This is a genomic window from Devosia sp. (assembly GCF_034675085.1).
In the GTDB taxonomy this organism is placed as follows: domain Bacteria; phylum Pseudomonadota; class Alphaproteobacteria; order Rhizobiales; family Devosiaceae; genus Devosia.
Genome location: NZ_JAUCDN010000001.1, coordinates 1 through 40,810 on the forward strand (window position 1 = coordinate 1; position 40,810 = coordinate 40,810).

Below are 40,810 nucleotides of genomic sequence, written 5' to 3' on the forward strand. Positions count from 1 at the left end.
GGCTCGATCGGCTCGGAGCTGACGCGCCTCATCGCCAAGTGGCGCCCCGCCAAGCTGGTGCTGCTGGAAGCCAACGAATTCGCGCTCTACCAGATCAACCGGCAGTTGCGCAGCCTCGTCTCGGATCTGACCATCGTGCCGGTTCTGGGCTCGGTGACCGATGAATTGCTGGTGCGGCGCGCGCTGGTGGAACACGGGGTCAAGGTGGTCTTCCATGCCGCTGCGCACAAGCATGTGCCGCTGGTGGAGGACAATCCGCTGGAAGGCATTCGCAACAATGTCTTCGGCACGGCCACCATCACCCGCCTGGCCTTTGAATGCGGCGTGGAAAACTTCGTTCTCATCTCCACCGACAAGGCCGTGCGCCCCAGCAACGTCATGGGCGCCACCAAGCGCTGGGCCGAGCTGATCGTGCGCTATTACGGGCGCCTCGCCGAAGCCGAAGGCCGGGGCGCCAAATTCTGTGCGGTCCGCTTTGGCAACGTGCTCGGCTCCAATGGGTCGGTGGTGCCTCTTTTCAAGGAGCAGCTTGCCCGTGGCGGCCCCATCACCCTTACCCATGAGGAGATGACGCGCTACTTCATGTCGATCCACGAGGCGGCCGAACTGATCGTGCAGGCGGGTGGATTGTCGGAGGGCGGCGACATCTTCCTTCTGGAAATGGGCGAACCGGTTCGCATTCGCGACCTGGCCGAAAACATCATTCATCTGGCCGGCCTCAGCGTCCGGTCCGAAGCCAATCCGCAGGGCGACATCGCCATCGAGGTCATCGGGATGCGTCCGGCCGAAAAGCTGCATGAGGAGCTTTTTTACGACCCCGACCAGGTCAAGCGCACCCGCCACAGCAAGATCCTGCGCGCCAAGCGCACCGAATGGAGCAATCTCGACATCGAGGCGGGCCTCGCCCGGCTGGGCGAGGCGCTCGCCACCCAGGACGCCGATCAGGCCCGCGCCATCCTCTTCGAGCTGGCGCGCTAACCTACCCCGCAGCCTGCCCCTCGCCGGGCTTGAGGTAGGCCGCGGCGGCCAGGATGCGCAGGCGCGAGCGGGTGGTGACGTAGCTGATGCGCTTGAGCGCCTGGGCCCAGGCCAGGCCCTGGTCGATCCGCTCGACGCTGGAGAGGCGGTGGGCCAGTTCCTGCAGCAACAAATGCTTGAAGGCGTCATAGGCGCTTTCCGCGCTCTTTTGCGCCGCCAGCGCGATCTCGGGCCGGTCCTCTCCTTCGGCGGGCAGGACCAGGCAGGCCAGGACCGCATCGACCAGCGCCTGCCGCAAGGGGCCGCCCAGCGCCGGATCGGGCGTTTCGGGGGGCAGGGCCAGCAATTCCTCGCCATGCTGAAGCGCCCGCACCAATTCGGGAATGGCGTGGGCCGCCGCATCGGAAAAAGGCTGCGCCGTCATGGCGGTATCGACGAATCCCCGGATTTGCTCGAGCAGCAGCCTTATGCCGCGCCGGCGCGTCGCAGCCGGCCGCACCGGGCCGGCCTCGAGCCGGTCGCGGGCAAATTCCATGCTGAGGCGCAAGGCCCGGCGCGTCTCGTGATAAAGTCCAGATGCGGCCAGGTCGGGCACGCCGACAATGGTGGCATCGAGAAATTGCGGGCGCGCCAGCTCTTCCTCGGCCGAAACGAAAAGCCGGGAGATGACTTTGAACAGGAGCGGCGCCAGCGGCCAGATCAGCACCACGCCCATCAAATTGAGCAGGGTGTGGAACGCCGCCAGCACCAGAACGCCATCGGCCGGAAGGCCGGCCCATTTCAGCCCTTCGGCGCAGACCCACAGATAAAGCGGCAGCATGCAGAAGGCGGCAAGGGCGGCGATGAGGCTGAACAGCACTTCCGAGAGCGCCGTGCGCCGCGCTGCCGCCGTCGCGCCCATGGCGGCGATGACCGCCGGCGAGGTCATGCCGATATTGGCGCCCACGATGATCGCGGCGGCCGGGGCCAGCGCGATGGCGCCGCCGGAAAGGGCAGTGAGGGTAATGGCCAGGGTGGCGCTGGCCGATTGCGTCATCAGCGTGAGCACGATGCCCGCGACCATGAAGACGACGAGCCCGACCACGCTGTTTTCGTCCACCCCGATCGCCTCGGCGGAAAAGCCAAAGCCGGCAAAGGCCGATTGCAGAATGCCGATGCCCATGAAAAAGGCGCCGAACCCGGCCGCCGCCCGCCCCAGCCCCGCCAGGCGCGGCCTGTCGCCGGAAAACAGCTGCACCAGCATGCCCAGCCCGATCAGCGGCAGCCCGAACCCGGTCATGCTGAAGCGCACCCCGGCGATGGCCACCAGCCAGCCCGTGGTGGTGGTGCCCACATGGGCGCCGAACACCACCCACACCGCCTGTTGCAGGCTGAGAAAGCCGGCATTGACGAAGCCGAGCATGGAGACGCTGGTGGCCGAGGACGATTGCACGATGGCGGTGATGACCGCCCCGGCGACGAGCCCGCGCCCGGCCGTGCGGGTCCAGCGCCCGAGGATGGATTTCAGCGTCGGCCCGGCGGCCAGCCGCAAGCCGTCGGTCATCATGCTCATGCCGAGCAGGAAAAGGCCGATGCCGCCCAGAAAAGCCGCTATGTCCACGCGCCCCCCTCGTCCCCCGCCATTTCAGCGCGCCGCTATCAGAACATCGCAGGCCGCCGCCGACAAGACGGCGCGCGCCACGCTGCCCAGCAGCATCTGCGCGGCCGCGTCGCGCCCATGTGTGCCCAGAGCCACCAGATCGACCCGCCGGCTGCGCGCCCGCCGCAGCAGCACCGCGCGGGCGCTGCCGTGCACCAGCCGCAGCCGCAGGGGCTCGACGCCGGCAAAGGCGATTTCGAGCCGCTCGCGCGCGCCCGCCAGCCGCGCCTGGCGATAGCGCGCGATACCGGGCTCGGGGGTGCCGGCGCGCCGCAGCGCCTGCTCGAAGGAAAGCGGGATGTCCACCACATGCAGATGCTCGAACACCGCCTCCGGCGCCAGCGCCCGAGCGGCTTGCGCGGCCGAAAGCGATTGCGGGGACAGATCGGCGGCAACGACCACCTGGCGATAGGGCCCTTGCGCCGGGCGCCGCACGACCAGCACCGGAACGGTGGCTTCGCGCACCAGCCGATCGGCGGTGGAACCGAAAATCTTCTCGCGCAAGGTGCGTGGCCGGCCGGGGCCGATGACGAGGAGCCCGGCCTTTTCCATGGCGATCAAACCCGACAGCACCTCGAAGGGCCGGCCCCAGGCAATGCGGATGTCAGCTGCAAGGCCGCCGGCCAGCTCGGCCAGCCGCGCCGCCGCCGCCTCTTGCAAAAGGCTGGCGGCACCTTCCAGGTCGAGCCCTTCGGCCTCCGCCGCGGGCGGCGCCTCCAGCACATGCACCAGCACCAGCCGGGCGCCGTGCTGCCCGGCCAACTGGCCCGCCCGCGCCAGCACCGGCCCATCGGTACCATCCAGCGCCAGCCCGGCAATGATCGTCTCCATAGCCCCTCCGCGCAACCGCGCCAAAGAAAAACCCCGGCCTCCAGGGGAGGCGGGGCCGATATATAGCCTGTTTTGCGGGAGAATGATTGCGGGGGCAGGATTTGACGGTTTCGGCAGCCCTGTCCACGACGCGCTGTTCCAGCCAGGGCGCCTTGGCCGCCAGATGCCGAAGCTCACCGGCAACGAACTCGGCCGGCGCTCCGCTTTTCGAGTGAAACGCTAAAGGTCGAACACCAGCCGCAAGCCGGTGTGGCCGGTGGTGGAATCAGGCGTGTTGCCCATGCGCGCAGCGATGCGATAGCGATGGCAATAGCTGGCGTGACACAGGTAGGAGCCGCCTTTGAGCAATTTGCGGCCGTCGCCGGCACCATTGGCGCGGCGCCCCGATTCGCGCAGCGAAAACACGCGATAGGGCTCGGCGCTCCATTCCCAGCAATTGCCGGACATGGCGAACAGGCCGTAGCCATTGGGCGCAAAGCAGCGGGCCGGCGCCAGGCCGAAATAGCCGTCCAGGGCGAGGTTGCGATAAGGGAATGCGCCCTGCCAGATGTTGCACGGCATGAAACTGGTATCGTCGGGCGCCCGGTCGCCCCACGGATAGATCGGGTCGGGCAGCCCGCCGCGGGCCGCGTGTTCCCATTCCGCTTCGCTGGGCAATCGCCCTCCCGCCCAGGCGGCGAAGGCCCGGGCATCGTTCCAGGAGACGTGAACGACCGGATATTCCTGCCTTCCATCCAGGCTGGAGGTGGGGCCGAAGGGCGTTTTCCAGCTGGCGCCCTCGACATTGCGCCACCATTCCGCACCCACCACCCCGGCCGTGGCCGCTACGCCGCTCACTTCGGCGTAGAACACATAGGACCAGCCGAAACGCTCCGCTTCCGTGACATAGCCGGTTGCGGCGACGAATTGGCCGAATTGGTCATTGGTGACCGTGGTCACGCTCATTCGAAATGGCGCGATGCGCTGCCGGCGCGGGGGCCCCTCCCCATCATTGCCGTGCAACGGCGTCGCCGTGCCAACCCAGACATCGCCCCCCGGGATCGGCACGGTCTCGATGGCGAGACCGGCGCCACGCCCTGGCGTGGCCGGCGCGGCCGGCGGCGTTGCCGGACCGCGCGCCGGGGCGGAACAACACGAGATCGGGCCGGACCGGGCGCTCACAGTGCCAGGCCGGTTTCCCGGTCGAACAGATGATGTTTGCCGGCCGTGGGAACAAGGCGAACCGTGTCTCCCGGCGCGAGAAGCAGGCGCTGCTTGACGCTGGCCTGAACCTCGCCGCCACCGCATTCGCAGGAGAGCAGCGTTTCGGCGCCGGTCGGCTCCACCAGCGTCACCCTGGCGGTGAGCGCATCGGCGGCATCGGACGTCACCAGATCCTCGGGGCGAATCCCGAAATCGATGGCCTGCCCCGCGGGCAGTTGATGCGGCACGCGCAAATGCTGCCCATCGGCCAGGGCAATGATGTTGTCGGCCATGGCGGTGGCCGGCAGGACATTCATGGCGGGCGAGCCGATGAAGGTCGCGACGAAGCGATTGGCCGGCCTGTCGTAAAGCTCAAGCGGAGTGCCGATCTGGGAGATATGGCCGGCATCCATGACGATGATCTTGTCGGCCATGGTCATGGCTTCGATCTGGTCATGGGTAACGTAAACGATGGTGGTCCGCAGCTTCTGGTGCAGCGCCTTGATCTCGGCACGCATTTTGACGCGCAGCTTGGCATCGAGATTGGAAAGCGGCTCGTCGAACAGGAACACCGCCGGGTCGCGTACGATGGCGCGCCCCATGGCGACGCGCTGGCGCTGGCCTCCCGAAAGCTGGCTGGGGGTGCGGGCAAGCAGATCATTGAGGCCCAGAATATCGGCGGCGGCATTGACCTTGGCGTCGATCTCCGCCTTCGGCACCTTTTTGAGCCGCAGCGAGAAGCCCATATTCTGCGCCACCGTCATATGCGGGTAGAGTGCATAGTTTTGGAATACCATGGCGATATTGCGATCCTTGGGAGCCAGATCGTTGACCACCTGCCCGGCGATCTTGATCTGGCCGCCGCTGATATCCTCCAGCCCGGCAATCATGCGCAGCAGGGTGGATTTGCCGCACCCGGACGGTCCCACCAGCACGGCAAATTCGCCCTTGGCGATATGGGCGTCGATACCATGGATGACATGGTGCGCCCCGTAGGATTTCACGATGGCTTCAATATCAATATGCGACATGGCACGCCCATTTTCTGTGGCTTGGACCGGCTTGCGCCATGGCCTCGACGCCGGATGCAGATGACGACAGCACGGCTTCACGCACTGTCGCGGTTAAACAAGACCCAGGGCACGGTGAATTGCCGGGGCGCGATCACGCCACGGCTTTCGACCACCGACATGAAGTGCTCGGCCGCCTCGGTCAGCGACACCCATTCCGGACCGATGGTGGTCAGGCGCGGATTGGCGTAGTAGCCGGCCTCGGCGTTGCCGCAGCCGACCACGGCGATATCCTCCGGAACGCGCAGCCCCAGGCGTTTGAATTCTTCAACCATGGTGACGGCGGAAACGTCGGATTCCACCAGAACCGCCGTGGGCGGCTTGGGCATGGCGGCGATCTCCCGAGCCACGCCGGCCGCCGCATCGCGCGACTGCGCGCCATCGACGATGCTCAGCGTAATCGCCCCCGCCAGTTCCGCTTCCAGCCGCAATAGATGCTGGACCCGCGTATTGATGATCTTGCGCCGGTTTTTGACATAGATGAAATCGGTGTGACCCAGCGTCATCAGATGCGTCATGGCCTGTTGCAGCGCGGCAATGCGATAATGATTGACCACGGAATAGGATTTCGGCGTTGCCGAAGGGTGGATCACCAGGCAGGCGCGGTTCTGCCGGGCGAAGGGCTCGAACAGGTCTTCCACCTCGTCGGTCGAGAACAGTTCCGCGTCGGCGATGATCCCATCGGCCAGCCCCGATTCGACCTCGCTGATAATCTTGCGGTAGCCCGCCATGTCATGGCCGGTCATCACCAGGGTCAACACGCCCCGGCTATTGGTGACGGCCTGAATGTCGCTGGTCATCTTGTCGGCAAACGGAATGCCGAGCTTGGGCAGCAGCAGGCAGACCCGCTCAGTGCGTTGCCGGCGCAGGTGGCGGGCCGTCTTGTTGGGCACATAGCCCAATTGCTCGACGGCCTGGCGGATGCGCTCGCGCGCGCTCTGCCCCACGCGCAGGCTGTGTTCCTTGCGATCACTGAAATAATAGGAGACGGCCGCCGGCGACACGCCCGCAATCAGCGCGACATCCGCCATGGTCGCGGCCTTGGCCTGCTCATTTTCCGGTTCCATCGCCATCAAGGTCTCACGGTTTTATGGCGCATGTGCTCCCCGGATTTCCGGTCGGGGCTCGCCGGCGCCGATCAGGCGCGCGATCAACGACTCGCGCAATTCATCAAGCACCGGACGATAGTGGGGATCGGTGACCAGATTGGTCAATTCATGCGGATCGGTCTCCAGGTCATAGAGGTGGGTTTCAACATAGCATGGACTGTTCATCGCCGCAGTGGCATCGGCCTCCGGGGCCCCGACCTCATATTTCCAGCGCCTCGTGCGCAGGGCGCGGCCCATATGGTCTTCGCTGATCTGTATGAACACCGAGTCGAAATAATCCTCGGGAGAGGCCAGCAGGGAAACGCCCTGCATGGCCTCGGGCACCGGGATGCCGGCGGCATCGAGCAGGGTCGGGGGCAGGTCGATCAGGCTGGCCAGCCCGTCGAACGCCCCCCTCCCCTCGAAGACCGGCCCGTAAAAGAAGGTGGGCACCCGGATCGAGGCCTCATGACAGGAGCGCTTGTATTCGCGGTTGCGGGTACGGAAATGGCAACCGTGATCGGAGGTGAACAGGATGATGGTATTGTCCAGCGCATCCAGGCTGATCAGGGCGTCGACCAGCCGCCCCAGCGCCTCGTCGAGCCGTTTTATCATGCCCATATAGCCGGCATAATGCGGCTGGCTATTGCCCACCAGCGTGGCGAGATCCTCCGGGAATTCCAGCCTCGGCTCCAGGGCCTCGGCATAACCGACCGGGGCGGGATAGGTGTCGGACTGGTTCTGGTGATGCGGCTCGAGGAAGGACAGGTAAAGAAAAGAGGGCTCGTCGCGCGGCGTGGCGATGTAGCGGATCGCCGCATCGGTCAGCGCATCGACACGGTAGCCCGGCAGCTTCACCGCTTCATCGGCCTCGTCATAGACCACGGTATCATAGGCAAAGGAGGTGAATTCCAGAATATTGGAAGCCAGCCAGCTCTGATAGCCGCCACGCTCCTCCAGGCGCACCGGGTCGGCGCTGCCCAGGTGCCATTTGCCGATATAGCCGGTGTGGTAGCCGGCGGCGCGGAAATGATGCGCCAGGGTTTTCTCGTCCCGCGGCAATGGAATGGAATTGCTGAAGCAACCCGTGGTGGTGGGGTATTTTCCGGTCTGCATCGCCGAACGCGCCGGGCCGCAGACCGGCTGGCAGGTGAAGGAATGGGGCACGAACATGCCGGCCTGGGCCAGGCGATCGAAATTGGGCGTCACCTGCATCGGATTGCCGTGCAGCCCGACGCTGTCCCAGCGCTGCTGATCGGTAAAAAACACGATGACGTTGGGCTTGGCAGCCATTGCAGGAGGTCCTTTTTCCGTCATTTCATGCCGCTCATCATCACCGAGCGAACGAAATAGCGCTGCATGAACACAAAGATCAGGAAGCTGGGCAGGAACAGGATGAGGCCGCCTGCGGAGGTCAGGTTCCACTGGGTGAAGAATTCGGAGTTGAACAGCGCCAGGCCGGTGGTGATCGGGCGCATCTCCATCGTGGACACCACGATCAACGGCCAGAGAAACTCGTTGAACTGGAACACGAAGGTCAGCAGGCCCAGCGTGGCCAATGCCGGCTTGAGCTGCGGCAGCACGATTTCCCAATAGATCCGCAGATCGGAGGCGCCATCGATATAGGCGGCTTCGATCAGCTCGTTGGGGATGGGCAGAATGAACTGGCGCATCAGGAAGATGCCATAGGCGCTCATGGCGAAGGGCATGATCAGCCCCTGATAGGTGTTGAGCCACCCCATTTCCGCGGTGAGGATATAAAGCGGGATCATGCGGATGAAGAACGGCAGCATCAGCGTCGACAGCAACGCGCCGAACAGCATGCGCTTGCCGAAGAAATGCATCTTGGCAAAGACGTAGGCCACCAGCGGATCGAACAGCAGATGCAGGATGGTGATGCCGCCCGCGACGATGAAGCTGTTGAGCACGAAGCGGGCGAAGGGCGCCTTGTGCCAGATATCGACATAATTGGTGAATTGCAGCTCGGACGGGAACAGCACCGGCACGCCGCTATACATTTCGGCGTCGCTCTGGAGCGACAGCGAGACCATGTAGAAAAACGGAAACAGGGCCACCAGCACGCAGATGGCCAGCACGCCATAAACCACGATCGGGTAGTCGACAGCCTTTTTGCGGGTTGCGACGGCCATCAGTAAACGACCTCTTTATTCAGCAGCTTGAACTGCAAATAGGTGATCAGCATGATGGCGATCAGCATCAGGAACGACAGCGCCGAGGCGTAGCCGATATTGAGCTCCCTGAAGGCCGTTTCATAAACATGCAGCGAATAGAGCCGGGTCGCGTCCGCCGGGCCGCCGCCGGTGAGCAGGATCGGCGCCGTGATGTCCTGCAGATGCGAAATGGTGCTGATGACGGCGATGAACAGCGTCGTGGGCACCAGCAGCGGCACGGTGATCTTGGTGAACATCTGCCAGCGCGTCGCGCCATCGAGAGCCGCCGCCTCGTAAAGATGCTGCGGAATGCCCTGGATGCCGGCGATATAGATCAGCATGGCATAGCCGATATCCTTCCACACCACGATGCCGATCATGGTGGGCAAGGCGGCGGATGGGGTGCTGAGCCAGTTCTGCGTCGGCAGGTTGAGGGTCATCAGCACGTTGTTCAATATCCCGGTATAGGGATCGAGAATGCTCTTCCACATCAGCGCCACGATGACGAAGGAGATGATGTAGGGGAAAAAAATGATGGCGCGGATGGCGTCGCGCGCCTTGATCGGGCCCGACAGGATGGCCGCCAGCCCAAGGGCCGGAATCAGGGTCAGCACCGTGGCGGAGACCGCAAAGATCACCGTGCGGATGAAGGCGGCACGCACGCGCGGATCGGTCAGCGCCTCGATATAGTTGCCAAGACCGGCAAACTGCGCCTCACCGATCAGGGGCCGCCCCCGGAAAAGACTGGCCCACAACTCGACGGCGATCGGATAGAAAAAATACAGCAGGAAATAGGCAATGGCCGGGAGCAGCAGGAGATAGGCTAGAAGGCCCTGCCGAAATCTCCAGTTCTTGAGCAATTTCATTCGAGGAGATCCCGTTGAGTGGGGAAGATGCGCAACCGCACGGCCGCGCATCTTCCTGGCGCATCAGTTCGCCAGATAGGCGTTGGCTTCGGCCGCGGACTGGGTCAACACGTCCCTGGCCGGCTTGTTGTTATAGAGGATGTCCTCCATCGCCGACTTGAACATCTCCTCGACCCGTGCGGTCTTGCCGGTGGGATCGAGCAGGGCCGTCACCTCGCGCGAATAGGGCAGGCACTGGCCGAATTTGTTCAAAACGGGATCGGCCTGGGTCGCCTCCTGCTCACCCCAGGATTTGCGCGGCATGGTCATGCCGTTCTCCACCGAGGCGACCAGCTCGGTTTCGAGCGAGGTAAAGCGCTTGATCAGCTCCCAGGCCTGATCGGGGTGTTTTGCCGAGGCCGGGATCATCAGACCGACCCCACCCGCGACGGTCATCTGCCGCTCATTGGTCAGGCCAGGCGCCACATCCCAGTTCAGATTGGGATTGCCGGTCTTGATCGGCCCCACGTCCCAGGGACCGGTCAGGATCATTGCCGCCCGCCCGGCGGTAAACAGCTTCTGCGGCCCTTCATAATCGACGCCGGCCACGGGCAGGGGCGCCACCTGGTCCTTGTGGATCATGTCGGCGAGGAACTGGACGGCCTCGATGGCCGCATCGCTGTCATAGGTCACCTTGTTGGTGGCCGGATCGTAATAATCCCCGCCATTCTGGAAGATCCAGGGCCAGTGATACATGGGCACCTGGTTCGGCACGAAGCCGAACTTGCCATTCTTGGTCGTGGCCCGGGCCACATTCATGAACTCGTCCCAGGTCGTGGGCGGCGCATCGAACCCGGCGTCTTTGAGCATATCCACATTATACACCAGCGCCACGCAGGTGAGGTGCATCTGGATGCCGTAATACTTGCCATCATACATATTGCGTTCGACGGAAAAGTCGTACCAATCGTCCGGATAGCCGATGGTCTTGCCATCGGCGGCAATATAGTCGTCCAGCGGCATCAGCAGGCCCTGGCCGCCGAATTCGCTGATCCACGGCCCCTGCCCCGACACCAGGTCGGGCGCGTTCTTGACGGAAAAATCCGCGACAAGCTTGGTCCGCATCTCGGGCCACTGATACCGCTCCCACTGCACGGTCCAGCCTGGATTGTCAGCCTCGAAGCCCTTGATGACCTCGGCGTAAGCCTCATAGGCGTGACCGGCATTCCAGTAGATCGTCAGTGTTTCAGCCTGAGCCGCCGTCGTTAGCAGCAGCGCCGAGACGCCAAGCGCCATATGACGCGACAACCGAGCTACAATTCCCATTCGCCCCTCCCTTGGGTCACAGGTAAAACTGAATTCAGATTAATCGATTAACTTACTACGACAACAAAATACCACGCAGGCACGACATTTTGGCAGATACGAAAACGGATGAAGTTAATCCATTAACTTGAAAAAGACGCATTGTCAACGGCTTGGCGCGATTGTTGCGATTTTTTCGGCGGTTCAAACCTTGTTCACGCCGAAAGCGCGGGGAAACGGGCGCGTCCGCAACAGCGCCCATTGCCGATATGCAATGGCTCTCAATGGCCCCAGCCAGCGACGCCCTTGATCTCCAGAAAGTCATCCAGGCCATATTCGGCATATTCGCGGCCATTGCCGGATTGCTTGTAGCCGCCGAAGGGCAGGCCGGTATCCCAGGCTGGATAGTTCATGAACACATTGCCGCTGCGCATCTTTTTGGCGAAGCGCCGGCCCTGCTCGATATCGCTGGTCTGCAAGTAGCTGGCCAGGCCATAGGGCGTGTCATTGGCCATGTGCACGGCCTCATCGGTGGTGCCATAGGGCAGGATGGCCAGAACCGGCCCGAAAATCTCCTCTCGGGCGATGCGCATATCGGGCGTGACGCCGGCAAAAATGGTCGGCTTGACGAAATAGCCGCCCGCAAGCCCCTCGGGCCGCCCCGGCCCGCCCGTCACCAGGATGGCGCCTTCCTCGATCCCGCTCTGGATCAGGGCCTGGATTTTATCGAACTGCAACGCGCTGACCACCGGCCCGAGCACCACGCCCGGCTGGTCGGCCGCGCCAACCACGAAGGCGGTTGCGGCGCGCCGGGCGATGGCGATGACCTCGTCATGCCGATCCCGGGGCACCAGCATCCGGGTCGGGGCATTGCACGATTGCCCCGAATTGCCAAAGCAACCCTTCACGCCCTTGGTGACGGCGGTCTCCAGATCGCAGTCCGGCAACAGGATATTGGCCGATTTGCCGCCCAGTTCCTGGGCGACGCGCTTGACGGTGTCGGCTGCCGCCTTGGCGACGGCGATACCGGCGCGGGTCGAGCCGGTGAAGGACATCATGTCGATATCGGGATGGCTGGACATGGCCGCCCCCACGGTCGGGCCATCGCCATTGATCAGGTTGAACACACCCTTGGGCGTTCCGGCCTCGTCCATGATTTCGGCGAAGATCAGGGCGCTGAGCGGGGCCAGCTCGCTCGGCTTGAGGATCATGGTGCAGCCCGCCGCAATGGCCGGCCCCACCTTGCAGGTGATCTGGTTGAGCGGCCAGTTCCAGGGCGTGATCAATCCGGCCACCCCGATCGGCTCCTTGAGCACCATGGATGTGCCCTTCCGATGCTCGAAGCGATAGTCGCGCAGCACCTCGATCAGCTTTTCCAGATGGCCGTCGCCGGAGCCGACCTGGCTGTCGCGGGCGAAAGGCAGCGGCGCGCCCATTTCCTGGGAAATGGCCCGCGCCAGATCGTCGGCGCGCTGGCGGTAGACGCGTAGGATGCGTTCCAGCAATTCCAGCCGTGCGCCGCGCTCGGAAAAACCGAACTCGGCAAAGGCCCGCCGTGCGGCGGCGACAGCGCGATCGACATCGGCCGCCGAACCCATGGCGATGGTGGTGAAAGCCTGTCCGGTGGAGGGATTGATTACCTCTCGCGTCGCCGGCGCCACCGGATCGACCCACTGACCCTCGATATAAAACTGATGTGTGTTCAAGGTTGTCGCCTTTTTATCTGAAGCTCACGCAGGGGCGCGGAAACGGCCGACGCCGCAAGGCGGCAGGACGGGCCCGCCGAGGATGGCCGTTCGCCCGGCGGCAAGGTCCGATACGTCGACCGGCTCGGGGCCATGGTTGAAAACATAACGGTCTGGGCCATTGTCGCGCAGCCGGATGTCGCGATGCAGCCTGGTCGCGCCGATGCCGGCCTCTGCCAGCAGATGAGCCACGACGCGATCGGCATAGGCGGCGTTGGGTTGGCCCGAGAGATAGTGGATGCCATCGCGGACACAGAAGGCGATCTGCCCATCGGCGGTGTGGTCGAGCACGGCCACGCCGTCGGCGGCAGTCACCTGCTCGCACCAGATCTGCAACGCACACCCCTCATGCCCGGCAATGCCGATGCCGGCATTGGGCGGCAAGGTCTCGACGCGCGTCACCCGGATCGGCAGGCGGGCCTGCGCCGCCGCACCGGGCGGCAGTGTATCGGGAATTGAGAAATCGGGCGTGCGCGATCCGGTGCGCGGACCCAATAGCACCACCTGCCCCCGCTGCCCAAGCCCCGCCATCAGGGAGGCATCCAGGCTCATCAGCCCCGGCGCCAGCACGAGCGCATAGCCGGCGACGCCTGCGGCGGTCGGCGGCACGACGTCGACGCTCACCCCATGGCGGCGCAGGGCGCGATAAAACGCCAGCACCAGCTTGCGATAATTGAACTCGCGGCCTTGCGGCTGAATCTGCCAGGCCCAGTCGCTCTGATAGTCGAAGACGATGGCCACCCTGGCGCGCGACGCTCCGACCTGAGTGGAGTTGCCGATTTCCTGCGCGACCTGCGCGGCCACGCCCAGCGCTTCATTGGCCGCGCCATCGGGCAGCAACAGCGCTTCATGCATCTGTTCCTGCGCGAAGGGAGCCTGCCGCCAGCGGAAATAGCTGACCACTTCGGCGCCTGCGGCAAAGGCTTCCCAGGTCCAGAGCCGCACCGCGCCCGGCGCGGGGGCCGGATTGTGCGGCGCCCAGTTCACCGGCCCCGGCTGCTGCTCCATCACCCACCAGCGTCCGCGCCCGCAGCCGCGATAGAGGTCGTGGAAGAAGGCCTGAAAATCGGGATCGCCGACGCGCAGATAGCGCAGCTTGTGCTCCTCGTCGCAGTCATCCAGATCGAGAAAGCCGAGCGGATAGCTGTCCCAGCTCGCCACATCCAGATCCTGCGACAGGCGCCAGTGATCGAACAAGGTCGGCTTGCCCATGAAATTATGCAGAACGTCGCGGCCCGGCGACAGGGCGCGCAGCACCTCGGCCTGCACCGCATTGAAGGCCACCACCTGGTCCGAGCTATAGCGTTGGAAATCCAGCCGATGGATGGGCATCGCCTCGGCCACGGTCAGATTGGGCAGTTCGACCGCATCGAACGAGGCATATTCCATCGACCAGAATACCGTGCCCCAGGCGGCGTTGAGCGCGTCGATGCTGCCATATTTGTCGGCCAGCCAGCGCCTGAACCCGGCCAGTGCCGCCGGCGAATAGCTGAGGCCGGTATTGTGGTTGGCATATTCATTGTCGATCTGCCAGGCGACCACGGCCCGATGCTGGCCGAAGCGCTCGGCCAGCGCGGCGACGATGCGACGGCATTCCGCGCGATAGCCGAGATGGCTGAAACAATAGTGCCGGCGCGAGCCAAAGCCGCGCACCCGCCCCTCGGCATCGACCGGCAGCAGGTCGGGCATCCGGTCGACCAGCCATTTCGGCGGCGTGGTCGTCGGCGTACCGATGATGACCTGCAGGCCCTCGGACGCCAGCACATCGATGGCCCGTTCCAGCCAATCGAAGGCATAGCGCCCGGCTTCCGGCTCCAGCCGCGACCAGGCGAATTCTCCCACGCGCACCAGCCTGATACCGGCTTCGCGCATCATGCGGGCGTCGACGGCCCAGCGCGCTTCGGGCCAATGCTCGGGATAGTAGCAAACACCAAGTTTCAAGATGGACGCTCCGGACGACGCAGGGCAGGCCATGGGCGGAAGGCAGGCTGCCGATGCATTGACGCTAGTCACAAAAGCGGGGATCATCTTCCCGATAATCTAATTTCATTTCCTGGAATGTAAGATCAGCGCCCCCGCCCGAACCCTCTACCGAGAGGACTGCTTCTACGCCGATGGCGCCACCGGCCTGCCGCTGACGCCGGTGATCGACAATCATGGCTTCTGCGCGGCGCCGACGCTGGTGGTGCGCCCCATGCCGGGACCGCACATGCATAGCCAGATCGAGCTCAACCTGTTGTTGCAGGGCTCGATGGAATTGTGGTTCGACAATCGGCGCTTCACCATTGGCGCGGGAGAACTGGTCTTGTTCTGGGGCATGCTGCCGCACCAGGTCACCGCCTGTTCGCACGATGCGCAATTCGTCGTCATCCATGCACCGATGGCGCTGATGCTCAATTTGTCGCGCGGTTGCAGTCTGCGCGAAGCCTTGTTTGCGGGCGCCTTGGTCAAGGCCGACAAGCTCCTCAGCTACGAACAGGCGCAATTGTTGCAATGGCGCGCCGATATCCTGCACCCCGGTGGCGCGCGGGAGAATATCCTCGAAGAGGAAGTATCTGCCCGGATCCGCCGTATCGTCAGCGATGGCTGGTCGCGCCTCAGCGGCGCCGAAGCGCGCAGCGCAACCCGGAAGCCGGCCGGGCATGAACGGCTGCGGGCGGTCGAAAGCATGACGCGCTTCATTTTCGAGAATGGCCACACCGAAATCACTGCCGAACAGGTGGCCAGATCGGTCGGCTATCATCCAAACTATGCCATGGCCGTGTTCAAGCGCAGCGTCGGCATCAGCATCAAAAAGGCCATTCTCCGGCATCGGCTCGATACCGCTCAAGCCCTGCTGCTATCGACCGACCGCGCCATTTCCGATGTGGCGTTCCACTCCGGTTTCGGCTCGCTCTCCAGCTTCTACGCCGCCTTCACCAAGCGCTTCAACGCCAGCCCGGTCGCGTTCCGCTCCCAGGTCCGCAAGACCGTGCCGACCTGAGAGCAAACCAGGCGCGCCCCATCTCGCCGCGGAGATCGACCATGGGCCGCCCGAGGCTTATCCGGCCCCGATATCGGCCAGCTCCCTGGCGAGGTCGCGGATTTCGACGCCTCCGGCCATCAGATGCCGAATATCGGCATCGGCCATATCCGCCTTGGTCCCGCCGCCGATCACTTCGCCCAGGGCCAGAAAGGTGAAGCGGTCAGCCACGAGCTTGGAATGCACTTCATTGTGGGTGATGAAGATGATGGCGATGTCGCCCCGCGTCCTGACCCGCATCATGGTCTTGAGCACTTCCATCTGCTGCTTCTGGCCCAGTGCCGAGGTGGGTTCGTCCAGGATGAGCACCCTGGCGCCGAAATAGATCGCACGGGCGATGGCCAGCGTCTGGCGCTGTCCCCCCGACATGGTGCCCACCACCTGCTGAGGATCGGAGATATTGATGCCGATCTTGACCATTTCATCATGGGTTATCCGGTCCATTTCGTTCATCCTGAGCAGGCCGAACGGCCCTGGGCCGATCCGCAGTTCCCGCCCCATGAAGAAGTTGCGCGTGACGCTCATGAGCGGATTGAGGGCGAGGTCCTGATAGACGGTGCCGATGCCGGCGCGGCTGGCGTCGCGCGGAGAACGGAAGGCCACCGGCGCTTGATTGACATAGATCCGGCCTTCGGTCGGCTGGTGAACGCCGGCCAGGATCTTGATCAGGGTGGACTTGCCCGCGCCATTGTCTCCAAGCAAGGCATGAACCTCGCCGGGATAGATGTCGAGGTCGATGCCATTGAGCGCGGTGAACGGGCCGAAACGCTTGACGACGCCTTCGAGGCGAATGACCGGAATTGCCATCTCACAAGCCTCCGGTGATGCGCTTGCGGATGCCCTCGTTGAGGAACACCGCGCTGAGCAGCACCACGCCGACAAAGACGCGGTAATAGCTGCCGTCGATCGCGGGAATGAAGAAGACCGCATTGGCGACCAGGCCGAAGGTTATGGCGCCGAACAACACGCCGACCACGGAACCGAAGCCGCCGGTCATCAGCGTGCCGCCGACCACGGCTATGGCTATGGCTTCCAGCTCCTTGAGATTGCCCTTGGCGGCATCGGAGGTATTGGTCTCGAACACCTGGCAGGCGGCGAAGATCGTGGCGCAAAAGGCCGTGAACATGAACAGGCCGATACGCACCTTGTCCACCGGCACGCCGTTGGCGCGGGCGCTCTCCGGGTTGTCGCCGGTGGCATAGATCCAGTTGCCGGCCTGCGTGCGCGACAGCACGATATAGGCGACCAGCGCAATAACCAGCCACCACACCAGCCGCGCGTCGAAGCCGGTGACCCACTGGACGCCGGCGCGATTGAGATTGCCCCCGAGAGCGAACCAGATGTCGTAGAACCAGCCCAGGCTCTCGCCCCCGAACATCCGGGCAAACCAGTCGCTCTGCTTGTAGTCGGGCAGGCCAGAGATCTGGGTGGATTGATTGATGAGGCGGAAGCTGACTTCGGTGGCGCCGCGCAGGAAAAAGAGAAAGGCCAAGGTCACGATGAAGCTGGAAAGGCCCGACCGCACGACGATGAAGCCGATCAGCCAGCCGATGGACAAGGTCATGACCAGGGTGAGCGCAAAAGCGCTCAGGGGCGTTGCCGGCCCCAGGCCGAAGGGCAGGCCCCATTTGAGCATCATGGCCATGGCCATGCCGGCAAAGCCGATCATCGATCCGATCGACAGATCGAATTCGCCGGCGATCATGAGCAGGCAGGCGCCGGTGGCGATAATGCCGAATTGCGAGATGATCGAAAGATTGTTCTTAAGACCCAGCGGGTTGAGGGCCGTGCCGCCCGAGACGACGGCAATCGCGACAATGACCACGGCCATGACCACGAAGGCGCCGACCTCGGGTCGCCTCATCAATGTGCGGATCGTGCCGCCTTTGTTCAGCCTGTCCACCTCGGACCGGCCGGTGCGAGACACTGTCCCGGACATGACTTCTCCTCCTAATAGGCGGACAGCCGCACATCGCGGCCGTCCCGTTATTGTGTTGTCTGCCTAGCGATCGACGCCCGCCAGTGCCTCCACCGCCGCGGCATTCGACTGATCGACGAATCCCGGGCCAGAGGGCACATCCGAGCCGGGCAACAGTCCGCCCCCGGTGGTGTAGAGGTGAAGGAAGATCACGGGGAGATAGCCCTGCAAGCGTTGCTGCTGATCGATCGCATACGCGACCTTGCCGTCCTTGATGAGATTGATCACACCCGGCGTCAGGTCGAAGCAGGAGAGATGGATGTCGGCGCCGACGGAGTCGATGGCCGCCGCCGCGGCCTCGCAGACATGCGGCCCCACGGCCAGCAGCGAATCGATATCGGTGTTCGACTGCAAGGCGGCCGCCGTCCTGGCCTCAATTTGCGCGACGTCATTGGAGACGTCGATCATGTTGAGCGGCCTGCCCTCGAAATAGCCTTCGCACCGCTCGACGAGCGAGGCGTTGAACGCCTCGTGGTTGAGGCACAGTCCGTTGACCGCGCCCTCCTCGCGCGCCCGCCGTCCGGCAGCCTCGCCCGCCAGGCGTTCGGGCTGGCCGATATGCATGATCGCACCGACCGACCTGGAAAAATCTGCGCCGGAATTGATGGTAATGACCGGAACGCCGGAAGCGACAGCCGCCTGGATGGCGGGGCCGAGAGCGCCGACATCGGGCAGCGACACCACGATCCCATCGGGCTGGGTGGCGGTGGCCGCTTCGATCAGGCTGGCCATATCGGCCATGTCGCCGGAGGGGGCGAAATTATACTCGAAATCCGCCCCGATCGCCGCAGCGGCGTCCCGGCCGCCTTTTTCCACCACGGGCCAGAATGTATCGGTTCCCTGGGTGTGTGTGATCATCACATAGCGTTCGGCAAAGGCCGTGCTGGTCATCAAAAGCAGCGCGGTGGCTGCAAGCGTCAGGTTCCTCATGAGGTTCTCCTCCCTTTGTTGAGGTGCTCCGAAGAGCGGCACATAGCGGCCCTATTCGGGATACGAGCCCGCAACGTTCTGGTCGTAGTCGATCAGCGCGCCGGTCATGACGCCGGCCTGGGCGCTCAGCAGGTAGCTGGCCAGGCCGGCAAGCTCGTGTGGCTTGCACAGCTGCCCCATGGGCTGGCCGGCCTCGGCCCGGTCGAGCCAGCCATCGGTCGCGCCATGATATTTGCGCTGGGTGATGTCCTCTCCCGGCGTATCCATCCAGCCAGGCAGGATGGCGTTGCAGCGGATGCGGTCGAAGCGATAGGCATTGGCGACGTTCTTGGTCAGCGTCGCCAGCGCGCCCTTGGAGGCGGAATAAGGCGCCAGGTAGGACTGGCCGCAATGAGCGCATTGCGAGAGAATGTTGACGATCGATCCGCCGCCGCCCTTCTCCAGGCGATGCTTGACGAAGCCCTGCATCAAAAAGAACGGCGCCCGCGCATTGGTGTCGAACATCTGGTCCCAGAGGTCCACCGAGGTGTCGAGCAGGGTGCCGCGAGCGCCGAGCGCCGCGGCATTGATCAGCGCATTAACCTCGCCAAAGGCCGAGACGGCGGCATCCACGATCCCCAGACACGCATCGACATCCTGCAAGTCGAGGGAGACGAACCGCGTATCGGCGCCGGCCGCTCGAAGCTCGGCTATTGCCGCCTCGCCCTTGGCCGCATCACGACCCGCAAGCATGAGCTTCCGGCAGCCCTCGGCCACGAGCTGGCGGGCAATCGCCAGGCCGACCCCCTGGGCGCCGCCGGTGACGATGGCAGCGGTGTGGGCATGACGGGTATCCAGATCAGACATGTTCGAAATCCTGTTCGGGGCCGGTCAGGTGGATGGTGCGGCCGTGCTTGAGGGACGCTGTCGCTGCTTCGGCGAGATAGGCTGCCATCAACCCGTCCAGGGCATTGACCGGCATGTCCCGCCCTTCGCGGGCGCAGTCGAGGAACAGCCGGATTTCGGCGGTATAGGACGGGCCATAGCGCTCCATGAAGAATTCGAGGATCGGCGCGGGCGCCCCCGGCACATCCTGGCTGTAGGCGGTAAATCCCGACTGGCGCGGATTGTCGGAGACGAGCATGCCGTGCGCGCCGAAGGCCTCGATGCGCTGGTCGAATCCGAAGGCGCAGCGCCGGGAATTGAGGATGGTGACGATGGTCCCGTCCTCGGCCAGCATGGTTACGCTGGCGGTATCGACATCCCCCAGCCGGCCGATTTCCGGGTCGATAATCGAGGAGCCATGCGCCGTGACCGACACCATATTCTTGCCGACGATGGAGCGCGCCATGTCGAAATCATGGATCATCATGTCGCGGAACAGCCCGCCCGAGCGCGGCACGTATTCGAGCGGCGGCGGGAACGGATCGCGGCTGGTGATGGTCAGCTGCTCCAGCCGGCCGATGCGTCCGGCATGCACGCCCTCCCGAACGGAAGCATGCCCACGGTCGAAACGGCGATTGAAGCCCAGAAAGACTTTTCGAGCCGCCGCCTCTCCGACCGTGGCGATGAATTCGCGACTGGCGGCGTAGCTCGAAGCCAGCGGCTTTTCGCAAAGCACCGGCTTGCCCGTCTTCACCGCCTCATAGAGCAGCTCGACATGGGTGTCGGACGAGGTGGCGATCATGATCGCGTCCACCGCAGGATCGGCCATGGCGTCGGCCGCCGAGGCGGCGGCGCGGGCGCCGGTCGACTTGGCCAGGGCCTCGGCGGCTTCGGACACCGGATCGTAGATCGCAGCGATGCTGGCGCCGGCTGCGATGATCGAGGCGGCATGGACTTTCGCCATGCGGCCCGCACCCATGATGGCAATTTTGCTCATGCGAGGTCTCCTAGGCCGATACGACGGTCCTCGGCGGCCGACCGCTCCATCGCCGCGATGATCTTTTGATTTTCGAAGCCGAAGCGGAAATCGGGGAAGCACCCGCCCGAACTCATGATCCCCTGGATCAGGTCGTGGACCTCGATCACCTTGACGTCGAAATACCCCAGCCCGCCGCCGGCAAAGTCGAAGCCGAAAAACCCGTTGAATTGCTCGACCTGGCTGCCGGCCAGAAGCGTCTTGAAGCCACGGTCGTGCTTCTCGTCGCCATAGCGGGCGATCTTGAGCTCGTTGAACCGCTCGCCATCCATGACGATGGTGCCTTCGGTGCCGGAGACCTCCCAATAGACGCCGAAGATCTTGCCCGCGGCGATGCGGGAAGATTCGATTGTGCCGCCGGCGCCATTGGCGAAGCGCACCAGCGACTGGAACTGGTCCTCGTTCTCGACCGCGAGCCGCGCGCCCGATGCATCGACGCTGGCGCCATAGCCCGAACCGCCGCCCGGAGCCGGGCGGGTCTTGAAGAAGGTCTGCTCCTGACCCGAGACGCTTTCGATGCCCCCCATCAGGAATTGCGCCACGCTGATGACGTGCGAGCCCAGATCGCCGAGAGAGCCCGAGCCCGCCTGCTGCCGCGAGCAGCGCCAGCTCCAGGCCATTTCCGGGTCGTTGAAAAAGCCCTGGTCGAACCAGCCGCGAAAACGGGTGGGCGTGCCGATATCGCCACGCTCGATCAGGCGCTTGGCAAGCAGGGCGGCCGGCGTCTTGATATTGTTGAACGCCACCATGGTCTTGACGCCGCGCTTCTCGGCCGCTTCGGCCAGCGCCCTGGCGTCTTCGAGCTTCACGGTGAGGGGCTTTTCGCAATAAACATGCTTACCGGCCGCGATGGCCGCCATGGCCATCTCCACATGCATGGCGTTGGGCGTGGTGATGTCGACAATGTCGATCTCCGGATCGGCAATCATGGCGCGCCAATCCGACGTCGCCTTGGCGAAGCCGAACCGCGCGGCGGCGGCATCCGCCAGCTCCTGACTGGCGTCGGCCAGCGTATGCAGCGCCGGCACCGCCGGAAGGTCGCGGTAAAGAAGGGCCGCGCGCCGGAATGCGTCGGCATGGGCCTGCCCCATGAAGCCGGAACCGATCAGGCCGATGTTCAAAATCTTGCGCGTCATGACGTCCTCATGCCCTTTCGAGGGCAGGTTTCAGGATGGTTTCGGAAACGAAGCGATGGGCGCGCGCCACCGTCGGCGCCGGCGGCGCCATGGCGGGGTCCTGTTCAGCCTCCACGACCAGCCAGCCGGAATAGCGGCTCTCCGCCAGGAATCGCGCCAATGGGCCGTAATCGACCGCGCCGTCACCGGGCACGGTGAACATTCCCGACCGAACCGCGGCGTTGAAGCTGAGGTCGCGCGCCCGCACCTCTGCCAGAACCGGCGCACGCACATCCTTGAGATGGATGTGGTTGATGCGGGGGCCGAACTTTTCGATCAGCGTCGCATAGTCGTAGCCTGCGGCATAGGCATGCCCGGTATCGAGCAGCAGGCCCACCTGGGGACCGGTGGCCGCCATGACGGCGCGCACCTCGTCCATCGTTTCTGCCACCATCATCAGATGGTGGTGATAGGCAAGGCCAAGTCCGAACTCGTCGCGCAGCGCCTCGGCAAAGCGCGTCAGCCGCTCGCCATAGCCGGCCCATTCGCCGCTCGCCAGCGTCCATCGGCCGGACATGCCGATATCGAGCGCGCTGTCAGGCATCCGCGCGCATTCACCATAGACCATGACCGAAACGCCACAGGCCTTGAGCAGGCTCGCATGTTCGCGCGCCGCGACGATCTCGTCCTCGACGCTGCGGTCGGCCAGAAAACCATTGTGCCAGCCCGAGGCCAGGGACAGTCCATGGCGGGCAAGCATTTGCGACAGGGATGTCGCATCGCGCGGAAAAATCCGGCTGAGTTCAACCCCCTCATATCCTGCCGAAGCCGCCTCGGAGAGACATTGCTCGGCGCCGGTGCCGCGACCGAAATCGTCGAGCACCTCGTTGACCCAGGACAACGGGCTGACACCAAGGCGAATTGCCGATGCGCCCGAACGGGCTGCGGTTGCGTCTTTCACGATTTCCTCCCTATTGCGATCAGCCTATCGGGAGGGTCTTGGCCAATGAAGTTGACTCTTGATGGTTTCCCTTCAAATGTCGTGGTGGGAATCCAGCAACGGAGCCGCCATGTCCAGCAAGACCACGCTCGAACAGATCGCCCTGGCGGCCGGTGTCAGTCTCTCGACGGTGGATCGCGTCGTGAACCGCCGGGGCGGGGTCTCGCCCAAGGCGGAAGCCAAGGTTCTGGAATGGGCGAGCCGGCTGAACCTTGATCGGCGGATTTTCCGCAGCCATCTGCGCTCCTTGCGGATCGCCGTGCTGATGCAGTCGCCGCACAACCCGTTCTTTCGGGCGCTTCGCGATGCTTTTACCGAGGAGAACGTCTCAAAGGCGGACCTCAGGATGACGGCCTTCATCCACTATATCGACGTGAGCGATCCCGCCGGCACGGCCCGGAAGATCGAGGAAATCGCCGATACCTATGACGGCTTGATCATTACCTGTCCAAACGATCCGCGCCTGTCCGATGCGCTGCGCCTGCATTCTGCAAAACTTCCGATCGTGACCCTGGTCACGGACCTGCCCAATTGCGGGCGCCTGGCCTATGTGGGCGCCGACAATCGGCAGATGGGCCGCGTGGTCGGAGAACTCATGGGCCGGTTTCTGGGGAATGAGGGCGGGGAGGTGCTCATCGTGCTGGGCATGCAGCGCATGGTTGGGCACGAGGAACGCGAGATGGGTTTCCGCACCGTGCTGCGCGAGCGGTTTCCCCAATGCCGCATATTGGCTACGCTGGAAAGCGGCGAAGATCCGGCCACGGCGGGCGAGGTCGTCGCAGCGGCCCTGATTGACGCGCCACAGGTTCGCGGCATCTACAATGCGTCGGCCGGAAACATGGCGATCGCGCGAAGTATCCTGGCAATGGGTCTGGACCAGCACATCGTCATGATCACCCATGAATTGACCGCATCGCGTCGCCAATTGCTGCGTGACGGCATACTCGACGCGGTGATCGACCAGAACCCTCGCCTGGAGGCCAGCCGCGCCCTTGATATTCTGGCCCAACATTTCCAACGCGGAGAAATTGTCGCGGGACACCCTCACCACACGCCCTTCGACATCTTCATCCGCGAGAACTGCCCCACCATCGAGGCGCCATAGGCGCCCATCCGATTTGACCCCGGGAGACATGCCGAAACCCACGGCAAAAAAGGAAAAGCCCAGCGAACTCATCGAGTTCACTGGGCTTTCTTTGGTTGCGGGAGCAGGATTTGAACCTGCGACCTTCAGGTTATGAGCCTGACGAGCTACCGGGCTGCTCCATCCCGCGTCATCGCAAGGGCCAAGCCATTGCGTGAGGGCTATATAGGGGGTGCGGACGCGGACCTCAACCCCTAAACCGCTTTATCTGACGGTTTTTTGACAGGGGAATTTTATGTCAGAATACCTGTCTTTTCCGGCGGGATCGGCTAGGTTGCCGCCTCCATCCTTCCAACTCCCCGGAACAGCCATGAAAAGCAATCCCCTTGGCCGCACCGCGCTGCGCGTCACCGAAATCTGCCTGGGCACCATGACCTGGGGCAGCCAGAACACCGAGGCCGAGGGGCACGCCCAGATCGACATGGCGCTGGAGGCCGGCATCAATTTCATGGATACGGCCGAGCTCTATGCCGTGCCCGGCAGTGCGCAGACCTCGGGCCGCACCGAAGAGATCATCGGCTCCTGGCTGGCCCGCACCGGCAGGCGCGACCAGTGGATCATCGCCTCCAAGATTGCCGGGGGCGGAAACGCCTTCATCCGCGAGGGCAAGCGGGCCGATGGCGCCGCGATCCGCCAGGCGCTGGAAGGCAGCCTCAGGCGGCTGCGCACCGATCATATCGATCTCTACCAGATCCACTGGCCCAGCCGCGGCCACTATAATTTCGAGCATTCCTGGACCTATGCGCCCCACAAGCAGGACACCGCCAGCGTCCTCGACAATATCGCCGACATGCTCGAAACCCTCGACGCCTTGGTCAAGGAAGGCAAGATCGGCCATGTCGGGGTCTCCAACGAGACCACCTGGGGCATCGCCCAATGGCTGCGCATCGCCCAGGAGCGGGGCCTGCCGCGCCTCGTCTCGGTGCAGAACGAATATAATCTCCTGCGCCGCCATTTCGACCTCGACCTGGCCGAGTTGAGCCATCACGAGGATGTGGGCCTATTGGTCTATTCCGCTCTCGCCGCCGGCCTGCTGACCGGCAAATATGCCGGCGGCGTCACCCCGCCGGGCAGCCGCAAGGCCTATCAGAAGGGCTTCTGGCGGCTCAATCCGCAATCGGAAGCGGCCACCGCCGATTATGTCGCCCTGGCCCGCAGCCACGGGCTCGATCCGGCGCAGATGGCCATTGCCTTTGCCCTCTCGCGCCCCTTCACCACCTCGGTCATTGTCGGGGCCACCAGCACCGACCAACTCGCCAACGCCATCGGCGCCCACAGGCTGACGCTGAGCCCCGAGGTGCTGGCCGGGATCGAGGCCATCCACCGCCGCAACGGCCGGCCCATCTAGAGCGTTTCCAGCAAAAGTGGAAACGGTTTTGCGGTTCGGAAACGCGATGAAACAAAGGCTTAGTTCATTTCAGCGTTTCTACTAAACGGTGAAATGATCTAGGGACGGAGGCGGCGCCCGGCGCGGCTTTCTTTACCTTCAGGCGCTAGCATGAGGGCTCGGCAGCATCTGCGGAGCCCATCTTGTCCACCACGCTTTTATCCACCTTCTTTCCGCTCATCTGTTATTACGGCTACAATATCGCCGTGCCGCTGGTGGAGCGGGTGCGCCCGTCCCTGTCCTCGATCATGAATATCCAGCGCCGCCGCTGGGTGGCCAACGCCACGCGGCGCGAAACCCCGTTCGACGCCATCCTGGCGGGCAATCTCATGGGCTCGGTGAGCTTTCTCGCCTCCACCGCCGTATTGCTGATTCTCGCCGTCTTCGCCGTGTTCGGCCAGGTGCCGGCGCTGATGGAGACGCTCTCCTCGCTGTCGCTGGCGCGCCGCTACACCATGCTGGAGGTGCAACTGCATCTGGTGGTGATGCTGGCCATGTTCGTGCTGGCCTTTTTCGCCTTCACCCTGTCGCTGCGCCAGTTCAACCATTTCTGCATCATGCTGGGCGCGCTCGACCAGACCGGCACCACCTCCGACGAGGAAATCGACGCCATCACCGCCGTCAACGCCCTGGGCGCGCGCAATTTCAACAGCGGCATCCGCGCCTATTATTTTTCCATCTCCACCGTGGCCTGGTTCGTCTCCGACTGGCTGCCGATCGCGGCAGGCCTGCTCACCGTCATGGTGCTGGCGCAGCGCGAATTTTTCTCCTCGGCCCATCGCAGCGCCGCCGAGGCCGCGCTCCTGGCTCTGCGCCGGCGCGAGCCACGCTGAGGGCGGCACATCGCCGCGCCCTCGCCCCGCTCGGCCTTCGGGCAATATCTGACATTGACATTCAGCATTTGAAGTCGCTTTATGCGCCCCAGCAAGCGCCACCAGATTTTTTGCCCGCAAATGCTCGTCTGCCAGTGCAACATGATCACCAGCAAGGAAATCGAGGATATCGTCCTCGATCTGCTGCGCGCCGATCCCTGGCAGCTCGTTGTGCCGGCCAAGGTCTATAGCGAGCTCAACCGCCGCGCCAAATGCGGCGGTTGCGTGCCGAATGTGGTGGACATTATCGTCCGCGTCACCGAAAACTACCACTCGCAGCAAGCCCGGCAGACTGGAGAAGTCATGACGCTTCCCGTTGGCCTGGAAAAGCTCAAGCAGCAACGGAGTGGAGTACGTCGTGAAAGGCGAAGCGCAGGTCATCGAGCGGCTTAACGAAGCCCTCTTTCTCGAACTCGGGGCGGTCAACCAGTATTGGGTCCATTATCGTCTGCTGGACGATTGGGGCTACAAGAAGCTGGCCAACAAGGAACGCGCCGAATCCATCGAGGAAATGCACCACGCGGATCGGCTCATCGAGCGCATCATCTTCCTCGAGGGCCATCCCAATCTGCAGCGGGTCGCCCCGCTGCGTATCGGCCAGACCATAAAGGAAGTGCTGGAGGCGGACCTCGCCGGCGAGTACGATGCCCGCGCCGCCTACAAGGCCAGCCGGGAATTGTGCGAGGAGCTTGGCGACTATGTCTCCAAGAATCTCTTCGAGGAGCTTCTGGCCGACGAGGAAGGCCATATCGACTTCCTCGAGACCCAGCTCGACCTGCTCGACAAGATCGGCGTCGAGAAATACGGCCAGCTCAATTCGGCTTCGGCCGACCAGGCCGAATAAGCGCCTTCATCTCAAGCCGCCCACGAGTTTTTGCGGGCGGCTTTTTCCCGCCATAGCGAGCGATTGCATGACCTGGCATACCGGCCGCCTGATCGACCATGTGCATTTGCGGGCGCGCAATTTCCTGGTCACCCGCTATTTCTACGAGCAGGTGCTGGCCGCGCTCGGCCACAGGATCGAGCAGCAGGGCAAGGACTGGTTCCAGATCGACGAGTTGTTCGTCGACGCCGCCACGGCGCGCACCCCACCCACCCATGTGCATCTGGCCTTCCAGGCCCGGGACCGGGAAAGCGTCGATGCCTTCCACAGGGCAGCGCTGATTTCGGGCGGAACCGACAATGGCAAGCCCGGCGAGCGCGACTATCACCCCGGCTATTATGCCGCCTTCGTGCTCGATCCCGACGGCAACAATATCGAGGCGGTCTGCCACGGCCCGGTGCGCCGCTCGGCTGAATCGGTGCGGCTGGACCCCGCTTGAGGCGTTTGCTAGGGGGTCTTTGCCCTATTCGATCGGCTGGAACATGGCATTGAGTTCGCTCACCACGCTGTCCATGCCAGTGCCGCCTTCGGGCGGCTCGGGGGCCACCGCGATATAGGGCACGCCGCTGGGGAAGGCGCCGAACATCTGGAAGAACGCCACCATGTCGTCCAGAACCGGCATGCGCCAGCGCCACAGCGCGCCCATGGCGATCACCGGCTCCATATGGCCGAACCCCTCGTAATAGCGCGTCGTCACCCAGACCCCGCTGGCCTTGAGCCGCTCGGCGAAATGCTCGGTGTTCTGCATGCGCACGATGGGGTCGGTGGTGCCGGTGGCCAGATACATGGGCGGGGTGTCGGCGGTCACCAGATTGATCGGCTGCGTGCCCTGCGGATTGGGCGCCTGGCCGAACGCTTCCTGCACCTCGCCATATTCGAAGGGATAGAAATCATAGGGCCCCGACAGCGCCGCCACGCCCCTGATCGGCAGGGTGACGCCGTAGTCGCGCAGGAAGGACGGATCGAGCGCCAGCATCACCGCATTATAGGCGCCGGCCGAATGACCGGCGAGGAACAGCCGGTTGGGATCGCCGCCGTAATTGGCGATATTGTCCTGCACCCAGCGCAGCGCATTGGCGCTGTCTTCCAGAAAGCCGGGATAGCGCACCTCGGGCACGAGGCGATAATCGGCGATGACGACGACGAAGCCGCGCGCCGCCAGCGCCCGCCCGACAAACTGATAGTCGCCCCGGTCGCCCCGGCTCCAGCCCCCGCCATAGATGAAGAACACCACCGGCGCCGCCGTACCGCGCGCCTCGGGCGCATAAACGTCGAGCCGGTGCCGCTCGCCATCGGCATAGGCGATCGAATCGCCGGCCTTGACCGTGCCGCCATCCATGGCGGTGGGAATGTTGAACGGGTCCATGATCGAGAGCGCCTGGCTCGGCAGCGGCGCGAGGATCAGGGCCAGCGCGGCGAGCCCGGCAAGAAGGCGGCGAGAAAGCGGCATCGGACAGCCTGGAGGAAACAATTGCGGATGGGTCGGGCTTGGCCGGCAAAACCGGAGATTTTAAGGCGCCGGAATGGGCGAGGGCAGGCATCTTCCATCTGGGAAAACGGCCTGCCCTCTACTTAAGCGGGAAAAGCATGCGCCCGAAGGGTTAACAGGAGCTTAACGCTTCAGCCGGTCGAGCAGGCGCCCCGAGACATGCCCGTCCGGGGCCAGCCCCTTGCTCGTCTGATAGGCGATGACGGCGGCGCGGGTGCGCGGGCCGATGACGCCGTCGGGCGTGCCCACGTCATAGCCGGCGCGGCCGAGCAGGGTCTGGAGTTCGGCGCGCTGGTCCTTGGAGAGCGCATAGTCATTGGCCGGCCAGGGCGTGGCGAAGCCGCCGCCCCCCAGGATGCGGTCGGCCAGATGGCCCACCGCCAGCGCATAGCTGTCGGAATTGTTGTAGCGCTTGATGACGTCGAAATTGGGCAGCAGCAGGAAGGCGGGCCCGGCGGAACCGGCGGGCATATAGAGCCGGCCGACATCGGCGGGGCGCGGAAAGGCCTTGCCCGAAACCCGCTGGATGCCCAGCGCCTGCCATTGGCTGAGCGGGGCGCGCTCGAGCTGGCGAGCCCGGGAAAAATCGAAGCCGGACGGCAGCTTGACCTCATAGCCCCAGGTTTCGCCCGGGCGCCAGCCGAAGCTGTGCAGATAATTGGCGGTGGAGCCCAGCGCGTCGGGCACCGAGTTCCAGATATCCTTCTTGCCGTCGCCATTATAGTCGACCGCATAGCGCATGAAGCTCGACGGCATGAACTGGGTATGGCCCATGGCCCCGGCCCAGGAGCCGACCATGCGCGAGGGCGTCACATGCCCGTCCGAGATGATGCGCAGCGCCGTCAGCAGCTCGTTGCGGAAGAAATCGGCCCGATACCCCCCTTCGGTGAGGGTGGCCAGGGCATAGATGGTGTTCTCTCCGCCCATGAAGCCGCCGAAATTGGTTTCCATGCCCCAGATGGCCAGCACGATTTCGGGCTGCACGCCCCAGCGCTGCTGGGCGCCGGCCAGCGTCTGGCGCCATTCGGCGCGCATGGCCTGGCCCTTTTTCGCCTGCGCATCGGTGACGCGCCGGTCGATATATTGCTGCACGGTGGAGGTGAATTCGGGCTGCTTGCGCGTCAGCTCCATCACCTTGGGCAGGTAGCTGTACCCGGAAAAGGCCGCCTCGAAGGCGGAGCGGCTAACCCCGCGCGCTTCGGCCTGAGGCCACAATCCGCGCACGAAATCGGCGCTGCTGGCAAAAGCGGGGGAAACGGCGGCGGCCGATGCCGCCATGAGGGCCAGGGCGAGGATATGGCGCATTCCGGCGCGGACGATCGACATGATGGGCCTCGTTTTACGCAAACACAGTCGCGCCCTGCCCCCCGATGCCGCCAAGGACGCATAGGCAAATATTAACGCACCCGATTAAGATGGTGTTAAGGCAAAGCCGTGCCCCGATCACGATGGCGTCAGCCCGCTGCTGGCGCCCCCTTGCCCCTGCCCCGGCGCGGCGGTTCGGCATGCAGGACGCGGCCCGAGGCACGCGCTTCCCCGCCCTGCACATAGGTGATGTGCGGATAGGGAATCTCGATGCCCTCTTCGGCAAAGACCGCCTTGACCAGCTCGTTGAACTTGCGCCCGATGGCCCATTGCTTGCCCGGCAGGGTCTTGATGCGGGCGCGCACGGTGACGGCCGAGGCCGCGAAGCCGATAATGCCCTGCATGTCGAGCTCGTCGAGAATTTCGTCCTTGTGCGGGGTCTGCATCAGCCGATCGAAGGCGGTGGCGAGCGCGGCGCGCACCTGGTCGATATCGCTGTCATAGGCCACGCCGATCTCGGCGACGTGGAAGGAGAAGCCGCGCATCATGTTGCTGACCTGGTCCACCGAGGAAAACGGGATCAGATGCACCGTGCCGGAGAGATCGCGGATGGTGACCGAGCGGATGGTGAGCTTTTCCACCACCCCCGATTTGTCGCCCACCGCCACCACGTCGCCCTCGTTCATGATGTTCTCGAACTGGATGAAGATGCCGGTGATGATGTCCTGCACCAGCTTCTGGGCGCCGAAACCGATGGCCAGGCCGACCACACCGGCACCGGCGATGAGCGGGGCGATATTGACCCCCACCTGGGCCAGCGCCAGCATCAGCCCGAAAATCACCAGCGCCACGGTAAAGGCGTTCTTGAACAGGTTCAGCAGCGTCTTTTCGCGCGGGGTCGGCGCCTTGCCGATGGTGGTGTTGAGCCGATATTCGACCCAGGACGCCACCACCACATGCAACACGATGCACACCAGCACGATCAGCGCCGCCGACAGCACCGAGCCGGCCAGTTGCTGGCCCGCCTCGCTGCCGATCCAGCCGAGAAAATCGAAGATCGACCAGGCCTGGGCGATGGTCACCACCACCCCGCCGACCACCACCCCATGCACCACCCGCATGACATGGGGCACGAAGGCGTGCAGCCGTCCCTCCAGCAGGGGCAGGCGCTTCTTGACGTCCTCGGGCAGTTTCATGCCGGCGGTGACCGCGCGGGAGATGAAGCTGCCCACCAGCGTTCCCACCACGATGGCGATCACCGATTGTACCGTGGCGCCAAGCATGAAGGGCAGCGCCTCGTCGGGATTGGTGAACCACACCACCAGCAGGGTCACCAGATAGAGGATGGCCAGCTGATGCCAGTGTTGCCCCACCAGGCGCAACACCTGCCCCATGCCGACGCCACCGCGCTTCGCGGCCAGCAGATAGAGCCAGTTGCGCACGTCGTCGCGGTTTTGCAGCACGATGACGATGCCGATGGTCACCGCCGCCGCCATCACCAGCACCTGCACCGAAGCGGCGGCGCCAGGAGTGAGATTGGCGGCCAGAAGCGGCGTGACGAAAAAGAAGGTATAGGCCAGAAGCGCGATGATGCGCGCCAGCCAGAACGACCAATAGGCGGCATTGTCGTCGCCCACCGGCAGAAGCCGCAATTCCTCGTGCGGCGGCGACAGGATGGTGCGCACCACCAGCTTGCTCAGTTCCACCACCAGGAAGGCGTTGAGCAGCAGCGACTGGTTGATGCCCATGCGCCCGCTCATCGTGCCGGCCAGCAGCAGCGCCAGCACATAGCCGCAGCCCCAGGCCAGCAGCACCGCGCCGAAATCGACGAGCGCCGCCATGGCCGCCCCGAAAATGCGCGACAGCCAGCCCTTGCCCGCCACCCGCCCGGCAATGACCCGTTGCAGCCGCTTGACGACGAGCCGCAGCAGCAGGAACACCCCGATCAGCCCCACCGCCACCGCCAGGACCGCCAGCGCCACATCGCGCAGGGCGGTGAAATCGGCATCCATGGTACCGGTCAGCCCATGCTGCAATTCGACGAAGACCGAGCCCAGCGAGCGCAGCGTGGTCGAGGCGCCCTCGGCCACCGTCTTGGTATATTCGGCCAATTGCCGCGCGATGCTGAGATCGGGCGGCAGCGTCTCCTCCGCCGGCGCACCGCTTTCCGCCTGCTTGAGCTTGTCCACCAGCGCCGCCCGCGTCTCGGGATTTTCGATGATGCGCACAAGCTCGCTTATGCCGGCGTCGTCCGCCACTGGCGCCGCCTCCTGGGCGAAAGCGCCGGGCGTGAAAATCAGCAAAAAGACCAGGAGCAGCAAGCGCATGGGCATGATCCGAAAGCGAAGCAATGCATCCATCATAGGCCGAGAAAGCCGGTGCCCGCCACCGGCCCCTTGCATCATGTCTTGCCATCGACGGCGGGAGAGTAAAATGCCCCCTTGGGGCGTTTCCCGTCACCTCTCCTTTGATCTGCGGCGGTCTTTCTTCACCTCTCCCTTGGGGGAGAGGTCGGCGCGTAGCGCCGGGTGAGGGGGCCTGCCAGTAGGCTCCGCTCCTGGAAAAGGCCCCTAACCCTTATCTTCGAGCTTTTCACACCCCCTACCCCGGCAAGACCCCGAACATCTCATCCAGCATATGCCGGCGCGCCAGTTCGAGCGCACCGATCAGCCCGGCCCTGCCGCCGCTGCTGCTTACCACCATTTCGAGCGGGCGCATCCAGGCCTGGGCGACATGCTGGCTCACCCGGGCGATGAATTCAGGGCGCGCGCCGATGGAGCCGCCGAACACCACGATCTCGGGATCTACCAGCGCCAGCATGGTCAGCAGCGCCCGCGCCACCTGCGCGCCAACCCCGTCCAGCGTCCGCAGCGCGGCGTCCTCGCCTGTCCCGGCGGCGACGAAAATATCCCATACGCTGTGGCCGGCATCGCCACCGGCGGCGACATAGGCGCTGCGGATGCCCGCCTCCCCCACCCTTTCCTCCAGCGCGGCGACGCCGGGTGCCTCGATCTGCCAGAGCGGCATGTAGCCCATTTCGCCGGCGCCGCCATGGGCGCCGCGCAGCAGGCAGCCATTGACCATCAGCGCTCCGCCGATCCCGGTGCCCAGCGCGACGAACACGGCATTGCGCCGGTCGGTCGCCGCGCCCTGGCTGGTCTCGGCCAGCAGCGCCAGATTGACGTCGTTATCGATCAGCACCTCCAGCCCCAGCCCCTGCTTGAGCGCGGCGCGCAGATTGCGCCCTTCCAGTCCCGGCAGGTTTCCAGCCAGGCTCAGATCAGCGGTTTCGGGGTGCACGGCGGCAGGAACGCCGACAGCCGCCCGGCGCAGGCGCAGGCGCGGGGCCTGCGCCATCTCGCAGAGCTGCTCGGTCATGCGGGCCAGTTGCGCCACCAAGCTATCGGCCCCTTCCCGCGTGGTGGGCTCGGTCATTTCCGCCAGCACCCGCCCCCGCAAATCGCCGATCGCGCCGGCCACCTTGGTTCCCCCCACATCGAACCCGACCGTCAGCGCGGCGTCGGATTTGAGGGCATAGGAAAGCTGCGAGCGGCCCGGCGTGCCGCCCAGCACGCCCTGCACCTGCACCAGGTCGTAGATTTCCAGCTCCGCCAGCAACTCGGTGACCGCCAGCCGCGACAGGCCGACTTTTTGCGCCAATGCGGGGCGCTGGATCGATTCTTCCGCCATCAGGGTTTCGACCAGAAGGCGTAAGTAACCAGCCTGTGAATTTTTTCGCGCCGAGAGCGGCGCTTTCTTGGCGGCGAGAACAGATGCCCTAGACCCCTGATTCCATTGCCAATCTTCCATTCAAGTTCTCCGCTTGCCCCCATTTCGCGCCAGGCCAGGGTAGAAGTGCAAATTTTTTCGTATTGCACCTTGCTTGCTGGCGCGCATAGATAGTCATGTAACAGCATGAAAACTGGCAATGAGACAAGATAATTGTACGGCCGGTTGCTGAGACAGGATGGAGAGGGAGGCTAGTCATGAAAATATTTTTAGTTTCGACTGACCGCCCGGTGAGGACTGTTCACACGTTCGGCAATTCACCAAATGGTGCATTGCCGGCAGCAGCATGAGGGACGATTTATGATGGCCAAGAATTGGATTGCGCGCCTGGCAATCGCCGCGCTGGCCGGGACGGCCTTGGCGGCCCCGGCCTGGGCATTCCAGGAAGCGCCGATGCTGACCGAGAAGGTCGAGGCGGGCGAGCTGCCGCCGCTCGAGGAGCGGCTGCCGACGCACCCCACCGTGGTCGAGGCGCTTAGCGTCGGTGAATATGGCGGCGTCTGGCGCCGCGCCTTCAACGGCCCCGGCGACCGCTGGGGGCCGACCAAGCTCATGGAAGAGCGCGTGCTCAAATGGGCCGCCGACGAGACTGGCGGCGCCGTGCTGGTTCCGGGCTATATCGAATCCTATTCGGTCAACGACGATTCCACCGAGTTCACCTTCACCCTGCTCGAAGGGCTGAAATGGTCCGATGGCGTTCCCGTGACCACCGAGGATGTGCGCTTCTGGTATGAGGACGTCTTCCTCAATCCCGAGGTCAATCCCTCCATCGACGCCACGCTGGCGCCGGGCGGCAAGCCCATGGAAGTCAGCATTGCCGACGAGCGCACCTTCACCGTCAAGTTCGGCCAGCCCTATGTCTATTTCCTGCAGATCCTGGCCAAGGATTCCACCGGCGAGCCGAGCCTGGACCGTCCCAGCTTCGTCTATCCCAAGCATTATCTCAGCCAGTTCAACAATAAATATGCCAGCGAGGCCGAGCTTGCGGCCGCCGCAACCAAGTTCCAGGTCGAAAACTGGAAGGGGCTGTGGGGCTCCAAGGGCGCGGTGACCGCCTGGTGGCTCAATCCCGACCTGCCGGTACTGACCGCCTGGCAGATCGAGACGCCGCCCCCCGCCGATACCGTTACCATGGTGCGCAATCCCTACTACTGGTCCGTCGACCAGGAGGGCAACCAGCTCCCCTATATCGACCGGATCGAGCATCGCCTGTTCCAGGACCCCGAGACGCTCAACCTGATGATCGCCCAGGGCCAGCTCGACATGCAGGACCGGCACCTGAACTTGGCGAACTACACTTTCTACCGCGAGAACGAGGAGCGCGGCGGCTACCACATCGTCAACTGGAAGGATTCCAACATCTGGTCGCTGGTGCCCAATATCACCACCACCGACGATGTGCTGCGCGGCCTGTTCGCGGATGCGCGGGTGCGCGAGGCCCTGTCAGTGGCCATCGACCGCGAGCTTATCATCGAGCTGACCCAGTCGGGCCTGGGCAAGCCGGTGCAGGCCGCCCCCGTCTCTGGTTCGCAATATTACGTGCCCGAGCTGTCCGAGCACTGGGTCGAGTACGATCCCGACCACGCCAATGCGCTGCTGGACGAGGCCGGGCTCACCGAGCGCGACGCCCAGGGCTTCCGCCTGCGTCCCGATGGGCAGCGTTTCAGCCTGATCGTGGAGGCCAACGACGCCTCCTACGCCAAGACGCTGGAGCTTCTGGCCGAGAACTATGCCGATATCGGCGTGGAAATGCTGCCCCGCGTCATCGACCGCACGCAATGGGACAACAACCGCTCCAACAACGACTTCCAGATGCAGTGGATGCCCTATGACCGCATGACCTATGTGCCGGCCGATCCGCGGCGCCTGATGGGATCGGACTCCTTCGCCAACCAGTATTACGTCTGGTACAATACCGATGGCACGTCCGGCATCGAGCCGCCGGCCGACCATCCGCTGCGCGAGGTGTTCGATCTGTGGGACCAGGCCTCCTCCTCCGCCTCGGTGGAAGTGGCCGACGCCCATGTCGCCGAGATGGTGCGCATATTCGCCGAACAGGGCTGGGTGATCGGCGTCTATGGCGAGGGCCCGGTGGTCAATGTGGTTTCCAACCGCATGCACAACGTCCAGCCTGATCTGGTGCAGGACGATATCTTCCGCGGCGTGGGCATGGCCCGCACCCAGCAGTTCTGGCTCGACCAGGATTGATCTGGCCAAATGGCCCGGGGGCTTTTGTCCCCGGGCTTGGTTTCCGCCCGATCTCGAGGGCGGCTGGAAGGCAAGAGGACCTGCGGCATGGTTGCCTTTATTCTGCGGCGCGCGCTTCTGGCGATACCGACGCTCATCTTCATTTCCTTCATTTCCTTCGTCATCATCCAGCTTCCGCCGGGCGATTACGTGTCGGCCTATGCCGCCGAGCTGCGCCGCGCCGGCGACTACATCTCGCCGGCCCAGGAAGCGGTGATGCGCGAGCAGATGGGGCTGAACGATCCGCTGCTGGTGCAATATTGGCGCTGGATCAGCGCCATCGTGCTGCGCGGCGATTTCGGCTATTCGCTGGATTGGAACGCCCCGGTTTCCACCCTGATCTGGGACCGGCTGGGCGTCACCCTGGCCATTTCCTCGGCCAGCCTGGTCATCACCTGGCTGATCGCCATTCCGGTGGGCGTCTATTCGGCGACGCGCCAATATTCCTTCTTCGACTACGTGTTCACCGTCTTCGGCTTTCTGGGCAAGGGCATCCCCGACTTCCTCCTGGCCCTGGTGCTGATGTGGATCGCCTTCGTCTATATGAACCTGCATGTGGGCGGCCTGTTCTCCCCCGCCTTCGAGACCGCGCCCTGGAGCTGGGCCAAGCTGGTCGATCTGATGCAGCATCTGTGGATTCCGCTGGTGGTGCTGGCCACGGGCGGGGCGGCCGGGCTCATCCGCGTCATGCGCGCCAACATGCTCGACGAGCTGGGCAAGCCCTATGTGGAAACCGCCTATGCCCAGGGCCTGTCGGAATCCCGCGTGGTCTGGAACTATCCGGTGCGCGTCGCGCTCAACCCGTTCATTTCCACCGTGGGCTGGGCTTTGCCGGCGCTGTTTTCCGGCGACATCATCACCGCCGTAGTGCTCAACCTGCCCACCACCGGGCCGGTGCTGCTCCAGGCGCTCAAGATGCAGGACATGTATCTGGCCGGCAGCTTCATTCTCATCCTCAGCGTCTTCACCGTCATCGGCACGCTGATTTCCGACATCCTGCTGGCGTGGTTCGACCCGCGCATCCGCTACGCGTGAGGGCCCCATCATGACCGAACAGGCTCTAAACACCGACCTTCCCGCCCGCGACCACAAGGAAGACCTTTATACCGCCAAGCCCTGGAAGCTGATCTGGCGGCGCTTTTCCAAGCATGTGCTGGCGGTCGTCTCGCTGTGGTTCCTGGTGCTGCTGGCGCTATGCGCCATCTTTGCCGAGCCGGTGGCGCCCTATAGCCCCACCGGCGTGCAGCGCCTGCGCACGCTGGCCCCGCCCACGCCCATTCACCTGTTCCATGAGGGCCAGTTCATCGGCCCCTTCGTCTATGGCCTCTCGCGCGAGCGCGACCCCAACACCGCCCGCGTCCGCTACGAGACCGACACCGACACCATCCTGCCGATCCGCCTCTTCCATTCGGGCGACGAATACAGCTTTTTCGGCCTGTTCCGCACCGGCGTCCACCTTTTCGGAGTGGAGGACAAGCGCCAGCAGATCAACCTTCTGGGCACCGACGATCTGGGGCGGGACGTGTTCTCCCGCCTCACCCATGGCGCCCGCGTCACCCTGTCGGCGGGGCTGGTCGGGGTGGTCTTCGCCTTCGTTCTGGGACTGACGCTGGGTTCGGTCGCGGGCTATTTCGGCGGCTGGATCGACAGCTCCATCCAGCGCCTCACCGAGTTCATCCGCTCCATTCCCACCATCCCCTTGTGGATGGGGCTGGCCGCGGCCCTGCCCATCGCCTGGGACCCGCTCTTTGTCTATGTGCTGATCACCCTCATTCTGGCGCTGATCGGCTGGACGCATCTGGCGCGCGTGGTGCGCGGGCAGTTCTTCGCCATTCGCAACGAGGACTATGTGATGGCGGCGCGCCTGGCCGGAGCCAGCGAATACCGCATCATCACCAAGCACATGCTGCCCTCGATGACCTCCTACATCATCGCGGCGCTGACGCTGGCCGTGCCCGAGATGATCCTGGGCGAAACCGCCCTGTCCTTTCTCGGCCTGGGCCTGCGCCCGCCCATCGTCAGCTGGGGCGTGCTGCTTCAGGACGCGCAGAATTTGCGCTCGATTTCCATGGCGCCTTGGCTACTTTCACCCGGGGTTGCCGTGGTGCTGACCGTGCTCGCTTTCAATTTCCTCGGCGACGGCCTGCGCGACGCGGCGGACCCCTATGGGCAGTAAGATCATGACCGATATTTCCATGGCGCCCGAACGCCTGCTCGAACTCGATAATGTCCATGTCCACTTTCCCTTGCGCGAAGGGCTGGTCAAGGCGGTCAATGGCGTCTCCTACCACGTCAACCGGGGCGAAGTGCTCGGCATTGTCGGGGAATCGGGCTCGGGCAAGTCCATCACCGCCCGGGCCATCATGCGGCTGCTGCCCAAGCGCGCCATCGCTCCAGAGGGCAGCATCCGCTTCCATCCGCGCGAGAGCGCCGTGCAGGACCTGGCGACGCTGGACCGCAACAGTCGCGCCATCCGCCAGATACGCGGCCGCCATATCGGCATGATCTTCCAGGAGCCGATGACGGCTCTCTCGCCCGTCCACACCATCGGCACCCAGATCATGCGCACGGTGCAATTGCATATGGGGCTGGGCAAGGCCGCCGCCCGCGCCCGCGCCATCGATCTGTTGGCCAAGGTGCAGATGCCGCGCCCGGCCGAAATGGTCGATGCCTATCCCCACCAGCTTTCGGGCGGCATGCGCCAGCGCGCCATGATCGCGCTGGCCATCAGCTGCGATCCCAGCCTGCTCATCGCCGACGAGCCCACCACGGCGCTCGACGTCACCACCGAGGCGCAAATTCTCGAACTGCTCAAATCGCTCCAGTCCGAGCTGGGCATGGCGATCATCTTCATCACCCATAATTTCGGCGTGGTGGCCGACATCGCCGACCGGGTGTCGGTGATGTATCTGGGGCGCATCGTGGAAACCGCCAGCGTCGACGACATCTTCTACGCGCCCAAGCATCCCTATACCCAGGCCCTGCTGCGCTCCATTCCGCGCCTGGGCGTCGATCAGGGGCGGCGCCTGCCCACCATTCCGGGCATGGTGCCCGATCCGTTCAGCGTGCCCGAGGGCTGCGCCTTCAATCCGCGCTGCGCCCATGCGGTAACGGGGCTGTGCGAGGTGGTCGTGCCGCCGGAAAAAACCTTCGGCACGCAGATGTCGCGCTGCCACATCGCCGATCAATTCGTTCAGGAGCAGGCTCATGTCTGACCTATCGGCGCCCGCCGGCCTGTCGCTGCCCGATGACGTGCTGCTCTCTGTGCGCGGGCTCAAGAAATATTTCCCCATCCATGCCGGCTGGCTCAAGAAGCAGGTCGGCGCGGTCAAGGCCATCGATGATGTTTCGCTCGACATCAGGAAGGGCGAAACGCTCGGGCTGGTCGGGGAGTCGGGCTCGGGCAAATCCACCGTCGCCCGCCTCATGCTGCGCGCCTATGACCTGACCGACGGGCAAATCCTGTTTCGCCGCGCCAATGGTGAAATCATCGACATATCGGGTTTCGACGACCGCGACATGCGGCCCCTGCGCGCCGAGATGCAGATGATCTTTCAGGATCCCTATTCCTCGCTCAATCCGCGCATGACCCTGCTTGAGCTGGTGGGCGAGCCCATGGTCATCCATGGCAAGGGCAATGAAGGAGAAATCCGCGACCGCGTTGCCGAGCTGTTGCGCGTGGTGGGCCTGCGCCCCGAATTCATCAACCGCTATCCCCACGCCTTTTCGGGCGGCCAGCGCCAGCGCATCGGCATTGCCCGCGCCCTGGCGCTCAATCCCAGCTTCATCGCCGCCGACGAGGCGGTTTCGGCGCTCGACGTTTCGGTGGCGGCGCAGAACATCAATCTTCTTCAGGATTTGCAGGAGCAGTTCGGCCTCACCTACCTGTTCATCACCCATGATCTGGGCATGGTCGAGCATATCTCCGATCGCGTCGGCGTCATGTATCTGGGCCGGCTGATGGAGGTGGCGCCCACCGAACAATTGTTCTCCCGGCCGCTCCATCCCTATACCGAGGCGCTGATGGCCGCCGTGCCCCAGCCCGATCCGCGCGGCAACCGCACCCGCAAGCGTGTGCCGCTCAAGGGCGAAATCGCCAATGCCGCCAATCCGCCCACCGGGTGCAGCTTCCATCCGCGCTGCCCCTATGCCCAGCCCCGATGCAGCGCCGAAACGCCCGCCTTGCGCACCGTGGCAGGCGGGCGGCAGGTACGCTGCCATTTCGCCGAGGAACTGACTCTCGCTGGAGCCATAGCGTGACCATGACCGATGCAATGCTGGCGCAACGCTACGCGCCCTGCCTGATGCTGGATGAGGCCGAGCCCTATTCTCCCCACGCCTTTGGCTGGACCATCTTTCGCGCCCCTGGCCAGTCGCCCTCCTCGAAATTCCGGGTCGAGCCGGTTGGCGCCTTTGTCATCGAATATGCCGTCTTCTATGACTGGGATATCGGCCATCTCTACGATCTGGAGCATGTCTGGGTGCATATCGCCGCCGATGGCGCCGTCATCAAGGTCGAGGCGTCCTCCCATGGCGGGCGCAAGCCCATGGATATCGGCTCGGGCCTGCCGGAAATGGCGGGCGAGCGTGCCGTCGTCTATGCCGAGGCCGGCAAGCATGCCCATTGGGCCCATCCCGACCATATGCAGCCGGGCGACCGCCAGAAGCTGGGCTTCTTGTGCTCCAGCCTCGCCGGGCTCGAAGGCGTCCATCTAGGCAATTTCTTTGCCGAGCGCGGCGATTATACCCCGACCCCGCGCGATCACCGCCTCGCCCGCCTCAAGATGCGCGCCGACGCCTTTGCGCCCAGCCATCGCTATCGCCCGGCCGCCATGCCGCGCCTCCTGCCCTGGCCGGAGCTGGAGGCCGCCATCCCCCTTCGGGTCGAGGCCGAA

The 40,810-nt window shown here is 64.3% G+C and carries 35 protein-coding genes, 1 tRNA gene and 1 pseudogene; 14 read left to right on the forward strand and 23 right to left on the reverse strand.

The window, feature by feature from the left end:
- Window positions 1–978: UDP-N-acetylglucosamine 4,6-dehydratase family protein (locus tag VDP82_RS00005; protein WP_323012776.1), on the forward strand; the 978-nt coding region annotated here is incomplete at its 5' end.
- A gap of 1 nt (window position 979) precedes the next feature.
- Here VDP82_RS00005 and VDP82_RS00010 read toward each other — a convergent pair.
- From VDP82_RS00010 to VDP82_RS00060, 11 genes are all read right to left on the reverse strand, one after another.
- Window positions 980–2,578 (reverse strand): Na/Pi symporter, encoded by a 1,599-nt coding sequence (locus VDP82_RS00010; RefSeq protein ID WP_323012777.1) that lies wholly within the window; start codon window positions 2,576–2,578, stop codon window positions 980–982.
- A 24-nt stretch (window positions 2,579–2,602) separates the two neighbouring features.
- Window positions 2,603–3,448, reverse strand: coding sequence for a universal stress protein (locus tag VDP82_RS00015; RefSeq protein ID WP_323012778.1), 846 nt, complete (start codon window positions 3,446–3,448; stop codon window positions 2,603–2,605).
- A gap of 219 nt (window positions 3,449–3,667) precedes the next feature.
- Window positions 3,668–4,495: a formylglycine-generating enzyme family protein gene (locus tag VDP82_RS00020; protein ID WP_416347054.1), complete on the reverse strand. Its 828-nt coding sequence runs from the start codon at window positions 4,493–4,495 to the stop codon at window positions 3,668–3,670.
- Window positions 4,496–4,605: 110 nt separating this feature from the next.
- Entirely contained in the window at window positions 4,606–5,661 is a 1,056-nt protein-coding gene (locus tag VDP82_RS00025; protein WP_323012780.1) for a sn-glycerol-3-phosphate ABC transporter ATP-binding protein UgpC, read from the reverse strand.
- Window positions 5,662–5,738: 77 nt separating this feature from the next.
- Window positions 5,739–6,773 carry a LacI family DNA-binding transcriptional regulator gene (locus VDP82_RS00030; RefSeq protein ID WP_323012781.1) on the reverse strand — a complete coding sequence of 345 codons (1,035 nt, stop codon included), beginning with the start codon at window positions 6,771–6,773 and terminating at the stop codon, window positions 5,739–5,741.
- A gap of 15 nt (window positions 6,774–6,788) precedes the next feature.
- Complete coding sequence (locus VDP82_RS00035; protein WP_323012782.1) at window positions 6,789–8,081, reverse strand: sulfatase-like hydrolase/transferase; 1,293 nt, start codon at window positions 8,079–8,081, stop codon at window positions 6,789–6,791.
- Between the two features lie 20 nt (window positions 8,082–8,101).
- Window positions 8,102–8,938, reverse strand: a complete 837-nt coding sequence (locus tag VDP82_RS00040) for a carbohydrate ABC transporter permease (RefSeq protein ID WP_323012783.1) — start codon at window positions 8,936–8,938, stop codon at window positions 8,102–8,104.
- Window positions 8,938–9,825, reverse strand: a complete 888-nt coding sequence (locus tag VDP82_RS00045; protein WP_323012784.1) for a sugar ABC transporter permease — start codon at window positions 9,823–9,825, stop codon at window positions 8,938–8,940. Before VDP82_RS00045 ends, VDP82_RS00040 begins: the two co-directional genes overlap by 1 nt.
- Before the next feature lie 63 nt (window positions 9,826–9,888).
- Window positions 9,889–11,130 (reverse strand): sugar ABC transporter substrate-binding protein, encoded by a 1,242-nt coding sequence (locus tag VDP82_RS00050; RefSeq protein ID WP_323012785.1) that lies wholly within the window; start codon window positions 11,128–11,130, stop codon window positions 9,889–9,891.
- Between the two features lie 260 nt (window positions 11,131–11,390).
- Window positions 11,391–12,815 (reverse strand): aldehyde dehydrogenase family protein, encoded by a 1,425-nt coding sequence (locus VDP82_RS00055; RefSeq protein WP_323012786.1) that lies wholly within the window; start codon window positions 12,813–12,815, stop codon window positions 11,391–11,393.
- 24 nt (window positions 12,816–12,839) lie between these two features.
- Window positions 12,840–14,795, reverse strand: a complete 1,956-nt coding sequence (locus VDP82_RS00060; protein WP_323012787.1) for a beta-galactosidase — start codon at window positions 14,793–14,795, stop codon at window positions 12,840–12,842.
- A gap of 202 nt (window positions 14,796–14,997) precedes the next feature.
- On the opposite strand from VDP82_RS00060, the gene VDP82_RS00065 reads away from it, so the two are divergent.
- Window positions 14,998–15,837, forward strand: coding sequence for a helix-turn-helix domain-containing protein (locus VDP82_RS00065; protein ID WP_323012788.1), 840 nt, complete (start codon window positions 14,998–15,000; stop codon window positions 15,835–15,837).
- Window positions 15,838–15,894: 57 nt separating this feature from the next.
- Here VDP82_RS00065 and VDP82_RS00070 read toward each other — a convergent pair whose 3' ends face one another.
- The 7 genes from VDP82_RS00070 to iolE form a co-directional block, all read right to left on the reverse strand.
- Entirely contained in the window at window positions 15,895–16,683 is a 789-nt protein-coding gene (locus tag VDP82_RS00070; protein WP_323012789.1) for an ATP-binding cassette domain-containing protein, read from the reverse strand.
- 1 nt (window position 16,684) lies between these two features.
- Window positions 16,685–17,815, reverse strand: a complete 1,131-nt coding sequence (locus VDP82_RS00075) for an ABC transporter permease (protein WP_323012790.1) — start codon at window positions 17,813–17,815, stop codon at window positions 16,685–16,687.
- 63 nt (window positions 17,816–17,878) lie between these two features.
- Window positions 17,879–18,784: a sugar ABC transporter substrate-binding protein gene (locus VDP82_RS00080; protein ID WP_323012791.1), complete on the reverse strand. Its 906-nt coding sequence runs from the start codon at window positions 18,782–18,784 to the stop codon at window positions 17,879–17,881.
- A 51-nt stretch (window positions 18,785–18,835) separates the two neighbouring features.
- Window positions 18,836–19,630: an SDR family oxidoreductase gene (locus VDP82_RS00085; RefSeq protein WP_323012792.1), complete on the reverse strand. Its 795-nt coding sequence runs from the start codon at window positions 19,628–19,630 to the stop codon at window positions 18,836–18,838.
- Window positions 19,623–20,645: an inositol 2-dehydrogenase gene (iolG, locus tag VDP82_RS00090; protein ID WP_323012793.1), complete on the reverse strand. Its 1,023-nt coding sequence runs from the start codon at window positions 20,643–20,645 to the stop codon at window positions 19,623–19,625. The genes VDP82_RS00085 and iolG overlap by 8 nt, the downstream gene beginning before the upstream one ends.
- Entirely contained in the window at window positions 20,642–21,820 is a 1,179-nt protein-coding gene (locus VDP82_RS00095) for a Gfo/Idh/MocA family oxidoreductase (RefSeq protein WP_323012794.1), read from the reverse strand. The genes iolG and VDP82_RS00095 overlap by 4 nt, the downstream gene beginning before the upstream one ends.
- Before the next feature lie 7 nt (window positions 21,821–21,827).
- Window positions 21,828–22,760, reverse strand: a complete 933-nt coding sequence (iolE, locus tag VDP82_RS00100) for a myo-inosose-2 dehydratase (protein ID WP_323012795.1) — start codon at window positions 22,758–22,760, stop codon at window positions 21,828–21,830.
- A 109-nt stretch (window positions 22,761–22,869) separates the two neighbouring features.
- Between iolE and VDP82_RS00105 the strand changes: the two genes are divergently transcribed.
- Window positions 22,870–23,904: a LacI family DNA-binding transcriptional regulator gene (locus VDP82_RS00105; RefSeq protein ID WP_323012796.1), complete on the forward strand. Its 1,035-nt coding sequence runs from the start codon at window positions 22,870–22,872 to the stop codon at window positions 23,902–23,904.
- Window positions 23,905–23,996: 92 nt separating this feature from the next.
- Here VDP82_RS00105 and VDP82_RS00110 read toward each other — a convergent pair.
- Window positions 23,997–24,073, reverse strand: a tRNA-Met gene (locus tag VDP82_RS00110).
- 180 nt (window positions 24,074–24,253) lie between these two features.
- Here VDP82_RS00110 and VDP82_RS00115 point away from each other — a divergent pair.
- The 5 genes from VDP82_RS00115 (at window position 24,254) to VDP82_RS00135 (ending at window position 27,524) form a co-directional block, all read left to right on the forward strand.
- A complete protein-coding gene (locus VDP82_RS00115; RefSeq protein ID WP_323012797.1) occupies window positions 24,254–25,291 on the forward strand; it encodes an aldo/keto reductase in 1,038 nt (345 codons plus the stop codon).
- Window positions 25,292–25,473: 182 nt separating this feature from the next.
- On the forward strand, window positions 25,474–26,163 hold the full coding sequence (locus VDP82_RS00120; RefSeq protein ID WP_323012798.1) for a DUF599 domain-containing protein: 690 nt from the start codon (window positions 25,474–25,476) through the stop codon (window positions 26,161–26,163).
- A 120-nt stretch (window positions 26,164–26,283) separates the two neighbouring features.
- The gene (locus VDP82_RS00125) at window positions 26,284–26,595 is read left to right on the forward strand and encodes a (2Fe-2S)-binding protein (RefSeq protein WP_323012810.1); all 312 of its coding nucleotides are present in this window, start codon (window positions 26,284–26,286) and stop codon (window positions 26,593–26,595) included.
- Window positions 26,561–27,046 carry a bacterioferritin gene (bfr, locus tag VDP82_RS00130; protein ID WP_323012799.1) on the forward strand — a complete coding sequence of 162 codons (486 nt, stop codon included), beginning with the start codon at window positions 26,561–26,563 and terminating at the stop codon, window positions 27,044–27,046. Before VDP82_RS00125 ends, bfr begins: the two co-directional genes overlap by 35 nt.
- 67 nt (window positions 27,047–27,113) lie before the next feature.
- Entirely contained in the window at window positions 27,114–27,524 is a 411-nt protein-coding gene (locus VDP82_RS00135; protein WP_323012800.1) for a VOC family protein, read from the forward strand.
- A gap of 24 nt (window positions 27,525–27,548) precedes the next feature.
- Here the strand turns inward: VDP82_RS00135 and VDP82_RS00140 are convergent, their stop codons facing one another.
- The 4 genes from VDP82_RS00140 to VDP82_RS00155 all read right to left on the reverse strand — a co-directional run bounded on the left by VDP82_RS00140 (window position 27,549) and on the right by VDP82_RS00155 (window position 33,569).
- Window positions 27,549–28,535, reverse strand: a complete 987-nt coding sequence (locus VDP82_RS00140; RefSeq protein WP_323012801.1) for an alpha/beta hydrolase — start codon at window positions 28,533–28,535, stop codon at window positions 27,549–27,551.
- A 162-nt stretch (window positions 28,536–28,697) separates the two neighbouring features.
- Window positions 28,698–29,900, reverse strand: a complete 1,203-nt coding sequence (locus VDP82_RS00145) for a lytic murein transglycosylase (RefSeq protein WP_323012802.1) — start codon at window positions 29,898–29,900, stop codon at window positions 28,698–28,700.
- Between the two features lie 128 nt (window positions 29,901–30,028).
- Window positions 30,029–32,206: a mechanosensitive ion channel domain-containing protein gene (locus tag VDP82_RS00150; RefSeq protein WP_323012803.1), complete on the reverse strand. Its 2,178-nt coding sequence runs from the start codon at window positions 32,204–32,206 to the stop codon at window positions 30,029–30,031.
- A gap of 274 nt (window positions 32,207–32,480) precedes the next feature.
- A complete protein-coding gene (locus VDP82_RS00155; protein ID WP_323012804.1) occupies window positions 32,481–33,569 on the reverse strand; it encodes an ROK family protein in 1,089 nt (362 codons plus the stop codon).
- A 399-nt stretch (window positions 33,570–33,968) separates the two neighbouring features.
- Between VDP82_RS00155 and VDP82_RS00160 the strand changes: the two genes are divergently transcribed.
- From VDP82_RS00160 to VDP82_RS00185, 6 genes and pseudogenes are all read left to right on the forward strand, one after another.
- Window positions 33,969–35,876, forward strand: a complete 1,908-nt coding sequence (locus VDP82_RS00160; protein ID WP_323012805.1) for an ABC transporter substrate-binding protein — start codon at window positions 33,969–33,971, stop codon at window positions 35,874–35,876.
- Window positions 35,877–35,963: 87 nt separating this feature from the next.
- Window positions 35,964–36,950, forward strand: a complete 987-nt coding sequence (locus VDP82_RS00165; RefSeq protein WP_323012806.1) for an ABC transporter permease — start codon at window positions 35,964–35,966, stop codon at window positions 36,948–36,950.
- Between the two features lie 10 nt (window positions 36,951–36,960).
- Window positions 36,961–38,091, forward strand: a complete 1,131-nt coding sequence (locus VDP82_RS00170) for an ABC transporter permease (RefSeq protein ID WP_323012807.1) — start codon at window positions 36,961–36,963, stop codon at window positions 38,089–38,091.
- A gap of 4 nt (window positions 38,092–38,095) precedes the next feature.
- Window positions 38,096–39,130 carry an ABC transporter ATP-binding protein gene (locus tag VDP82_RS00175; protein WP_323012808.1) on the forward strand — a complete coding sequence of 345 codons (1,035 nt, stop codon included), beginning with the start codon at window positions 38,096–38,098 and terminating at the stop codon, window positions 39,128–39,130.
- A complete protein-coding gene (locus VDP82_RS00180; protein ID WP_323012809.1) occupies window positions 39,123–40,175 on the forward strand; it encodes an oligopeptide/dipeptide ABC transporter ATP-binding protein in 1,053 nt (350 codons plus the stop codon). The genes VDP82_RS00175 and VDP82_RS00180 overlap by 8 nt, the downstream gene beginning before the upstream one ends.
- Window positions 40,172–40,810, forward strand: a pseudogene (locus VDP82_RS00185) (HAD family hydrolase); the annotation flags it as partial. The gene VDP82_RS00180 and the pseudogene VDP82_RS00185, both read left to right, overlap by 4 nt.

What these genes read in the sequence shown, in the direction of transcription:
- VDP82_RS00030 (WP_323012781.1), bottom strand. Translation starts at nt 6,773, where the DNA reads ATGGCGATGGAACCGGAAAATGAGCAGGCCAAGGCCGCGACCATGGCG.
- VDP82_RS00085 (WP_323012792.1), bottom strand. Translation starts at nt 19,630, where the DNA reads ATGTCTGATCTGGATACCCGTCATGCCCACACCGCTGCCATCGTCACC.
- VDP82_RS00040 (WP_323012783.1), bottom strand. Translation starts at nt 8,938, where the DNA reads ATGGCCGTCGCAACCCGCAAAAAGGCTGTCGACTACCCGATCGTGGTT.
- VDP82_RS00045 (WP_323012784.1), bottom strand. Translation starts at nt 9,825, where the DNA reads ATGAAATTGCTCAAGAACTGGAGATTTCGGCAGGGCCTTCTAGCCTAT.
- VDP82_RS00095 (WP_323012794.1), bottom strand. Translation starts at nt 21,820, where the DNA reads ATGACGCGCAAGATTTTGAACATCGGCCTGATCGGTTCCGGCTTCATG.
- VDP82_RS00170 (WP_323012807.1), top strand. Translation starts at nt 36,961, where the DNA reads ATGACCGAACAGGCTCTAAACACCGACCTTCCCGCCCGCGACCACAAG.
- VDP82_RS00075 (WP_323012790.1), bottom strand. Translation starts at nt 17,815, where the DNA reads ATGTCCGGGACAGTGTCTCGCACCGGCCGGTCCGAGGTGGACAGGCTG.
- iolG (WP_323012793.1), bottom strand. Translation starts at nt 20,645, where the DNA reads ATGAGCAAAATTGCCATCATGGGTGCGGGCCGCATGGCGAAAGTCCAT.
- VDP82_RS00125 (WP_323012810.1), top strand. Translation starts at nt 26,284, where the DNA reads ATGCTCGTCTGCCAGTGCAACATGATCACCAGCAAGGAAATCGAGGAT.
- VDP82_RS00135 (WP_323012800.1), top strand. Translation starts at nt 27,114, where the DNA reads ATGACCTGGCATACCGGCCGCCTGATCGACCATGTGCATTTGCGGGCG.
- VDP82_RS00165 (WP_323012806.1), top strand. Translation starts at nt 35,964, where the DNA reads ATGGTTGCCTTTATTCTGCGGCGCGCGCTTCTGGCGATACCGACGCTC.
- VDP82_RS00105 (WP_323012796.1), top strand. Translation starts at nt 22,870, where the DNA reads ATGTCCAGCAAGACCACGCTCGAACAGATCGCCCTGGCGGCCGGTGTC.
- VDP82_RS00025 (WP_323012780.1), bottom strand. Translation starts at nt 5,661, where the DNA reads ATGTCGCATATTGATATTGAAGCCATCGTGAAATCCTACGGGGCGCAC.
- VDP82_RS00140 (WP_323012801.1), bottom strand. Translation starts at nt 28,535, where the DNA reads ATGCCGCTTTCTCGCCGCCTTCTTGCCGGGCTCGCCGCGCTGGCCCTG.
- VDP82_RS00155 (WP_323012804.1), bottom strand. Translation starts at nt 33,569, where the DNA reads ATGGCGGAAGAATCGATCCAGCGCCCCGCATTGGCGCAAAAAGTCGGC.
- VDP82_RS00175 (WP_323012808.1), top strand. Translation starts at nt 38,096, where the DNA reads ATGACCGATATTTCCATGGCGCCCGAACGCCTGCTCGAACTCGATAAT.
- VDP82_RS00080 (WP_323012791.1), bottom strand. Translation starts at nt 18,784, where the DNA reads ATGAGGAACCTGACGCTTGCAGCCACCGCGCTGCTTTTGATGACCAGC.
- VDP82_RS00180 (WP_323012809.1), top strand. Translation starts at nt 39,123, where the DNA reads ATGTCTGACCTATCGGCGCCCGCCGGCCTGTCGCTGCCCGATGACGTG.
- VDP82_RS00035 (WP_323012782.1), bottom strand. Translation starts at nt 8,081, where the DNA reads ATGGCTGCCAAGCCCAACGTCATCGTGTTTTTTACCGATCAGCAGCGC.
- VDP82_RS00115 (WP_323012797.1), top strand. Translation starts at nt 24,254, where the DNA reads ATGAAAAGCAATCCCCTTGGCCGCACCGCGCTGCGCGTCACCGAAATC.
- VDP82_RS00050 (WP_323012785.1), bottom strand. Translation starts at nt 11,130, where the DNA reads ATGGGAATTGTAGCTCGGTTGTCGCGTCATATGGCGCTTGGCGTCTCG.
- VDP82_RS00015 (WP_323012778.1), bottom strand. Translation starts at nt 3,448, where the DNA reads ATGGAGACGATCATTGCCGGGCTGGCGCTGGATGGTACCGATGGGCCG.
- VDP82_RS00070 (WP_323012789.1), bottom strand. Translation starts at nt 16,683, where the DNA reads ATGGCAATTCCGGTCATTCGCCTCGAAGGCGTCGTCAAGCGTTTCGGC.
- VDP82_RS00145 (WP_323012802.1), bottom strand. Translation starts at nt 29,900, where the DNA reads ATGTCGATCGTCCGCGCCGGAATGCGCCATATCCTCGCCCTGGCCCTC.
- VDP82_RS00150 (WP_323012803.1), bottom strand. Translation starts at nt 32,206, where the DNA reads ATGCGCTTGCTGCTCCTGGTCTTTTTGCTGATTTTCACGCCCGGCGCT.
- VDP82_RS00160 (WP_323012805.1), top strand. Translation starts at nt 33,969, where the DNA reads ATGATGGCCAAGAATTGGATTGCGCGCCTGGCAATCGCCGCGCTGGCC.